The sequence below is a fragment of the Bacillus rugosus genome (assembly GCF_023238245.1).
GTDB lineage: Bacteria > Bacillota > Bacilli > Bacillales > Bacillaceae > Bacillus > Bacillus rugosus.
In genome coordinates this window covers 3,571,543-3,629,213 of the sequence record NZ_CP096590.1, presented here as the reverse complement: position 1 = coordinate 3,629,213, position 57,671 = coordinate 3,571,543, and the positions used below count along the sequence as shown (strand labels likewise).

The window sequence follows — 57,671 nt, the reverse complement described above, 5'->3', positions numbered from 1 at the left end:
ATATTAAAAATGGATATGCAACATAAGAATCCCGCACGCTTTTAGCGGGATTTTTTTAATGCGTGAATACGTGACTGCCTGATTGGGAGAAAAAGAGGCAGCTTTGTCTAGATAGTAAATACAGCGCTTACATAAAGAGCCGCAACATAACGTTTTGTAAAAAAATGTCGAACAATGTCACGTGAAAAGCTGGAGAAATGCGGTTTCTACGTTGTATAATCGTAAATGGAAAAGGATGTTATAAGAGATTTGGAGGTATCATGGGAGAATCTACTAGCTTAAAAGAGATATTATCAACGTTAACAAAACGCATACTTTTGATTATGATTGTAACCGCAGCTGCCACTGCTGCCGGCGGACTCATCAGTTTCTTCGCACTTACACCCATCTATGAAAATTCAACTCAGATTCTGGTCAATCAATCGAAAAACGACCGAAAAGAAGTCCAATTTAACGATGTCCAAACCAATCTTCAGTTAATCAATACGTACAACGTCATCATTAAGAGCCCTGCCATCTTAGACGAAGTCATTAAAGAAATGGGCCTGTCGATGACATCGCAAGAGCTGAATGACAAAATTACCGTATCCAGCGAACAGGACTCCCAAGTGGTCAACATATCAGTCAGGGATGAAAACGCGGAAACAGCGGCTCATATTGCCAATACCATCGCATCTGTCTTTCAAGACAAAATCACATCCATTATGAATGTTGACAACGTCAGCATTCTGTCAAAAGCCGAGGTTTCAGGACATCCGTCACCTGTATCGCCAAAGCCGCTTTTAAACATTGCCATCGCGTTTGCGGCCGGATTGGCGGGAAGCATCGGACTGGCCTTCTTGCTTGAGCATTTGGATAATACGATCAAATCGGAAGAGCAGCTCGAATCCTTGCTGGATATACCGGTTTTAGGGACGGTTTCCACCATTGCGAATGAGCAGAAATCAGCGAAGAGCTTACACGGTATCCAAACTGAAAAAGCGGGGAGTGGACATTTTGGCGCTTAGAAAAAGCAGAGGCTGGATGCGCAGGAATGTCATAGCGATGACAGAGCCGAAATCCTTGAACTCTGAACAATATCGAACGATTCGTACGAATATAGAATTTGCTTCAGTGGACCGCCAAATGAAATCAGTGGTGATCACATCGGCTTGCCCCGGAGAAGGAAAATCAACGACGGCCGCTAACCTGGCTGTCGTATTTGCCCAACAGGGAAAAAAGGTGCTCCTGATTGATGCTGATTTGCGAAAGCCAACAGTACATACGGCCTTTCAACTTGAAAATATGATTGGCTTAACATCTGTTTTATTAAAGAAAAGCTCATTGGAACAGGCTGTACAAGCCTCAAATGAAAAATATCTTAATGTGCTGACGAGCGGCCCGATCCCGCCGAACCCGGCTGAGCTTCTTTCCTCGAAGTGGATGAAGGAGCTTGCAGAAGAAGCATGTGCGGCATATGATATGGTCATTTTTGATACGCCGCCTATTCTTGCCGTAGCGGATGCGCAAATTTTAGGAAACGTAGCAGACGGTTCTGTTCTGGTTATTTCAAGCGGGAAAACAGAAAAGGAACAAGCCGCAAAAGCGAAAGAGGCACTTGAATTGTGCAAAAGCAAGCTCCTCGGGGCGATTATGAACGGCAAAAAGCTTTCGAAGCACTCTGAATACGGATATTACGGAAAAAAGGAAAATTTCATGCAAAATAAATAACGTGCAGCTTGCCCGTTATTTATTTTTGCGAAAAAAGGGGGGCTAAATCATGATAGATATTCACTGTCACATTCTTCCGGCAATGGATGACGGGGCAAGCGATTCAGCCGAGAGTATAGAAATGGCAAGGGCTGCTGTTCATCAGGGAATCCGGACCATCATTGCGACACCGCATCATAAGAATGGTGTGTATGAAAACAATTCAGCCTCAGTCAGAGAAGCGGCAAATCAATTAAACAAACGTTTAATCAAAGAAGACATCCCTTTAACCGTGCTTCCGGGGCAGGAAATCAGAATCTACGGCGATTTGGAACGAGACCTTGCTGAACGGCAGCTGCTTTCGCTTAATGATACAAAATACATCCTGGTTGAGTTTCCGTTTGATCAGGTTCCCCGATATGCGGAACAGCTTTTTTATGATTTGCAGCTGAAAGGATATATTCCGGTTATCGCCCATCCTGAACGCAACAGGGAAATTCGCGAAAACCCGTCCTTGCTGTATCATCTTGTGGAAAAAGGAGCGGCATCTCAAATGACTTCGGGAAGTCTTGCGGGTACTTTCGGAAAACAGATGAAAGCATTTTCTCTCCGGCTGGCTGAAGCCAATTTGATTCATTTCGTAGCCTCAGATGCTCATAATCTGAAAACGAGAGACTTTCGTTGCCAGGAAGCCCTGCATGTTCTGGAGAAAGAATTCGGTCCGGAATTTCCTTATGTGCTGACGGAAAACGCCGAGCTTCTCCTTCAGAATCAGGCGATCTACAGGCAGCCTCCGAAACCGGTCAAAAGAAGAAAACTATTCGGGCTCTTTTAAACAGCCGGTTCTCATTTCACCACTTTCTTTCTGAGAGCGATATAATAGTATATTGTATGATTGAATCACATTTCAGAAATCTGTACAGGCTGTACCCGACAGGCTATGCGGGAGATCATCCGCATTCATGATAGGATGTTCTCATACGATAATATGAAAGCTGCAAAGCAGCAAACTAACTGTTGGAGGGAAACAATGAATATAACAGTCATCGGAACAGGCTATGTCGGTCTTGTGACAGGTGTTTCTCTTTCTGAGATTGGACATCATGTAACCTGCATTGATATTGACGCTCACAAGATTGATGAAATGAGAAAAGGCATTTCCCCCATATTTGAACCGGGTCTTGAAGAGCTGATGAGAAAAAATACAGCTGATGGACGGCTGAACTTTGAAACGAGCTATGAGAACGGCTTGGCACAGGCAGACATTATTTTTATAGCGGTCGGCACACCGCAGAAAAGCGACGGGCACGCGAATCTGGAGCATATTACAGATGCGGCCAAACGCATCGCCAGGCATGTCAAACGGGATACCATCGTGGTAACGAAAAGCACGGTGCCCGTCGGAACAAATGATTTGATTGATGAACTGATCACTGAACATCTTGTGAAGCCTGTCAGCATTTCGGTCGCATCCAATCCGGAATTTTTACGTGAAGGGTCGGCGATCTATGATACGTTTCATGGCGACAGGATCGTGATCGGAACGGCGGATCATAAAACAGCCAAGACGCTTGAGGAGCTTTTCCGTCCGTTTCAAATTCCGATTTATCAAACGGATATCAGAAGCGCTGAGATGATCAAATATGCCTCAAATGCTTTTCTGGCCACTAAGATCAGTTTTATAAATGAAATTTCAAATATATGTGAAAAAGTCGGCGCCGATATTGAAGCAGTCGCGTACGGCATGGGACAGGATAAGCGGATCGGGAGCCAGTTTTTAAAAGCCGGCATAGGCTACGGGGGCTCTTGTTTTCCAAAGGACACAAACGCCCTTGTGCAAATTGCCGGCAATGTCGAGCATGATTTTGAACTGCTGAAATCAGTCATCAAAGTCAATAACAATCAGCAGGCGATGCTGGTTGATAAAGCGCTGAACAGGCTAGGCGGGGTGACGGGAAAAACGATTGCCCTTTTAGGACTGTCATTTAAGCCGAATACGGATGATATGAGGGAAGCGCCATCAATTGTCATTGCAGACCGTCTCGCTGCGCTCGACGCCCATATTACAGCCTACGATCCCATTGCCGCCGGCCATGCGAAGCATGTTCTCCCGCAAGCTGTTGAATATAAAGAGACGATTGAGGAAGCTGTCAAAGGGTCCGATGCCGTCATGATTTTAACCGACTGGGCCGATATTAAACAATTCCCGTTAGCGGCCTATCAGAACTTAATGGAAACGCCGCTCATCTTTGACGGCAGAAACTGCTACACATTGGATGAAGCTGCGGATGCAGGGGTGGAGTATTACTCTGTGGGACGGAAGGCGGTTGTTCCGTCCGGTGCAATTCAATAGTTGGAAAAGAGAAAACTGGCTGAGAGCCAGTTTTTTTCTATTCTACTAAGGTCTAAAGCGAAAAAAACAACAAAAACAGAATGTACTCTTACAACAAGAGACAGATCATCAATATCTGGCTCTTTCAAGTGTCTTTATAACTATGACTTTAGGTATTTCAAAATCATAAAATGCTTTCATAAGCTATATAACGAACAAAAACGAGATTATAGACCTACACATTGAGAGCGTTATACACCTAAATTAAGCCGTTTACCCTATTTAAGCCGCCTTCTGGCTATTTTAAAATATAATATATGGAAATAAAGTATGGAAAAGTCTATCTTCATCAGCCCCTCCATACGACTTTTTGAGTATTAAGAGGTGATTCAGATGGGTTATGAAAGTATGCTAGCGGATATCAAAAGTTCGCTCAATGGAAAAATTTCGGACGTAGAAGACAAGATCGAAAAGCTGAAAAAAGCAAAAAAGGACATAGACACATTGCAAGAAGAGGCAATTACTGAAATCAAAGAAATTGTGAAACCGGAATTGGGCAAGCACTGGACGGGAACAAAAGCGGATGATTTCGACAAGGGCAGAGAGAATGCACAATCGGAAGCATCCAAGATTGTGAATGATAAATATAACGGGTATATGGCTTCTATTAGTGGTGAAATTTTTAATCTAGAATTTAAAAAAGCCGCTTATGCAGGGGAATTGGTCATAGCAAATGGTGCAGCAGATCTCCTTAAAAAGGGAGAAGAGTTCGCGGAAGAAGTCGGAAATACAATTAGTAAACTAAAATGGTGGTGATCTTTTTTTATGTCAGAAATTAAGCTGAAGTACGACACAGTCATCAAAACATTGGATTCTGTCAAAGATGCGCTTGCTGACGTATCTATCGGCGCCGCGGGCTCCAATGGAAAAAATAGACTCGATTATACGAAAAAATATCATGAGCGTGAGGAGAACATCAAAACAATGCTCGGAGACTACAAAAAAGCGGTACAGAAAAATATTGAAGATACAAAGGATAATGTAGATTCACTCAAAGAACAGGACGAGGCGATAGCGGTAAAATAGAACAGAAAGGGCAGTGCGATGAATAAAGTATTTGAATCAAAATCTTTAATTGAAGAAGCGAAGAGCAGAAAAAAGCAATATGAGACGCTTGAAGAGCAGCTGAACACGCTGAAAAAAGCGTTTCAGGAAGTGGCGGATTTAGGCGATAATTTTAAAGGAAAAGGCGCGGACAATATTAAAGCTTTCTTTCAGGGACAGGCGGAAATCGTTGACAGCTGGCTGACGCTTGTCTCTGCTCAAATTGCGTTTTTAAATGGCATTTCAGGAGATATTAAAGATCAAGAACTGAATGATTCATATGTGGAAACTTCTTTTTTGGATCATGAGCTGCCCAATGGAGATTTGAAAGCCTCAGAAATTGTCTCCGCTCATAAAGAAGAAATCGATTCTATTTTGTCAGGCATCAGCGATATTATTAATCTCGACATGTACACACTTGACGACTATGCAGATAAGATGGGCGATGCCCAAAAAATCAGGCGTGATACGATCACAGCAGTCGATAAGCTCGATGAATCCTTGACCACTGAATATCAAAATTTGGAGTCTCTGGACAACGCAGTGCTCAGCAAATATTCTGTTCTCATGCAGGCCACCAGCAACGGAAAAAGCGCATCCCCTATGTACTATGACAAAAAAGCCTTCCACAGCAATGAAGTCTACAAAAGCGTCATTGAAGTAGAAAAACAGGGAACAACATATATCGATGCAAAAGCCCAGCAAGCAGAAGCAAGACGGCTTCAGGAAAAGGCTGAAGAAGAAGCAAATAAACCATGGTACGAGAAAACATGGGATGGAGTTTGCAACTTTACTGGAGAAGTCACTGGCTATTATGATTATAAAAGAGCAACCGAAGGCGTTGATCCGGTTACTGGAGAAAAACTCTCGGCAGCAGAACGTGTAACAGCGGGAGCTATGGCCGCAGCTGGCTTCATACCGGTCGTAGGCTGGGCAGGCCGTGCTTTCAAAGGTGGAAAAGCCATCTACAAAACCGGAAAAGCGGCTATCGCGGCCGAACACGCTTTAGACGCCTACAAAACAGGCAAATCCCTAGACATTCTCAAAATGTCAGAAATGGGCGCATACGGCCTTGTTGCGTCAAACGGATTCTCTGAAGCCGTGACAGGCAGAGATATGTTTGGAAACAAAGTGTCTGAGGAGAAGCGGAAATCGGGCGCGCTGGAAGCGGCATTGAGCTTGGTTGGAGCCGGTGCATTGGCGAAACATATTGATAAAGGCATCCCGCTCGCAACCCATTCAAAAGTCCAAAAAGCTAACAAGACACTAGAAAAAGTAAAACAATTCAAAGTCCCAACAAACGTCCGTGTATACGCAGAACGCCCAGTTACACCGGATGGTTTAACGTTCGGATTCCCAACAGTCCGTGTAGATGTGGAAAAGACGGCTGTTAAGGATCTTGGGATTGTGAAGATGGCGAGTAGTGGTAAAGGTATTAAGGGTACGGGTAAGTCATCTAATAAGAATCCATTACCGTCTTGGCTTAAAGAACGGTGGGAAGCAGGAAATAATTTTAATAAGGAAAATCGCCCTCGTTACCCTTATAATGAAGTAGAGTTAGAAGCAAAAGAAGCGGGTGGCAAAAAGTACGTAGTTGATTCATATTCTCCAAATAAGGAGATAGTTTCCAGGAAATATACTCAACTTAGTGACGTTCAAGAAAAGACAGCACTGAGTTACTTGAACGAGATTACTAAAAAATACTCTTCAGGGTCTAAAATATCAAATGGTCCTTTTAATCCAAAAGCTCTTAAAGGCGGACGACTGAAAGGTGAATTGATATTAGAAGTACCGGTTCAAAATAAAACTATTCCACAAAAAATTCTTGATGAAGCAACAAAAAATAGGATTATTATTAGGGATATAAATGGGAAGGTGTATAATTGACTATGAAAGTTTATTATTGTGATGAATGGTCGGACATCAAAAAACAACCTTGGAATATTCTTGATGATCGTACCGCATACTTGCATCATCAAAAACATGAACCATATACTGCGGTATTAACCGAAGATGAAAAACCTAAATATATTGTAAATGTAACAAATGAATGGGTTTCCGTGGGTTTTTATGATGACCTGGATCGTAAGTATCTGAATTATGATTTTGAAGTTATAAGTGACGGTAAAATTTTCTTAAGAACAGCGATGTATTGGGAATATGATGATACAACTGAGAATGAAGTAAGCAGTTTGATTTTAGGCTTTCGCGAAGATGGTCATATAGCAATGGAGAAGACAGATTTTAAGACCGGTTCAGTCGAAGAGCGTGAAACTAGCGACAGCCTAGAGAGAAATTGGGATATTTTTCCTGAATTTGGCGAATATACTCACTTGTGCAGAGAGGAAAGATAATGTGAGGCTGCTAAGGTTCTCATAGCGTTTTTGTGGAAGAATATCAGTTTTAACCCTCAAACTTAACTTCCCCTCGATTGGCACATGCCTTTCGAGGTTTTTTAAACTTTTAAATTGAAACTATTCTATAAAATAATTGGTATGATAAATATAGATGCAGGAGGCAGCCTTGCAAAAGTGAAGCTCGCACAGCTCCCAGCTCCATAATCTACATTTTTACCTGTCGGGCGTTGCACTCAAATAGTTGGTTGACCAAAGTTATCTAAAAACAGACTTTAAGAATAACTGCACTCTAGAGAGGTTCTCATGGCAAGAAAGCATATTAAATTAGATGTTCCAAAAAGCTAATATACATCCCCTAAGAATAACGCAAGGTTGGAAAGTGAATTATAATCATTTTGTTGAAGTAGATCCAAGAACATTGAGCCGAATGATGATGCTTGGTTTATGTTCACAGATAGTTTGTTGCAGCTTTATCATGAACAATCCTCAATAACGCTTGACTTAGGATGGAATCCTGACATTTCCCCTGAAGGTAACTATCTGGTTTTAATAGTTAAAAATAATGATTGGGAGGAGCCTATTAAAGAATTTTCATCAGACGACTATAAAAAAGTGATTTTATATATTGAATTTCATTTAAATCAAGTAACAACTACTTGGAAGCAGGTTTAATGATTCTTGATAAATGGATGGAATGGTTACTATTTATGGAACAGGGAATCAGATTTATTAATGAATATCCTGAAATCGGTGAACTGCCCCAACGTCTATTTATGAAAAGGGAATTAGACGAAAAGTACAAGAACAAATGCGCAGAGAAAATAAAAGTGCCTAAGAGTTTAATCAAATAAAAGGTTTGAAAAAAATTGAAGTTAGAGATTTAAACAATCCTTCAGGAGAAATTGATATCCATTTGCAAGATCTTTCTGGTGAAGTGGATTTGAGATGTAGCTGAGCAGATAAGTCTTTTTTAAGAAGTAAAGAGAGGATAACTAGTGACATGAAAATACATCAAATTCACGATTTTCATCTAAAAGATGAATCGGATTTTGTTCACACACAACAATCCCTTATACATAAAATCAACCTATCCCCCACCATCCATCCAGGCTCTATCAAAACCTGCGCAGGCGTCGACCTTGCCTATTGGGAGCAGGACGGCGAACCGTACGGGGTGTGCAGTATTATCGTGATTGACGCAGATACAAAAGAAGTTATTGAAAAAGTGCACAGCATGGGGAAAATCAGCGTACCGTATGTGTCTGGTTTCCTTGCGTTTCGCGAGTTGCCGCTGATCATCGAAGCGGCGAAAAAGCTGGAGAGGGAGCCGGATGTCTTCTTGTTTGATGGCAACGGGTATCTGCATTACAACCATATGGGCGTTGCCACTCATGCGGCTTTTTTTCTCGGTAAGCCGACAATTGGAATTGCGAAAACCTATCTCAAAATCAAAGGCTGTGATTTCGTGATGCCTGAAAATGAAGTTGGTGCATATACCGATATTATCATTGACGGCGAGGTATATGGACGTGCATTGCGGACGCGGCGGGACGTGAAGCCTATTTTCTTATCTTGCGGAAATCATATTGATTTAGAAAGCAGCTATCAGATCACGATGAGCCTGATCAATCAAGAAAGCAGGCTGCCGATCCCTGTCCGCTTGGCTGACCTTGATACACATGTTTTGCGAACGTTCTATCAGAAAAATCACGCGTAACACTTGCAGGCCAAGACCTGCAAGTGTTTTTTTATTGATTCCTGTATATTTCGCTTATATATACAGACGGGGACACTCCGGTGACCCGTTTGAACACTCTGCTGAAGTAATAAGGATTAGAAAAGCCTAATGTACTGCTGACTTCGGTTACGTTTAAGTTACTTGTTTTGAATAGATCGATTGCCTGTGCAATCAGCAGTTCATTTTTATAAGCCGTTATGCTTTTCCCTGTTTGCTTTTTGAAAAGGGAGGAAAGGTAGGCGTAATTCATTTCTAACGCGTTTTCTAAATCTCTGCTGACCAGCTTTGCATGCTTGTTGCGGTGCAGAAATTCAATGATTCGGCTGATGATTCTTGAAGAGCGTGTGCCGTCCTGACTGTCTATAGCATTGCTATACAGGTCAATGAAGAATTGGTAGGTGAGAGAACACGCTTGGAGCGCTCTGAAAGCACTTGGTGATTCAAAGGCATGAATAATGCTGCTTAGCTGTTTTTCTGTGTACTCACGATGAGAGACAGAACCGCTTTTCGGAAAGGTTAATTGCGATGAATAGATGCTGTTGAGAAGGATCGGTGAATTGTGAAATGGAGAAAACTCTTCCTCCTGATACAGGGAAGGTTCGGCATAAAAATGAATGTAGTACCATTCGGTGTGGGGTGCATAAAAATCGCCTCCCCAATGCGGTGTATTGTTCTTAAGAAAAAGATATCCCCCCGCCTGAATGCGATACTCGTTTTCGTTCTCAAATACATGGATCGCGCCTTGTTTTACGTAAAAAAATACACTGATTCCATCCATCGTCCTGTCGGGGTGCCGTAAAGTCCCTTCAATGTCCTTCATATGTCCGGCCTCGCGGATTTTAGGCAAATGATTGGCTTGGAGTTTTACTTCATACATGGCTTCACCATCTTTCTCTTGTCTTATCTCCAGTGTAACGGCTCAATCTAAAAAAAGGATATGTTTTTGATAAATATTGAATTCACATCTCTTATGATCATTTGGATAATGAAAGCATCACCATGAATTGATGAAACTTGATAGGGGGAGATCAAGATGGAAAATGTAACATTATTAAAGGGCTTGTTTTATGATTCTCAGATGAAAGGGAAGGAATATTTGCTTTTTTTGGATGTAGACCGTCTTTTGGCGCCTTGTTATGAGGCTGTATCACAGACGCCTAAAAAACCACGCTACGGCGGGTGGGAGGCAAAGGAAATTGCCGGGCATTCGATCGGTCATTGGCTATCTGCCGCATCAGCCATGTACCAGGCTTCCGGAGATGAAGAACTGAAAAGGAAAGCAGAGTACGCAGTGAATGAGCTGAGTCATATCCAGCAATTTGATGAAGAGGGATATGTAAGCGGTTTCTCTAGAGCGTGTTTTGATGAGGTGTTCAGCGGTGATTTTCGAGTAGACCACTTTAGTCTGGGAGGTTCTTGGGTGCCGTGGTACAGCATTCATAAACTGTTTGCGGGTTTAATAGATATGTATCGGCTAACCGGCAATCAGACGGCTTTACGTGTCGTCGTCAAGCTGGCTGATTGGGCAAAAAAGGGATTGGACCGTCTGACGGACGAGCAATTTCAGCGTATGCTGATATGTGAACATGGGGGAATGAATGAAGCGATGGCGGATCTTTATATGCTGACGAAAAACAGAGCATACCTTGAACTTGCAGAACGTTTCTGCCATCGTGCCATTCTTCAGCCTCTGGCAGAGGGGAAGGATGAGCTTGAAGGAAAGCATGCCAATACCCAAATTCCAAAGGTGATCGGGGCAGCCAAGCTGTACGATATTACGGGTAATGAAGCATATAGAAATGCCGCGCTCTTCTTCTGGGAACAGGTTGTATATCAGCGTTCCTACGCAATTGGCGGCAACAGTATCGGAGAGCATTTCGGAGCGGAAGGCAGCGAGGAGTTAGGGGTGACGACCGCAGAAACGTGCAATACGTATAACATGCTGAAATTGACCGGGCATTTGTTCCGGTGGTTTCACGAAGCGAGATTTATGGATTACTATGAGAATGCCCTTTATAATCACATTCTTGCATCCCAAGATCCTGATTCGGGCATGAAAACCTATTTTGTTTCTACACTGCCGGGGCATTTTAAGGTGTATTGTTCACCGGAAGATTCTTTTTGGTGCTGTACAGGCACCGGGATGGAAAACCCCGCGCGCTATACGCAGCATATTTATCATATAGATCGAGGCGATCTGTATGTGAATTTATTTATTCCTTCACAATTAAACGTCCGCGAAAAACAACTGATCATCACACAGGAAACCTCTTTTCCGGCAGCGGAAAAAACCAGGCTGGTTGTCAAAAAAGCTGGCGGTGTGCCTATGACGCTCCATATTCGTATTCCTTATTGGATGAATGGCGGCCTCAAAGCTGTGGTCAATGGGAAACGACTTCATTCGGTTAAGAAAAATGGGTACCTTGCTATTCACAAACATTGGAACACTGGAGATTGCATTGAGATTGATCTTCCGATGAAACTCCACATTTATCAAGCGAAGGACGATCCTAAAAAAAGCGTCCTGATGTATGGGCCGGTCGTATTGGCTGGAGCACTCGGGAGAGAGGACTTCCCTGAAACAGATATACTTGCTGATCATCTCGCCCTTAATAACCATCCGTTAATTGATGTCCCTGTGTTGGTTGCAGATCAGGTTCAGTTGGATCATTGGGTGACGCGGGTAGATGAAACATCACTCGTATTTCAAACGAAACCGATTGGCCAGCCGGGGAATAAAGAAATCATATTAGTGCCGTTCTACAATTTGCATCATCAGCGATACTCCGTGTACTGGTACGTGATGACCGAAAAAGAATATCTTGATTTTACAGATGAAGAAAAAGAAAAGCAGGAAATCATCAGGCGCATAACAGTTGATGCCGTTCAGCCGAATGAACAGCAGCAGGAGATAGAACATCACATGAAAAAAGAAAACTCTTACTCCGGTTACGCGAGTATCGTTCACAGAGGCTGGCGGGACAGCAGAGGAGATGGCTTTTTCAGTTATGAGATGAAAACAGAGCCGAGTCAACCCATGTATTTGCTGGTCACTTATTTTGGTAGTGATGATACCTTTCAATCAGAGGAACAAACATACGAAAGACATTTTGAGATCATGATTGATGATCAACTACTGGCCAGACAGCAGCTAAAAGCTAATCACCCAGGAAGGCTTTTTGATGTATGTTATGACATCCCTGTTGCGTATACGAAAGGAAAAGAGAGGGTGACCGTCACGTTCAAATCCAGCGAGGGAACAGCAGCCGGCGGAGTGTTTGGGGTAAGGATGATAAATGAAAAAATGGTTTTACATTGAATGTATAGCGATATGAATTGCTCGTTCAAAAACTTGCGGCCCATGGGCCGCAAGTTTTTTATTTGAATGTTCTCCTCGTCAAATCAATAAAAGCCTTTAATGGGGCAGACATCCATTTGTCCTTATGCCATGCTAATTGAGTAAAAACGGGGCATTCGTTCTGCCAATTGAGTTCTTTCATCCGTCCTGCTGCAATATCATCTTGTACTGTCATTTCAGGCAAGATTCCAATACCAAGTCCGGCCATCACGCATTGTTTGATGGCTTCTATGCTGACAAATTCTAATTTGTTAGGGTAGACACCGGCGTCATGTAAAGTGTTCTCAAAGAGCGTGCGGTACGAGCAGCCGTCTTCTGTCAGCAGAAGGGTTTCGTTTTGAAGGCCCTTCAATGTTACTGGTAAATCTGCAGGAAAGGGATGGTCGTTAGCAGCCACCATTTTGATCTCATCCTGAATTAAAGATTCCACGTGCAATGCGTCGTCCGGCCGATTTACATCCAAGATGAAGGTGATATCAAGCTGGCCCTGTAAGAGCTGTTCTTTCGCTTGCTCGTTTGAAATATACGGTTTGAATATGAGCTTTACTTGGGGAAAAGCCTGTTTAAATTCTTTTATGATAGGCGGAAGGCGATAGGTGCACTGGCTTTCCGTCGCCCCGATTTTTAAGGTTCCTGTTGTTTCTCTAACTTGATTTGCGGCCATTTTTGCCTCTTCTGTTAAAGTAATAATCTTCTCGGCATAGGATTTGAATGTTTTGCCGGCTTCTGTCAGGATGAGCCGCTTGCCGAGCCGTTCAAATAAAGGAGTCCCGATTTCTTCTTCAAGTGATTTGATCTGGGAGGTAACGCTTGATTGTGCATAATTAAGCATCTTGGCAGTAAGGGTGAAGTTTACATGTTCTGCCGCCGTAATAAAGGTGATCAGCTGCTTCAATTCCACCTGTTCTCTTCCTTTCTAAATCGGTTTTATCGATTGAATTAATCGAAATAATCATCTGTATTGATTGATGAATCCATTATATGATGAAGAAAATCTTTCGTAAACAAAGGAGCAGATGCATGATGAAAATTGTGGTTATTAATGGCGGAACACGGTCTGGCGGAAATACGGATATTCTTGTGGAGAAAACTGTACAAGGATTCGATGCCGAACATATTCATTTGCGGAAATATCAGATCCAGCCAATTGAAGATATGCGTCACGCTCAAGGGGGCTTCAGTCCTGTTCATGATGATTACGATTCTATCATTGAGCGGATATTGCCCTGCGATATTCTCATATTCGCTACTCCAATTTATTGGTTCGGCATGTCAGCGACGTTAAAGCTATTTATTGATCGCTGGTCACAAACGTTGAGAGATCCCCGATTTCCTGATTTTCAACAGCAAATGTCAGCGAAGCAGGCATATGTGACGGCAGTGGGCGGAGACAATCCAAAAATAAAGGGGCTGCCGCTAATTCAGCAATTTGAACATATTTTTGATTTTATGGAGCTGCCCTTTAAAGGCTATGTGCTGGGAGAAGGCAATCGTCCCGGCGATATTCTTCGTGATCATCAGGCGCTCTCCGCTGCGAGCCGCTTACTGAAAAGAAGCGATGCGATATGAAGTTTTTGCTGTCGGTCATTGCTGGCATGCTGGTTCTTGCATTTTTTCTATTTTGGAAGGTGAAGCCTTCTGATTGGATACAGGTTGAAACGAATTCGCCTCAGGTTCAGAAATCTGTGAGAATGGCAGGAACTACGCTGCAAATCAAGCGCATCATCAAGGATGATGAAGGCAAAGAAACAGCCGTTATATCCAACGGCATTTTGGGACCAAAATAAAAAAGCACCTGTTCAGGTGCTTTTTTCTACAAATGAGGAATCACAAGGCCGCCATACAAAAACGCCGCGATAATCAGAAATGCCGGATGCATCTTAAATTTAGTCATGGCAAGGAGAGAAATCCCCGCAATCACTATAGATTGGATCCATCCGATCGCTTTGATGCCGTCTGCGCCGATTTGCCAGGTAAGAATGAGCATCATGACAGCGATGACAGGCTGAACGGACAGCGTCATGCCTTTGATGACGGGTGATTGGCGGAAGCGCTGAATGATGCGCAGCAGGACGATCAATGCAAGCGCCGATGGGATGACAGTTGCGATCAGCGCAATCAGGAAGCCGGGCCACCCGCCTGCGCTGTAGCCGACATACGCGGCGATTTTGGTTGCGATCGGGCCCGGCAATGCGTTCGCAAGTGCGAGCATGTTTGAGAATTGGTCGTTTGAGAGCCAGCTGTATCTATTTACGACTTCTTCAAACATCAGCGGGATAGACGCAGGTCCGCCGCCATATCCGAGTAGGTTTGCGATAAAAAACGCCATAAATAAATAGATCGATATCATGAGGCCGACATTCCTTTATCTTTTGAATGTTTATTTGTGATTTTGTCTTTCAGTTTAAAATGAAACGCGCCGTACGCTAAGAAAATGATAATGACAAGGCCGGGATTGATCTGTAACGTTTGCAGTCCGATAAAAGCGATCATAAAAAACAGGATGCCGGTGACCCAGCCGAAACCTTTAAGCGCCTTTTGGCCAAATTCGTACGCCATAATGCCAAGCATTACCGCAATCACTGGCGTTACGGCACCAATCATGCCGGCAACAATTGCTGAATGGCTTAAGACATTTACAGCCGCAAACAAGCCCACCATAGCAAGACATGTAGGCAGAATATGAGCGAGAGTCGCTACAATTGCGCCTAACGTGCCTTTTAGCTTGAACCCAAGATAAGCAGCCATTTTTGTGGCAATCGGTCCGGGAAGTGCATTAGCGATCGCTAATATCTCTCCGAATTCATCATCATCAATCCATTTATATTTATTGACCGCTTCATGGCGGATCAGCGGAATCACGGAAGGTCCGCCGCCGAATCCTAATATGCCAGTGCGCACCATAGCGGCCGTCATATCCCGATAAGGATGGTTTTTCATTCGTTTCTCTCCTTTACAGCTTCATTCCCATACGGCTTTTGTATCGTTTGATCAGCATCTGGCAATCAACACTGACGACGCCTCGCAGCGGATACAGCCGTTTTGTTAAAAACTCTTCCATTTCTTGATCGTTGGCAAAGATCCCATGCATATGCAGCTTGCTCGGGCCTGTCATGTGATAAAGGCTGGTGACCGCAGGCTCCTCCTCAAGCTTGAGAGCGACCTCCTCTAAAAATTGCGGCTCTACTTCAACATTGAAAAACACGGATACATGGATGCCGATTTTAGCGGGATTGATGACAGCAGTAAACTTTTCGATAACACCTGCTTCAATGAGCTGATTGATCCGTGCCTGGACGGCAACCCGTGATAAATCGACTCTCTTGCCAAGGTCCGTATAAGAAATTCTTCCTTCTTCATGCAAAATGGTGAGAATTTGTTTGTCGATCTCATCAAGTACAAGGTTGGGGATTTGGTATTCATTGCTCATTTGCTCCACCTGCTTTCGTAAGCCTTTTAGATGTTATTTTATCACATAAGTTTCGTTTCGAACGAGAAAATTTTAATTTATTTTCATAATGAATATAAAAATGGTTTTATGTTTACGAAAAGAATAAAGTTCGTCAGCTTTTCTGCCGGATCAGTAGATGTGAAAAATCAGGCTCTCTATACTGAAGAAAATCTCTTTCAAAGGGGACTTGTGATGAACAGATCTATTATCGGTACAAAACAAATGGTCGTCAGTCCGCATTACCTCGCATCTCAAGCCGGAAACCGAATACTGAACAAGGGAGGAAACGCGTTTGACGCAGCCGTGGCTGTTAGTGCTTGTCTGGCAGTTGTGTATCCGCATATGACGGGGCTTGGCGGGGATTCCTTTTGGCTGACCTTTCACCAGGAAAGAAAGGCGGTAAGAGTCTACAATGGCAGCGGCCGTTCAGGACAAAATGTAACGAGAGATGTATATAAGGGAAAAAGCGCGATTCCGCTGCGGGGAATCGACAGTGCCATTACCGTGCCGGGGATGGTTGATAGCTGGGATGCAGTACTGAAGGAGTATGGACGTATGTCTCTTAGGGACGTGTTGGAGCCCGCACGCGACTATGCCCAAAATGGTTTCCCAGTATCGGCTGATCAGTGCCGTCACACAGAAACGAATCTTGAACTGCTGGCCTCCACACCTTACACGGCCGATATCTTCACGAGAGGCGGCAAAGCGCCTGTCCCGGGAGAGCGGTTTGTGCAAAAAGAGCTTGCAGACAGTTTGAACATGATCGCTGAAAAAGGAAGAAGCGTATTCTATGAAGGAGATATCGCTCATCGGATTGTCTCGTATTTACAGCATAATGGCAGCTATATGACACACGATGATTTTAAAGCGCACCGGGGCGAGTGGGCGGAGCCTGTCTCAAGTGATTACCGAGGGTACAGTGTATATCAGGCACCGCCAAATTCTCAGGGATTTACAGGTTTATTAACACTGAATATTCTGGAAAACTATGATTTCACCCAAATCGAACACGGTTCATTTGAGTATTATCATGTGCTTGTGGAGGCGTTGAAAAAGAGTTTCCTAGATCGGAATGCCGTCCTGACTGATCCGGAGTTTGCGGACATCCCGCTTGAAAGGCTTTTAGACAAAAGCTATGCGAAACGATTGGCGGAAGAAATCGGCTATCTGGCAGAACCGGTAGAAAGCAGGCCGGTGGGAAGTGATACGGCATATGCGGCCGTCATCGATGCGGATGGCAACGCAGTATCTTTCATTCAAAGCCTGTACTTTGAATTTGGCTCGGCTGTCACTGCTGGTGATACAGGCATATTACTGCAAAACCGGGGGTCATTTTTCTCATTGGATAAAAATCATGTCAATTCGCTTGAGCCGAGAAAACGCAGCTTTCATACGCTTATGCCAGCTATGGCCTGCAAAGGCGGAAAACCGAAAATCCTGTACGGCACACAAGGCGGCGAAGGCCAGCCTCAGACCCAGACGGCCATCATTACCCGAATGTTGGACTACGGAATGCATCCTCAGCAGGCAATCAGCGAACCGCGCTGGGTGTGGGGAAGGACATGGGGAGAGGAATATGAAGGCCTCAGAGTCGAGGGCAGAATCTCAGAGGAAACAATTGAAAAGCTAAAAGACAGCGGACATCTCGTTGAGGTTGTCGGTGACTATGATCCGCTGATGGGACACGCAGCAGCAATTAAAGTGGATGAGGAAGGCTTTCTTCATGGCGGAGCCGACCCGCGGGGGGATGGGGCGGCTGTTGGAATTTGAGATATTAGAAGAAAATACAAATATAAATAAAAATGACTAGAGAAAGAACAGTGCTAAATAAGTAGTGTACATATTGTTTTTCTTCACGCTCATATTTCCATTCCATAAATGTGCGTAAACCATTCATCAGGTATAGAAAGAAAAAAAGCATAATCTCTGGAGGAAAGCGTAAAACAGAAAAACCTAATAAAATAAGCAAGGCGATTTCCAGCAATCCTTGAGTGCTATTTACAGGTTTATACCACCAAGGCGGTTTAGGGATGCCTAGTTTTTTTCGAGCATAAATATAAAAAGCAGTATTGATAAAAGCTGCGGCCAGTATCACAATCAAAAAATGAGTGCCTGTCAAATAAATCCCTCCTAACCTACTTGTATATACGGCGGAAATAGGGAAAATGTTTCATAAAAAAACACCCGGATTTTTCTCCGGGTGTTTTTTTAACTGTATGTTTCTTCGTGCTTTTTTGTGATTGATTTTAAGTCTTTTCGACTAGTTTCTTCTATTTAAATAGTCCTTCTGTTCAGCTGGGACGAATTAGCGTAAATTCTTCACCGAGTTTCGCGTAGTGGTTTCCCGCCAATCTTGAGGCAGGTTTTAATTCATCTGTTAAAACATACCCTTTTTCTGCATCATACACCTTTTCATCGAGGTGGAAGCAGACAACTCTTCCAATGAGCAGATCTGCTGTTGTGACGCCTTGATCATTGTCGAACGTCATATGCCGCTCTAATGTGCATTCAAAGCGAATGCGGGCTTCCTTAATGCCGGGAACTGAAACAGCTTTGCTTTCGACGGTATGAAGCGAGGTGCATGTGAGCTCGCTTTCGTCCGGCCCTAAGCTTGCCGCCGTTTCATTGATGTCTTCAATGATGGCTTCATCACTGACATGAACGACAAATTCTCCGTTCTCCATTGCGTTTCGGGCTGTATCTTTTTGGCGTCCTCCCGCCCTGTTAACAGAAATACTGAGAAGCGGAGGATCTGAGCTGACAACGTTATAAAAACTGAAAGGCGCGGCATTTACCGCTCCGCTTGAAGAAAGGGTGGTTACAAATGCAATAGGGCGGGGAATGACAGCACCCGACAATAGCTTGTATGTGTCTTTGGCACTAAGCTGATCCGCTTGAAATATGTACATAGCAACAACCGCCTTTTTCGTTAGGATACCTTAATTATAACGAAATGGTTTCAAGGAAACCAAATGATGCGGGTTGCATATGTTATGTCATGACATATAACTAATATAGGGAAATTGAAAAATAGGCTCCGTACGTTTGCCGGCAGCCTATGGATTGATGAAATTTAAGTTTATTTGTATTTCTTTTTGACTACCCAGCAATTGCCGTCTTTCCAGAATTCTTTTTTGCTGTGATAATCATCCTCTTTTTTGTAGTGATGATGGTGATGCGGTTTTTTGTAGTGTTTTTTATGAGACTTTTTCTTATGGGAACAATAAGATTTTTTGTGTGTGCGATATGACTTCTTATAGCTGCGAGATTTTTTCTTGTGAGAACAGTATGATTTTTTGTAGCTGCGAGATTTTTTCTTGTGAGAACAGTAGGACTTTTTGTAGCTGCGAGATTTTTTCTTGTGAGAACAGTAGGACTTTTTGTAGCTGCGAGATTTTTTGTGAGAGCAGTATGATTTTTTGTAGCTGCGAGATTTCTTGTGAGAGCAATATGATTTTTTGTGGCTGCGAGATTTCTTGTGAGAACAGTACGATTTTTTGTGGCTGCGAGATTTTTTGTGAGAGCAGTATGATTTTTTGTAGCTACGAGATTTTTTGTGAGAGCGATGCGATTTTTTATGGCTGCGTTTTTTTCCATGAGGCTCTTGGTATAAATAGTCTTTTAAACCTTCTTTTTTTGCGGATTTCACCGCTTCTTTGATGTCAGAATGGGAATAGTGGCCCAATTCGAAATCCTCCTTTTAAAAATGATTTTAAGGATGAAGATCCTTATTACCCTCATAGTACGCGCGGTTTTAAAAAGTGTATAAGTGTTCCGCTGAGATCTCACAAAAATAAAAGCATAAAATTTGTAAGGGGGATTATGGATGAAGACTCAATCCAATTTGCCGCTTTATCAGCTGTTTGTTCATCCAAAAGATTTGCGTGAATTAAAGAAGGATATATGGGACGATGATCCGGTGCCGGCTGTGATGAAGGTGAATCAAAAAAGGCTGGATATTGATATCGCTTACCGGGGATCACATATTAGAGACTTCAAAAAGAAGTCATACCATATTGCTTTTTATCAGCCGAAAACATTCCGCGGCGCACGAGAGATTCATTTAAATGCGGAGTATAAAGATCCTTCCATGATGAGAAACAAATTGTCGCTGGATTTTTTCTCCGAGCTTGGGACGCTGTCTCCAAAAGCAGAGTTTGTGTTCTTAAAGGTAAATGGGAAGAATGAAGGAGTTTATCTTGAACTTGAATCCGTTGATGAATATTATTTAGCGAAAAGGAAGCTGGCGGACGGGGCGGTTTTTTACGCGGTTGATGATGATGCTAATTTCTCTCTGATGAGCGATTTGGAAAGGGAAACGAAGACATCGCTTGAGCTTGGATATGAAAAGAAGACAGGGACTGAGGAAGACGATTTTTATTTGCAGGATATGATTTTTAAAATTAATACTGTCCCTAAAGCCCAGTTTAAATCAGAAGTGACAAAGCATGTAGATGTCGATAAGTATTTGCGCTGGCTCGCCGGTATTGTATTCACCTCAAACTATGACGGGTTTGTCCACAACTACTCGTTGTACAGAAGCAGTGAAACCGGATTATTTGAGGTGATTCCTTGGGATTATGATGCAACCTGGGGCAGGGATATCCATGGAGAGCGGATGGCTGCCGATTATGTAAGAATTCAAGGATTTAATACACTAACCGCCCGGATTTTGGATGAACCCGATTTCCGCAAGTCCTACAAGCAACTGTTAGAAAAAACGCTCCAAACTCTTTTTACAATAGAATATATGAAACCGAAAATAATGGCGATATATGAACAGATTAGGCCGTTTGTCCTGATGGACCCATATAAAAAGAACGATATTGAGCGTTTTGACCGTGAGCCGGATGTGATTTGCGCGTATATTATAAAAAGAGCTGATTACCTCAAAAGTGAGCTTGATCTTTTATCATGACGATAAACGGGCGGATTCCGGAGAACGGAGCGCCTTTTTTTATTTCCGTTCATTTAATGATTTGGATATCTCCACAAATTGCCTCAGTACGGGGTTTTGGCTGTCTTTTCGATATGCGATGATCCATTCTGCTTTGAGCTGAAAATGATCAACGCTGCGATATGTGACATCAAGGTTAAACAGCCGTCTGGCCGAGGAAGGGACAATTGTAATGCCGATACCCGCTGTCACCAGTCCGATCACCATTTGATATTCTGTCGCTTCTTGAACGATATTCGGCACAAAACCTGAGTCTTCACAGAGCTGTATAAAGTCGGTATATAGCGTAGGCCACGCTTCTTTGGAAAGGGTAATGATCGGTTCGTTTTCCAAATCTGTAATGTCGATTGATTCCTTTAATGCAAGCGGATGCTGCTTCGGCAATGCGAGGATACATGGACTGCTTTGGGTTGTCTCAATTTGCAGCTCCGGATGCTCTAACGGCGGATGGAGAATGCCGATATCGATATTTCCCTTGAGCAATTCTTCCTGCTGTCGGTAAGAAGCGATTTCTTTCAGTTCTATTTTCACAGAGGGGAATTTTTTACGGTATTCCCGGATGATTGGCGGCAGAAATTCATATGTGGCTGATCCGACAAAACCAATAACGAGATGCCCGTGTTCGCCGCGAGCTGTCCGCTGGGCAAGTTCAATTCCTTGACCAATTTGCATCAAAGCTGAGCGGCAGTGATTTAAAAAGATTTCGCCAGCCGCGGTAAGCTCGACAAATCGTTTTGTCCTCTTCAGAAGCGTCACCCCGACTTCTTCTTCCAGCTGTTTGATCTGCTGGCTAAGAGGAGGCTGTGTCATGTTCAGCCGCCGGGCAGCTTTTCCGAAATGAAGCTCTTCGGCTACTGCGATAAAGTATTGAAGATGGCGAAGCTCCATTCAATATGCATTCCTTTCCATAGGTTAATAATTCGTAATACATATTAATCATAAGGCGAATCGATATTGGAGGTCAATTTCCAAAGAGTGTATAGTGAAACGTATCACAAGAAATATTTAAAATTTTATGTTTAAAATGCATAATAAGGAGTGAGGGTGTTGACAAAAGCAACAAAAGAACAAAAATCCCTTGTGAAAAGCAGAGGGGCGGAGCTTGTTGTTGATTGCTTAACGGAGCAAGGTGTCACACATGTATTTGGCATTCCAGGTGCAAAAATTGATGCGGTATTTGACGCTTTACAAGATAAAGGGCCTGAAATTATCGTTGCCCGGCATGAACAAAATGCAGCATTTATGGCGCAAGCAGTCGGCCGTTTAACTGGAAAACCGGGAGTCGTGTTAGTCACATCAGGACCAGGCGCTTCTAACTTGGCAACAGGACTGCTGACAGCAAACACTGAAGGCGACCCTGTCGTTGCGCTAGCTGGGAACGTGATCCGTGCAGATCGTTTAAAACGGACACATCAATCTTTGGATAATGCGGCGCTATTCCAGCCGATTACAAAATACAGTGTAGAAGTTCAAGATGTAAAAAATATACCGGAAGCTGTTACAAATGCGTTTAGGATAGCGTCAGCAGGGCAGGCTGGGGCCGCTTTTGTGAGCTTTCCACAAGATGTTGTGAATGAAGTCACAAACACAAAAAACGTACGTGCTGTCGCAGCGCCAAAACTTGGCCCTGCAGCAGATGACGCAATCAGTGCGGCCATTGCAAAAATCCAAACAGCGAAACTTCCTGTCGTTCTAGTCGGCATGAAGGGCGGAAGACCGGAAGCGATTAAAGCGGTTCGGAAGCTATTGAAAAAGGTTCAGCTTCCATTCGTTGAAACATATCAAGCTGCCGGTACTCTTACGAGAGATTTAGAGGATCAGTATTTTGGCCGGATCGGTTTATTCCGCAACCAGCCTGGCGATCTGCTGCTTGAGCAGGCTGATGTTGTGCTGACAATCGGCTATGACCCAATTGAATATGATCCGAAATTCTGGAATGTCAATGGAGACCGGACGATCATTCATTTAGATGAGATTCTGGCTGACATTGATCATGCTTACCAGCCGGATCTTGAATTGATCGGTGATATTCCATCTACAATCAATCATATCGAACACGATGCGGTGAAAGTAGACTTTGCTGAACGTGAGCAGAAGATCCTTTCTGATTTAAAACAATATATGCATGAGGGTGAGCAGGTGCCTGAAGATTGGAAATCAGACAGAGTACATCCTCTTGAAATTGTAAAAGAATTGCGAAATGCAGTCGATGATCATGTTACAGTGACTTGCGATATCGGTTCACACGCGATTTGGATGTCACGTTATTTCCGCAGCTACGAGCCGTTAACATTAATGATCAGTAATGGTATGCAAACACTCGGCGTTGCGCTTCCTTGGGCAATCGGCGCTTCATTGGTGAAACCGGGAGAAAAAGTGGTATCAGTCTCCGGTGATGGCGGTTTCTTATTCTCAGCAATGGAATTAGAGACAGCAGTTCGCTTAAAAGCACCAATTGTACACATTGTATGGAACGACAGCACATATGACATGGTTGCATTCCAGCAATTGAAAAAATACAATCGGACATCTGCGGTCGATTTCGGAAATATCGATATCGTGAAATATGCGGAAAGCTTCGGAGCAACCGGTTTGCGCGTAGAATCACCAGACCAGCTGGCAGATGTTCTTCGTCAAGGTATGAACGCTGAGGGTCCTGTCATCATTGATGTCCCGGTTGACTACAGTGATAACATTAATTTAGCAAGTGACAAGCTTCCGAAAGAATTCGGGGAACTCATGAAAACGAAAGCTCTCTAGCACTCTGCGCATCACGACACTGTTTGATGAACAGCACTACACAAAAGGAGTGAAGGGAATTATGAAACGCGAAAGCAACATGCAAGTGCTCAGCCGCGGCCAAAAAGATCAGCCTGTGAGCCAGATTTATCAAGTATCAACAATGACTTCTCTTTTGGATGGAGTATATGACGGGGATTTTGAACTGTCAGAGATTCCGAAATACGGAGACTTCGGTATCGGAACCTTTAACAAGCTTGACGGAGAGCTGATTGGGTTTGACGGCGAATTTTACCGTCTCCGTTCAGACGGAACTGCGACACCAGTCCAAAATGGTGACCGTTCTCCGTTCTGTTCATTTACGTTCTTTACACCGGACATGACGCACAAAATTGATGCGAAAATGACACGCGAAGAGTTTGAAAATGAGATCAACAGCATTCTGCCGAGCAAAAACTTATTTTACGCTATCCGCATTGACGGATTGTTTAAAAAAGTGCAGACAAGAACGGTAGAACTGCAAGAAAAGCCTTACGTGCCGATGGTCGAAGCGGTCAAAACGCAGCCGATTTTCAACTTTGACAATGTGAGAGGAACGATCGTAGGTTTCCTGACACCGGCTTATGCAAACGGAATTGCTGTTTCCGGCTATCATCTGCACTTCATTGACGAAGGACGCAATTCAGGCGGACACGTTTTTGACTATGTGCTTGAGGATTGCACGGTTACGATTTCTCAAAAAATGAACATGAATCTCAGACTTCCGAATACAGCGGATTTCTTTAATGCGAATCTGGATAACCCTGATTTTGCCAAAGATATCGAAACAACTGAAGGAAGCCCTGAATAAAGAACAAAAGAAAGCCCTTTTGTGCAGGGCTTTCTTTTTATTTGGCTCTTTTCCTGATTTTAGATAAAATAACGTCAAAAGGGTAAAGGTGTGGTCTGATGAAAATATTGGTTTTGGCAGTTCATCCTCATATGGAAACCTCTGTTGTGAATAAGACATGGACAGAGGAATTGAGTCAACATGACAATATCACAGTACGGGATCTTTATAAGGAATACCCGGATGAAGCGATAGATGTTGCGAAGGAGCAGCAGCTGTGCGAGCAATACGATAGAATTGTCTTCCAATTTCCGTTCTATTGGTACAGCTCTCCGCCGCTCTTAAAAAAATGGCAGGATCTTGTGCTGACTTACGGCTGGGCCTTTGGTTCAAAAGGAAACGCCTTGCATGGCAAGGAGCTGATGCTGGCTGTATCAACAGGGAGTGAAGCGGAAAAATATCAAGCGGGCGGAGCAAATCATTACTCGATCAGTGAGCTTTTGAAACCATTTCAGGCCACGAGTAATCTGATCGGCATGAAATACCTGCCACCATATGTGTTCTATGGCGTGAATTATGCAACAGCAGAGGATATTTCTCTCAGTGCAAAACGGTTAGCCGAATACATCCAGAAGCCTTTCGCTTAAAAGAAAGCCCTGTCCGTCATGCGGCAGGGCTTTTTTATGATTAAAAATCCGGCAGCTCGGACAGGTTGTTTTCCTTTATGCCGTCCGGTTCACTTCGCAAAATGTCACGCCCGTATTTATGGAAGACATCAACATGAGCGAGCTTTCCTGCTTTTGCTTCTGACAGCGCAGTGGGATAGTCGAGCTCTCTTCCTGTGTTCGTTTTCACGGCGATAATATTGTCTTCCTCATTTCTTCTGACTGCAATAATTTCTTCTTTTCCAGATGGAACATCTTCCTGACCGACAGTTGTTTGCCGGGCTTTATACGATTCATATGCTGCTTCGAATTGATCCATATTTACACCTCCATTTTTTAACGTGAGCAAAAATGTCGATGATCATGTATGGTTTCGACACGTCATACGACAATATTTCCTGAGAAATATCTTGGGAATGTGACAAATCAATCCTTGATTTGCGAAGAAAAAAGGGATTCCGCATAAAAAACGGAATCCCTTTCAGTTATTTTGTTGTCATGTGTAAGTCCTTTGTTTTCATATAGCCTGTCGCACCGCCGTAGTCAACGAATACCCAATCAAAATCAAAACCGCCTTTTTTCGTTTTACTCCAGCCTAAAAAAGAAACGCTTGTGTCTGCTGGAAGGGTCTTGATGCTTTTTCCTTCAGCGGATGTATATACTTTCGTTTTTGTTTTGGTTTTTACTGTTGTAGCAGCTTTTACAATGTAATGAGTGGAGACAAAGCCTTTTTTGCCGTTTTTATAATGAACCTTTGCCCAGTCAGCGTTTGCAAAGGAAATCAGCTTTAAGCTGTCGCCCAAGTGCAGCGTATCGGCCTTCTGGCTCGATGCGTTAGCCTTCGTTCTGACATTTAGAGCCTCTGCTGACACCAAATAAGAATCAATCGGATAACTGTATAAATCATCAATGCTTACGGTTGTTTCTGGCTGTTGTGCGTGGATCGTGCTCGCGCCTACTGCAGAAGCCGCAGTCATTCCAGCTGCAAGTGCTAGAGTTGATAATGTTTTTGTTGTTTTGTTCATTTCGTTCCTCTCCTCACGTAAGAGAAATAATTCATTCTATATCCCTATTCACGTTTTCACAGATTCCTAAACATCAAAAAGGATCAGATGAAAATCTGATCCGGGGCAATTACTTTTGTGTTTCTAGTTTTAGAGGTGCAGAAATTGATTTTTTTACTTTTTTTCCGTGCAAAATATCATCTGCTGCTTCTGTAGCCAGTTTACCGATTAATTCAGGCTGCTGAGCGACGGTAGCTGAGAGCTTTCCGTCTTTAATGGAAGCGAGCGCATCTTTATTGCCGTCAAAACCGATCACTAAAATATCTTTTCCCGAGCTGTTAATTGCCTCGAGAGCACCGAGCGCCATTTCATCATTGTGAGCAAAAACTGCTTGGATATCCGGATGTCCCTGCAGCAGGTTTTCCATGACAGTCAGGCCCTTGGTGCGGTCAAAGTCAGCTGATTGTTTTGTGACAACGTCGAGCTTTTGATCAGCAATGTTATGAAATCCTGAGCCGCGTTCCCGTGTGGCAGATGCGCCGGGCACGCCTTCAAGCTCTGCCACCTTTGCACCTTTTCCCAGTTTGTCAGCAATGAATGCTGCGGCCATTTCACCGCCTTTGACATTATCGGAAGCAACGAGGGTTTCAACTTTTCCTTGTTCGGCGGAACGGTCGATTGTTACGACGGGCACACCGACTGCGTTTGCAGATTCTACTGCCGTTGAGATCGCCGAAGAATCAGTCGGGTTGATTAACAATGCATCGACACCCTGCTGAATTAAGTCTTCTACATCACTTGTCTGTTTCGATGAATCATTTTGTGCATCGACAATGATGACTTTCATTCCCCGTTTTTTAGCTTCTTTTTCGATGCCCTTTTTTAATGAGACAAAAAAGGGATTATTAAGCGTTGAGACGGACAAGCCGATGGTGAATTCCTTTTTGTTTCCCGAGTTTGTCGGCTTTGCCCATTGGGGGGGCTCAAGCGAACAGGCAGTTAATAAGAACAATGATAACGTTAAAATGACCGATACAGCCTTTTTCATGTAAAAAAACCTCCTATGCTGACTTCTTGCGGTCTAATAATACCGCAATTAAGATGACAATCCCTTTGACAACCAGCTGATAAAACGATGAGACGCCAAGCAGATTGAGCCCGTTATTAAGTGTGCCGATGATCAGCACCCCGATTAATGTACCGATAATGCGTCCGCGGCCCCCGGAAAGACTTGTTCCGCCTAAGACGACCGCCGCGATAGCATCCAGTTCGTACGATTCTCCGGCAGTCGGCTGTGCTGAATGCAGACGGGAAGTCAATATCGCGCCGGCAAGGGCGGATAAGAGCCCGGCTAAAGAATAAATCATCACTTTCACGCGCGTCACTTTAATGCCTGAAATGAGCGCGGCTTTTTCATTGCCCCCGATTGCGTAAGTTCGGCGGCCGAACGGTGTTTTATGAAGAAGCACCCAAAGGATCACAAAAGCAAGAACCATCGTAATCGCCGGTACAGGAATGCCTAAAAAGTAACCGCGTCCGAACAGCTGAAAAGCGTAGTTTGTGCCAAGTCCGGTAATCGGATTTCCGTCTGTATACACAAGCGTCAGTCCGCGAAATACAGTCATGGTCGCAAGTGTGGCGATAAAGGGCGCCATTTTTCCTTTTGTGATCAATAGTCCGTTGATCATGCCGAGTATAGCACCAATGATACAGCCGAGGATGATCGCGAGAACCGGATCGACACCGGATACAATCATCCCAGCAACTAAAGCGCTGGACAGGGCAAGAATAGCGCCGACAGAAAGATCAATGCCGCCTGTTAAAATCACAAAAGTCATGCCGAACGCGATTAATCCGTTAATGGCGACCTGACGAAGCAGGTTTAAAATATTCAGCGGTTCAAGAAAGCTGGGATTTAAAATAGATACAATGATAACGAGAATAAATAAACCGAGAAACGGGCCGAGTTTTTGCATCACTCCGTCAAAGTGAATCCGTTTTTGTTCTGTTTGCAGTTTTTCCGTTTTCATATTACCGCCCTCCCGTGGCAAGTGTCATAATTCGTTCTTGTGTTGCTTCCTGTGCATGGATTTCTCCGCTGATTCTGCCTTCATGGACAACGATAATACGATCGCTCATCCCGAGAATTTCCGGCAGCTCTGATGACACCATGATGATGGCGACACCGCGCTCAGTCAGCTCATTCATCAGTGAATAAATCTCCCGTTTCGCGCCAACATCCACACCTCTGGTCGGCTCATCCAAGATAAGCACTTTCGGTCCGATCCCGATCCACTTGGCAATCACCACTTTTTGCTGGTTGCCTCCTGATAAATGGCGTGCGTGCGTTTCTGATGATGCCGTCTTGATGGTCAGGCGTTTGATTAAAAGATCGACAAATTCAGCTTCCCGCTTGTGATCAATGAGACCCTTTGGAGAAAAGCTGGACAGATTGGGCAGCGCAATATTCTCACGAATGGAGGTGTCGAGCAGCAGTCCTTCATCTTTGCGGTTCTCTGTGATAAAGCCGAGCCCTTTTTTCACTGCATCCTGCGGGTTCTTAATGGCTGTCTTTTTTCCAGCGATCCATATCTCACCTGAGTCCAGCCTGTCAACGCCGAACAGCGCTCTCATGATTTCTGTCCGGCCGGCTCCCATCAAACCGGAGACACCGACGATTTCACCGGAACGAACGTAAAAGCTGACATCCTCAAAACTTCCTTTAACGGAGGCGTTTTTCACCTCGAATATTTTGTCGCCGAGAGAAGGAATGCGTTTCGGATATCGTTCAGTCAGCTCGCGTCCGACCATTTTTTTGACGACTTCATCAAAATCGGTTTCTGAGATGCTGGTTGTATCTACCGTTTTTCCGTCCCGCATGATGGTGATTCTGTCGCAAATCGCAAAAATTTCTTCCATACGATGTGAAATGTATACAATGGATACGCCATTCTTTTTTAACGCTGTAATGACCTCAAAAAGTTTGCTGATTTCTCGTTCCGTCAAAGCAGCGGTAGGCTCATCCATAATGATCACCTCGGCATTTGTCATGAGCGCTTTTGCAATTTCAATCATTTGCTGCTGTCCCACGGAACACTCGCCGGCTTCTTGATCAAGAGAAAGGGAGACAGAAAGTTTGTCAAATTGCTCTTTTGCTAGCGCTTTCATTTTTCTTGTTTGTAAAACGCCCAGCTTGGAGGATATTTCTTTCCCGATAAATAGATTCTCAAGAACGGTCATTTCCGGCCAGATATTTAATTCCTGATGGATAAAGGCTATTCCATGCTGTTCTGCTTCTTTCGGATTTGAAAAATATGTTTCGTTTCCATTTATGCTGATTTGCCCTTTATCCGATTTATGCAGGCCTGTCAGAATGTTCATAAGCGTTGACTTGCCGGCGCCGTTTTCTCCCATTAATGCGTGAACCTCGCCAGGCACGAGCTGAAAAGAAACGCCTGACAGCACCTGGTTTTTTCCGAATGCTTTATGAATGTCTTTCATTTCAATCTGCATGTTCCATCCTCCTTTCTAGAAAAGCACACCCGCCTGCAGGATGCAGTTGGCATATGGTGTGAATTCACCCGTTCTAATGATAGCTTTTGCTTCTTTTGTCAGCAGCTTAAACTCCTCGTGAGAAAGGTATTCAATCTTTTGTTTAGAGAAAAGATTTTCTAGAAATCTCGCATTCTCCTGATTAGATGCCTTTATTTCCGCTGCAGCAATGACTTTTTCGATTGCCATCTCGTCTGCAAGAACTGCTACTGTATCTTGGAAAGCCGGAAGACCCGGCTTCAGTGAAAGATCAATTTTCAAAACGCCGTCAGGAACGGGCAGCCCGGCATCCGCGATGACAATTTTATCAGTGTGGCCAAGGTCGGCTAAAAGCTTGGCAAGATGGCTGTTCAGTATACCGTGTTTTTTCATGACAGCAGCTCCTCTACTTCTTTTCTTGTCGGCATTCCGCCTTGGGCGCCGAAGGAACAGACGGAAAGGGAAGCTGCACGATTGGCAAACCGCAATGCGGCTTCAATGTCTTTTCCCTCAGCCAGAGCCACGGCAAAGGCTGCGTTAAACGTATCACCGGCTCCGGTTGTATCAACCGGCTCTACGGGGAAGGACGGGATAAGCAGCTCTTTGCTTCCGGCTGAATAGCGGACGCCTTGCTTTCCTTCCGTAATAAAGAGCTTCGCTGGATAAAGCGCCAAGGCTTCAGAAACGGTAAGACCAGGGAATAAGATCGACGCCTCGTGTTCATTCGGCGTGAGATAGGTGGCGTGATCAATTGTTTCTTGTTTCAGCGGGCGGGCCGGTGCCGGGTTGAGCATGATCGGGATGTCATGAGAATGACAGTATTTGCACACCTCATCAACCGTTTCTTCTGGGATTTCCTGCTGAATCAGGACCATATCGATCTTTTCAATCTGTACAAGCGCGTCTATCGCATATGATGGAGTGATATCATCGTTCGCACCTTTGACAACGACAATACTGTTATCATCTTCGGCAAGCACAATATGGGCGGTTCCGCTTTCCTTATGTGTAACCGGTTCCATATAATCGGTGCGAACGCCGTTAGCTTTTAAATTATCCAAAATGGCTGTTCCATAATGATCGTCTCCAATCTTGCCGACCATAAACACGTGGGCGCCAAGTCTGGCAGCAGCAACGGCCTGATTTGCTCCTTTACCGCCCGGCACAGTCTGAAACGACGTGCCAAGTACCGTTTCGCCGGCTTTTGGGCGTTTGTCCGAGATGACCACTAAATCCATCGAACAGCTTCCAATCACACAAATATTACACATCATGATCTTCCTTTCTTGTCGTCTTTCTTCTTATATAGGTGACAGGCATTTGAATCGCCGTTTCTGTCAGCTGCTGTTTTTTGATGATACGCAAAAGCAGTTTGGCCGCTTCTTTGCCCATATCATAGGCGGGCTGTTTAATTGTAGACAGGGGAGGGAACAGCAGCTCGCTTTGCGGAATGTCATCATAGCCGATAATTTGAATATCCTCCGGCACGCTTTTTCCGTGCCGCAATGCTTCATGTAAAACCGCAGCGGCTTGAATATCATTACTCGCAATCACACCGTCTGTCTCAGGATAAGCGGCAAACAGCTCCTTCGCCATCGATTGCGCATCCTTGAAAGAAAATGAAGCCGTCTCGATGACCTGAAAATCAACTTCAGCCTGCTGTAAGAACTCCAAAGCGCCGTGAAAGCGGTCTTGGGCGGTCGGCAGGTGAGCGGGGCCTCTCAAGAGGGTAATGTGCCGGCTTTTTCCGTGAATGATGGCCTCGGCGGCTAATTTTCCTCCTGTATAGCCGTCACTGGATACAGAAGGAGCGCCTTCAAGTGTTCTGTCCAGAAAAACGACTGGGTGATGCATGCCGCTGTATTCCTCAAGATCCGGGTAATTCGTTGCGGCAATAATGCCTGCAACATGGTTTTGCTTAAAGGTTTGAAGGTACTCAAGTTCTTTTTTTAATTCCTCGTCACTGTTGCCAAAAATAAGGCGATAGCCTTCCCGGTTCAATTCATCCTCTGCACCGCGGGCAAGCTGGGGGAAGAAAGGGTTTGTGATATCCGGGAGCAAAAGCCCGATCAGCCGGGATTCTCTCTTATAAAGAGATCTGGCGACTTCATTCGGATAATAGTTGAGCTTCTCCATCGCCGCTATGACACGCGTTCGCGTTTCTTCATGTACATAGCCGTTGTCATTCAGGACGCGGGAAACCGTCGCAACTGAAACGCCCGCCGCTCCGGCGACATCTTTAATTGTAGCCAAAACAGCTCCTCCTTGTTTATGTAACCGTTTACATAGATAGATTATCATGAGTAATCCGAAGTTGGCAATAAAAATATCGAAAGAAATCTATTGTGAATTGTATATATAATTGAAAAATTTAAGGTTTTCACTCTTTTTTTGACAAAGTCTTCACATTTCTGGATGAAGATTTCATGAACAAATATTAAGTTTTATTAAAATTGTTTCAAAGTCATGCGTTTAGACCTGTAAATGAGGAGAAACAGAAAAGACTATCCGCCCAGAAAATGTTTAATTATGTTAGAGAATTCGGACCTGTATGTTTATCGTTTTCATAGATCGCCCCATTAGTCTTTTTGGAATAGGCCTAATATTGCCTCTTCCATGCAGAAAGGATGACATTATGACCTTGTCCTTAAGAAACAGGAAAAACATATTTTGTGTTCATAAGAACCGGAAACACGCATGGTAGCAGGAAAAGCTTGATATCACGGGCTGAAAAAAAGATTGATTTGAAATACATATTAAATGCAAACACCAGGGCGTGACTATACGTCCAGAAGGATATCAGGAGAAAAATGAAAGCGCATTCCTTTTTCTTTTTTTGAAAATAGGTAAGGTGTAAGTCCTGCCATTTTCCAAAATTAGAAAACAGTTTGTAGGTACAAAATCTCTTTCAAAAGAGAAGTTTGGCTTAGTGGATTAGGGAAGATTATGTTACATAATGCCGATTGAGAATTCATAGTGATTCTATATACTGATGAATGAATTTACAACAATATAGAAGGAGATGTCGAAAAGCAATGTGGTTACTCATTATAGCCTGTGCTGTCATACTGGTCATCGGAATATTAGAAAAACGACGACATCAGAAAAACATTGATGCCCTCCCTGTGCGGGTGAATATTAACGGCATCCGAGGAAAATCGACTGTGACAAGGCTGACAACCGGAATATTAATAGAAGCCGGTTACAAAACTGTTGGAAAAACAACAGGGACAGATGCAAGAATGATCTACTGGGACACACCGGAGGAAAAGCCGATTAAACGGAAACCTCAAGGGCCGAATATCGGAGAGCAAAAAGAAGTTATGAAAGAAACAGTAGAAAGAGGGGCTAACGCTATCGTCAGTGAATGTATGGCTGTTAACCCGGATTATCAGATCATCTTTCAGGACGAACTTCTGCAAGCCAATATCGGCGTTATTGTGAATGTGTTAGAAGACCATATGGATGTCATGGGGCCGACGCTCGATGAAATTGCAGAAGCGTTTACCGCTACTATTCCTTATAATGGCCATCTTGTCATTACAGATAGTGAATATACCGAGTTCTTTAAACAAAAAGCAAAAGAACGAAACACAAAAGTCATCATTGCTGATAACTCAAAAATTACAGATGAATATTTGCGTAAATTTGAATACATGGTATTCCCTGATAACGCTTCTCTGGCACTGGGTGTGGCTCAAGCACTCGGCATTGACGAAGAAACAGCGTTTAAAGGAATGCTGAATGCGCCGCCAGATCCGGGAGCAATGAGAATTCTTCCGCTGATCAGTCCGAGCGAGCCTGGGCACTTTGTTAATGGGTTTGCCGCAAACGACGCTTCTTCTACTTTGAATATATGGAAACGTGTAAAAGAAATCGGTTATCCGACCGATGATCCAATCATCATCATGAACTGCCGCGCAGACCGTGTGGATCGGACACAGCAATTCGCAAATGACGTATTGCCTTATATTGAAGCAAGTGAACTGATCTTAATCGGTGAAACAACAGAACCGATCGTAAAAGCCTATGAAGAAGGCAAAATTCCTGCAGATAAACTGCATGATCTAGAGTACAAGTCAACAGAAGAAATTATGGAATTGTTAAAGAAAAGAATGCACAACCGTGTCATATATGGCGTCGGCAATATTCATGGTGCCGCAGAGCCTTTAATTGAAAAAATCCACGAATACAAGGTTAAGCAGCTCGTAAGCTAGGAGGAAATGCAGACATGTTCGGATCAGATTTATACATCGCACTCATTTTAGGTGTACTACTCAGTTTGATTTTTGCAGAAAAAACAGGAATCGTGCCGGCTGGACTGGTTGTACCGGGATATTTAGGACTTGTGTTTAATCAGCCGGTCTTTATTTTACTCGTATTGTTAGTAAGCTTGCTCACTTATGTCATAGTGAAATACGGTTTATCCAAATTTATGATTTTGTACGGACGCAGAAAATTCGCTGCCATGCTGATAACAGGGATTGTCCTGAAAATTGCGTTTGATTTTCTATACCCGATTGTACCATTTGAAATCGCAGAATTTCGAGGAATCGGCATCATCGTGCCAGGTTTAATTGCCAATACCATTCAGAAACAAGGTTTAACCATTACGTTCGGAAGCACGCTTCTATTGAGCGGAGCGACCTTTGCTATCATGTTTGTTTACTACTTAATTTAATGTAAGGTGTGTCAAACGATGAAAAAAGAACTGAGCTTTCATGAAAAGCTGCTGAAGCTGACAAAACAGCAAAAAAAGAAAACCAATAAGCACGTATTTATTGCCATTCCGATCGTTTTTGTCCTCATGTTCGCTTTTATGTGGGCGGGAAAAGCAGAAACGCCGAAGGTCAAAACGTATTCTGACGACGTTCTATCAGCCTCATTTGTCGGAGATATTATGATGGGGCGCTATGTTGAAAAAGTAACGGAGCAAAAAGGGGCAGACAGCATTTTTCAGTATGTTGAACCGATCTTTAAAGCCTCTGATTATGTAGCAGGAAACTTTGAAAACCCTGTAACCTATCAAAAGAATTATAAACAAGCAGATAAAGAGATTCATCTGCAGACGAATAAGGAATCAGTGAAAGTCTTGAAGGATATGAACTTCACGGTTCTCAACAGCGCAAACAACCACGCAATGGATTACGGCGTTCAAGGCATGAAAGATACTCTTGGAGAATTTGCGAAGCAAAACCTTGATATCGTTGGAGCAGGATACAGCCTAAGTGATGCGAAAAAGAATATTTCGTACCAGGAAGTCAATGGGGTAACCATCGCGACGCTCGGCTTTACCGATGTGTCTGGAAAAGGTTTCGCGGCTAAAAAGAATACGCCTGGCGTGCTGCCCGCAGATCCTGAAATCTTCATTCCAATGATTTCAGAAGCGAAAAAACATGCGGACATCGTCGTTGTGCAGTCACACTGGGGACAAGAATATGACAATGATCCAAACGACCGCCAGCGCCAGCTTGCAAGAGCCATGTCTGATGCGGGAGCTGATATCATTGTCGGCCATCACCCGCACGTCTTAGAACCGATTGAAGTATATAACGGAACCGTCATTTTCTACAGCCTCGGCAACTTTGTCTTTGATCAAGGCTGGACAAGAACGAGGGACAGTGCACTGGTTCAGTATCACTTGAAGAAAAACGGAATAGGCCGCTTTGAAGTGACGCCGATTGACATCCATGAAGCGACGCCTGCACCGGTGAAAAAAGACAGCCTCAAACAGAAAACGATTATTCGCGAACTGACGAAAGACTCTAATTTTGCATGGAAAGTAGAAGACGGAAAACTGACGTTTGATGTTGATCATAGCGACAAACTAAAATCTAAATAAACGGAGTGATAAGGATGAAATTTGTCAAAGCCATCTGGCCTTTTGTTGCCGTAGCTATCGTATTCATGTTTATGTCAGCTTTTAAATTCAATGAGCAGCTGACAGATCAGGAAAAGCAGAAGATTGATACGGAAATGCATAAAATCCAACAGCAGGAAGAACCGGCAAACACCAATAAATAATTCAAAAAGAGAGTGTCTGATGAGGCATTCTCTTTTTATTTGCCCAGCATATTCATTCTGTAAAAATATCAAAACGTCTCTTAACATATTCAAAAAAATACCGATGTTAAAACTGCATAAAGAGGAGGAGATAATAAAAGTGAAGACACTGGCAAACTGGAAGAAGTTTTTGCTTGTGGCGGTTATCATTAGTTTTTTGGGTTCAACTATCACAAAAGCGGAGATTGCGGAGGCTGATATGTCATCTGAACTGGTGATCAGCGAAGCAAAAAAACTGCTTGGGTATCAGTATAAATACGGCGGTGAAACGCCGAAAGAGGGATTCGATCCTTCGGGATTGATTCAATATGTTTTCAGTAAGGCTGATATTCATATGCCGAGATCTGTGAACGACCAGTATAAAGTCGGAACGGCCATAAAGCCGGAAGACCTGAAGCCGGGCGATATTTTGTTTTTCAGGAAAGAGGGAAGCGGCGAGACAACTCCGACACATGACGCTCTTTACATCGGAGACGGCCAAATGATTCATAGTACGCAAACAAAAGGGGTTATCATCACTAATTACACAAAAAGCAGCTATTGGAGCGGCTCTTATATCGGGGCGAGACGAATCGCAGCCGATCCGGCAACAGCTGATGTTCCTGTCGTTCAGGAGGCCGAAAAATATATCGGCATTCCATATGTGTTTGGCGGAAGCACACCGTCAGAGGGCTTTGATTGCTCCGGGCTCGTGCAATATGTGTTTCAACAGGCACTCGGCATTTATCTGCCGCGATCAGCCGAACAGCAGTGGGCAGTAGGTGAGAAGGTTGCGCCTCAAAACATAAAGCCTGGTGATGTCGTTTATTTTAGCAATACGTATAAATCGGGAATTTCACATGCAGGGATTTATGCAGGCGGAGGAAGGTTTATTCAGGCAAGCCGGTCAGAAAAAGTAACCATTTCCTACTTGTCAGAGGATTACTGGAAATCGAAGATGACAGGCATTCGCCGATTTGACAACCTGACAATCCCGAAAGAAAACCCGATTGTGTCTGAGGCAACACTTTATGTTGGCGAAGTTCCTTACAAACAAGGCGGAGTGTCTCCGGAGACAGGATTTGATACAGCTGGATTTGTCCAGTATGTATACAAGAAAGCAGCCGGTATTTCCCTGCCTCGATACGCAACAAGCCAATACAAAGCCGGAACTAAGGTTGAGAAGGCGGACCTGAAACCGGGAGACATTGTGTTCTTCCAATCAACAAGCCTAAATCCGGCCATCTATATCGGAAACGGACAAGTTGTTCATGTCACATTGTCAAACGGCGTGACCATCACCAATATGAACACAAGCACGTATTGGAAAGATAAATATGCGGGAAGTATACGGGTTCAATAATAGACAAAGACTCCAGAATCTCTGGAGTCTTTTCTTTATGCATATTGGCCGGAAAGAAGCTGATCAATAAAGTAAGCCACGCCATTTTCGTCATTGCTTTTTGTGACGAAGGTGCTTTTTTCTTTTAATTCATCAATCGCATTTTCCATGGCGATGCGGTGTCCGGCGACTTCAAACATGGATAAATCGTTCGGACTGTCGCCGATTGCATAGATATCCTGTGTTTCAATTCCGTATATGTCAGCCAGCTCTGTCAGGGCGCGTCCTTTTCCTGAAGAGGCCGGCAGGATTTCGATAATATGTTTTCCGGAAGAGGTTTGCGCCAGTTTTTTATGATGCTTCAGCTCTTCCTTCGCTTGTTTCAGCTTGTCCATATCAAAGGAGAAGCAAAGAAGTTTATAAATGTTTTCGCTGCCGTCAAAAACAGATTCGATATGAGGGATCGGCTTAATGCCAAACTGCTTGAACTGAGTCATGGCTCCTTGCCACAATTCATCCGTCTTCTCGTTTGGATTTGCGCTCTTTAGAATATCAAGCTCCGCATGCAGCTTATCTTCGCCGTCAAAAGGAGAAAGCAGATGGTCATCTGTATATACCTCAAAGTAAATGTTTTTTGACAGCAAGTAATCAGCGATCGCTTTACCAGCTTCCTGGTCCATTAATGTCCGGCTGATCAAACGGTAACCCGTATCATGGATCGTTCCGCCATTAGCTGCAATGATAGGGATGTCCAAGTCTTCCAGCAGTGCTTTTACGTCAAATGTTGCCCTTCCCGTGCAAATGGTGACGAGGATGCCAGCATCAACGGCCCGCTTGATCGCTGCTCTGTTTTCCGCAGTAATGACGCTCTCTTTATTCAGTAATGTACCGTCTAAATCAATCGCAATTAATTTCATATGTAGGGGGAACCTCCTTAAAAATGAAGCTGCTTCGTGTAGTATGTTCAGCTTTCCTGCGAAACATAATCCATGTAAATCAAGGCTAAACGTTACGTTGATCATTTTCAACAAGAAATATGCAAAAGGGATGGCGTAATCGCCATCCCTTTTATTATACACCTAAATCGTTTTGGAGCTCTTCTTTAACTTCCTGCAGTTTTTGCTGATTCAATTTTAAATAATAAACGCCGGCAGGTTCATAATCATAACCCGTCAGCTGAATAGACTCAACTGATTTCAATGATGTGAGGAACGGGAACAGGCCAATGGCATCTTTAAGAGATAAGTTCATTTTCAGATTTTTTCCCATCGTGTCCACAATATCATCATAAGCCGGGATTGAGCTCAGTGATTTTGATTTCTCTAAAATGGCGCTCAGCACTTCCATTTGTCTTTGTCCCCGCAATAGGTCACTGTCCGCTTTGCGTGTTCTTACGTAAGCTAGTGCTTCTTCTCCATCAAGCGTATGTGTTCCCTTTTGAAGAACCACTTTTCCTTTTGTATCTTTTTTGATTTGCTGAATGACTTTATCACTTTTTACCGTTACTTTGACGCCATTCAGCTGGTTGACGACGTCTTCAAAAGCTGTGAAATTACTTTCGACGACATAATCAACGGGAATATCCAGCATCTCCTCAACTGTTTTCACAGTGAGGTCAACGCCGCCGTAAGCATGAGCATGTGTAAACTTATCATAGCCGTGGCCTGGGATGTTTACATATGCGTCACGCGGAATGCTTAGCATTTTAGCTGTTTTTTCTTTCCGGTTAAATGTAACCAGCACATTCGCGTCACTTCTTGCCTGATCGACAGTCTCGCCGCTTTCCTCTCTGGCATCAATTCCTAAGAGCAATACAGAGAAAGAATCTTTTCCAGGATCAAATTCTTTAATCCGTTTTACTGATTGTTCTCCGCGTGCTAGGCTAACGTGAGCTTCTTTAGAAGCATTGTTGAGCTTTACATAAGCATAGGTGCCGACAGATCCTGCCGCAATGACCAGAAAAGCCATCAAACCGGCAACGATTTTCACCCATTTTCTAAGTCTTCTCTTTTTCTTTCTGCGGTGTGTTCGTTCTTCCATATCAATACCTCTCGTTTCTTTAATATTTGAAGAGTACCATTTATTTTGCCAAGGGGCAACTCATCAAAAGACATTTTTCGATAAATATTCCTATATTTATAAGTTCCTGTTCTTGAAAATAGTTATTTTTAATGTGCTGAATCACCTTATATTGGACGCCGCAGCAGATAAAATGTTTCGGTTACGTTGAAAAAATTGCAAGTAAATGATTGGGAATTTAGTGATCTGCAAGAATGAAAAGGTTTAATAGCCAGAAAAAGAGGCTAATAGATTTCTAAAAAAACTCCACAGACAATATCATTGCAGTTTATAGAGAAGGGGAGTCATTTTTATGAAAAAGCAGTCAAATATATGGCTTTATTTTTTCGGCGCTCTTGGAGGCGCGTTATATGGCTATGATACCGGAGTGATTTCCGGTGCTATTTTATTTATGAAAAAGGACTTAGGTTTAAATGCCTTTACGGAAGGACTTGTTGTCAGCTCTTTATTGGTTGGGGCGATATTAGGTTCAGGAGCGGCTGGCAAGCTGACTGACCGTTTCGGAAGAAAAAAAGCGATTATGGCGGCCGCGCTGCTGTTTTGTATAGGAGGCCTGGGTGTGGCGCTCGCCCCGAATACGGGAGTCATGGTTCTGTTTCGCATCATTTTGGGACTTGCAGTCGGAACATCGACAACGATCGTGCCGCTCTATTTGTCTGAACTGGCGCCAAAACAAAAACGCGGGGCGCTGTCATCTCTGAATCAGCTGATGATCACGGTCGGCATCCTTCTTTCTTACATTGTCAATTACATATTTGCCGATGCCGAAGCGTGGCGCTGGATGCTTGGATTGGCTGCTGTGCCGTCGCTGCTCTTGCTCATTGGCATTTTGTTCATGCCGGAAAGCCCGCGCTGGCTGTTTACGAATGGCGAAGAGAAAAAAGCGAAAAAGGTTCTCGAAAAATTGCGTGGCACAAAAGATATTGATCAGGAAATACATGATATTCAAGAAGCGGAAAAGCAGGATGAAGGCGGCCTGAAGGAGCTGTTCGATCCTTGGGTGCGCCCCGCGCTGATTGCCGGCTTGGGACTGGCGTTTCTGCAGCAATTTATCGGAACGAATACGATCATCTATTATGCGCCAAAGACCTTTACAAACGTAGGATTTGGAAACTCCGCATCGATTTTAGGAACGGTCGGAATCGGCACAGTTAATGTTCTCATGACGTTAGTAGCGATTAAAATCATCGACAAGATCGGAAGAAAGCCGCTATTGTTATTCGGGAATGCCGGGATGGTGATCAGCTTAATCGTTCTCGCGCTGGTGAATCTCTTTTTCGGTAACACGCCGGCTGCCTCTTGGACGACAGTCATTTGCTTAGGCGTGTTTATCGTTGTCTTTGCGGTCAGCTGGGGCCCGGTTGTCTGGGTGATGCTTCCTGAATTGTTCCCGCTTCATGTCAGAGGAATCGGTACTGGGGTATCTACTTTGATGCTGCACGTTGGGACACTGATTGTTTCACTCACCTATCCAATATTAATGGAAGCGATCGGCATCAGTTATTTATTCCTGATTTATGCCGCGATCGGTATCATGGCGTTCTTATTTGTCCGGTTTAAAGTGACAGAGACGAAGGGAAAAAGCCTTGAAGAAATTGAGCAGGATTTACGAGACAAAAACGGGCAAGGAGGATCAGCCGGAAAACAGCAGACTGTCGGAACATAAAAAAAGGGTGCGCGATCATGCGCACCCTTTTGATTGCTCACTTTCCTACTGTGCCGAAGTTAATGATTTTGAAAGAAATATCGTATTTAAAATCAGCATCAGAAAATATTTCATCCCAATGTCCTTTTACTTTATTCCAGTATTCTGGGTATCGAATCCGGATATAGTCGGAAAAAAAGACCGGATCTGTTTTATACTCATGCTGCAGTTTATCCATAACCTGCTTTACATCGTGTTCAAGCTTTTTCTCAAATATGTTCTCAAGCCTGTTCAAATAGCCTTTACTAAAGGAATTTTCATTCGGATTTTGGTCTTCTGTCAAGATACCCTTTGTTTTGACAGAAATCTGAAAGACAGGCTTTCCATTTTCAATCGCCGGCTTAATTTTCGTTTTCGACTTTTTAATCTCAAATGTAATCGGATGTCCTTTATCTGTCGTCGGCATGACGCCGCCTTGGATCGTTCCCATGACCCATGTCAGTGTCTGGGTTTCACCAGCTGAAAGAAATCCGACGAGATTATTGCTGCCGCTTTTGATTATGCCTGCTCCGTCATACTTTGCTTTTCCCTTTTGGTTTTTCACGGCTTGAATGAGAAAACTGTAGCCATTTTGGCAATAGATAGAAGCCCTGCCGATGCGAAGCGGCAACATAATTTTCCCGTTATACCCGCTGTTATTGGTTAGATCAATCAGCTTTTCAGAAGGCATCGGCAGCTGCTGTTTAGGACTTCCTTTTGTAAAAACCACTTCGGCTTGTCCTCTGGCTGCCATCAAATAGCTGCTGCGCCGCAGCTCATCATCCCGGATAAAATGGTTGAAGACCTGATCTATGTTTTGATTCCTCATCAGCTTTTCTCCCAAAAGAATCACTTTTAAATGATCGCTATAGATAGGGGGGTCTTTAATGGATACATCACTGACTGCTTCTAGAATGGTTTTCCCATGGGATGTCACATTGACAAATTCGGGTTTTCCGGATGCTTGGCTGTCTTCACTTTGGGGAAGAAGGTTTTGATACGTTAATTTATACTGATGGTCATCAGTTTCATCGATAGCAAGTCCTCTGGCGAAAGACAGTTTTTCAATATTTTTGACATCCCAGCATCCGCATAGCGTCTGCAGCATCAGAACCATTGCTGCAAGCTTCATCATTGTCTTCATTGCAGCTGATCCCTCCCCAGTTTTTTCTGTACCCAGCTTAAAAACCAGATAAGAAATGGTATTGCAATGACACCGAGAAATACATATCCGAGAAGTGTTCCGTAGTAAAACACGGCATTAAGATCTTCAGGAAACATTGACAGGAAAAATGTAACGGCCAGCAATGCAGCAAGCAGCCACGGATTGTTTTTATTTTTCAGGTGAAAGATATCTGTTAATCCAATATGCGCCCCTTTAAAGGAGCCGAGCATACATGCAAATTGCTGGGCTGTCCAAGTTAACTGTAAAAACAGGTCAAATCGTTCAATGAAAATCCCTGGGATTTCTAATGCATGAATGAGTGAAATGGTTGGCCATGTCACTGTTTTTGCCTCAGCTACACTCATACAGCCAATGACCATAAACAAAGTAATACTATAGAAAACAGTCGAGGTTGCAATACCTAAAGCGACAGCTTTTTTTACCTGCTTTGGATCTTTCATAAAGGGAACGAGATAAAAAATAATTTCAAATCCTGAAAAATATAAAAGGGTTTTAGGAAATAAAGAGAAAAAACTTTGATAACCGCCTTCAAATACAGGCCGGATAAAATCTAATTGAAATAAACGAAAGCTGAACATCAGAAGCATAAGGAAAATAATAATTGTGATAGGAAAGATATACGCATATACCTTCGCAATGGGGTAAACGCCCCCGGCCACATGATAGAGGGCAACTGCCAGAAAAATAATCACGACAACCGCCATCGGTGTGTTTTTTAAAAGAAAGAATCCGACAACCTCACCCAAAACCCGCGCTTGAAAACATACGATACCGATAAAATAAAGGGATATAAATAAATTCAAAAAGAAACCGATCAATTTTCCCGCTGCAATACTGTTGAGCTCAAAAATCGTTTTCTCCCTGTTTCGTTGAAGAAAAGGCAAAAAAAGCAGCGCGAAAATAATAAAAATAACGCCCTGCAGCAGGATCATGATCCATCCGCTCGGACTGTCGGTTTCAGCGGCTGAGCGGGGAAGGGTTAAGACACCGGCACCGATCATTGTACTGCTTACCATAATAAGCGTCTGCATAAATGTAAGCTTGTCCTCTGATTGCATCATAGCTATCACCTTTGTCTGATTTTATCTTTTGTGTCTTTACGGGTCGGCCTTCTTTTTAAAAATAGGGTAGGGATGCGAATCACAGTGTCTTTTAAATCCTGTCCGGGCTGTGCCATTATGGGAATAATGTAATCCTGGCCAAAGCTTTTCAGTCGCATTAAGTGGCCGATCACAAACAGAAAGACCATGATGACGCCATACATGCCAAGCGTTGCAGCACTTATCATTCCCGCAATGCGAATAATCCTCAGCGGAAAGTTATAGGCGTATGAAGGAACGGTAAAGGATGCCAATGCAGTAACAGATACCACAATGACCATCAGTGCGCTGACGATTTGCGCCTGTACGGCAGCCTGTCCAATGACAACGCCGCCAATAAGTCCAATCGTCTGTCCGATCGGCTTTGGCAGCCGTAAACCAGCTTCCCTGATGAGTTCTATCGTAAATATCATAATAAAGGCCTCGACAAAAGGCGGAAAGGGAACATTCAGCCTGCTGCCTGCAATTGAAATGGCCATTCTCGTTGGCAAAAGCCCCGTATGAAAGGAAACGAGAGAAATATATAAGCCGGGCAAATAAATGGTAATCAGGATGCTTGAATAACGAAGCAAACGAATAAGTGACATTGTAATCCAGCGCTGGCTGTAATCATCCGGTGAATGAATAAATTCATCAACCGTTGCCGGCACAACGAGTGCAAACGGGGTGCCGTCCACCAAAATAGAAACCCGACCTTCTAACAAAGAGCTTTCTACACGATCCGGACGTTCTGTGCTTAAGATCGTCGGAAAGATTGAAAAAGGTTCATCCTCAATGAGCTGCTCAAGTGTGCCTGATTCCGGCAAATCATCTGTCGTGATGGATTTCAGCCGTTTAAACACTTCTTTTACAACATGATCAGGGGCAATATCCTGAATATATGCGACAGCTATCTTTTTTTTTGTCCTCTTGCCTATCGTCATCTCTTTTATGACGAGATTAGGGTCACTTGACCGCTCTCGTAATAGCGCCGTGTTTGTCCGCAGTTTTTCAATAAAGCCAATCTTCGGACCGCGTTCCACGACTTCAGAGGAAGGTTCTTCAAGGCTGCGCGTCATTAATGTTTTCGTATCAAATGCAAGTCCCGCGCTGTAACCATCGGCAAGCAAGATGGTATGTCCGGAAAAAATAAGCTGCTGTATTTCTTTTATTGTAGAAACCACACTGTGATGATAGCCGAAAAAGAAAGCTGATAAATCCTCAATCATGCCTTCTTTTTGGGCTAACGATTCCTTCTGTAATGGAGAAATGACGTATTGCGCCAGAAGTTTATTTTCTGTCAAACCGTCAATATATAGTAGGCACGCCTTCTTTCTGCTGTCTCCGAAAGAAAACGTATAAAACATGATATCGTCGTTTTGCCCCATTTTTTTTTTCAATATTTCTACATTGTGCTGGAGATCAGAGTCGATTTGCAAAGTTTCTCTCCCCTTTATAAAACAGATTGACGGTTTTTCTTAATTTGTATCAATAAAGGAGAATTATTCTTCATAAGGAAAAGGTTGAAACAAACCATCTTTTGAAAGTGATATAATAAAAAGGAAGCGTTTTCTCAAAAGGGGTCATTGATACATAATGCTTTGTACATATGTTGTCATAGGAAAAAGACGGCTTATACGGCGTTTGTAAGGGGAGCGCACCGGGAAAATAATGATCAGCTATTTACAGGGGAGGGGTACAGATCATGACGCAATCACCAATTTTTCTAACGCCTGTGTGTAAAGAAAAAATCTGGGGCGGCACCGCTTTACGAGATATATTTGGATACGGTATTCCTTCAGAAACAACGGGGGAATGCTGGGCCATTTCCGCTCATCCAAAAGGACCGAGCACAGTTGCGAATGGCCCGTATAAAGGAAAGACATTGATCGAGCTTTGGGAAGAGCATCGTGAAGTATTCGGCGGCGTAGAGGGGGACCTATTTCCGCTTCTGACAAAGCTGTTGGACGTGAAGGAAGATATGTCAATTAAGGTTCACCCTGATGATTACTATGCCGGAGAAAACGAAGAGGGAGAACTCGGCAAGACGGAATGCTGGTACATTATCGACTGTAAAGAAAACGCGGAGATTATATACGGGCATACGGCCCGCTCAAAAACCGAACTTGTCACAATGATCAACAGCGGTGACTGGGAAGGCCTGCTGCGAAGAATCAAAATTAAACCGGGTGATTTCTATTATGTGCCGAGCGGAACGCTCCACGCCCTGTGCAAGGGGGCACTTGTTTTAGAGACCCAGCAAAATTCAGATGCCACATACCGGGTGTACGACTATGACCGGCTTGATAACAACGGGAGTCCGAGAGAGCTTCATTTTGCCAAAGCGGTCAATGCAGCCACGGTTCCCCATGTGGACGGGTATATTGATGAATCGACTGAATCAAGAAAAGGAATAACCATTAAAACGTTTGTCCAAGGGGAATATTTTTCGGTATATAAATGGGACATAAATGACGAGGCTGAGCTTTCTCAGGATGAATCCTTCCTGCTTTGCAGCGTAATAGAAGGAAGCGGTTTGCTGATGTATGAAGACGAAACATGTCCGCTCAAAAAAGGCAATCACTTTATTTTGCCGGCTCAAATGCCCGATTTTACGATTAAAGGAACTTGTACACTTATCGTGTCTCATATTTAAACTTAATCTCACTTCGAGATTAAGTTTTTTTTATTAAAAAATGGAAGTGATTCACCTATAAATGAAGCATACGCGTGCCGATAAATAAACTAGTTTTATATACTCATTGAATAAGAAAGAGGAGAAGGAATGAAAAAGAGATTAATCGCACCTATGCTTCTGTCCGCCGCGTCCCTTGCCTTTTTTGCCATATCCGGTTCTGCCCAGGCTGCAGCGTATACGGACTACTCGATATATGAGGTAGAGCCGTCAAAAACGTTCAGTACAGAAAGCCAAGCCTCGCAGGCTGTCGCCAAACTGGAAAAGGACACTGGCTGGGATGCTTCCTATCAGGCTTCAGGCACAACAACGACCTACCAAATTTCCGCTGAAGGCATACATAGTGAAGCAGAAGCGAAAGCAATATTGAGCGGACTCACCAAACAGACAGCGATCACAGGCACGACAAGCCCTGTCGGAAGCAAACAGCCGTTTGTCACCATCACCTCAGGGGCTATTTCCGGGGAAAAACAGGCAAATACAATCCTTGCCAAGCTTAAACAGGAGACGGGAGTGGCTGGCGCTGTAAAAGCTTCCGGAGCAGCTCAGTCCTATGTGAACGTCTCGACATCAGAAATCGCTGATGAGACAAAAGTCAAGGCGCTTATTCAGAGCCTGGCTAAGCAAACGGGGATTAAAAGCTCGTATCAGCCCATCACTCACACGGTGTCTGTCACAACTATTCAGTCAGGCACAATCGTGGGAAACAGCAAAGCTGAGCAGATCAAAAGCGCATTCCAAAAGGAATCGGGGCTGCAGGCATCATTAAAAGAAACGGTGAAAGGACAAGCCTTTTATACGTTCACTACAGCCGCCATTTCAGGTGAAGCGAATGCCAAAAACCTATTAAATCAGCTGAAACAGAGCACCGGTATTACAGGAAGCTACAAGTCAATCAATCAAAAAACAACTGCTGAGTCATACAATGTCCAATCAGCCTATTTCAAAGGGCTGAATACAGTGAAGGACGCCATCAGCCAAATCAAGAAAAACACCGGCGTATCAGGCAGTTATCAACAGGTTGGCAAAAGTACATCATATACCGTGAATATGAAGGGGTTAACGAAACAGCAACTGCAAAAAGTGGACACTTTCTTTAAAAAGAAAAAATGGCATTACACGTCATCTAGCATCAAAAAAACGACAACGTCTACAGCCTATCAAATAACGACGGCACAGATTTTAGGCGAGCAGCAAGCAAACAAAGCCGCAGCCTTCTTTTCTCAGAAGAAAGTAAAGGCAACGAAAAAAGCAACTGGAACAACTGCAGAAAACCAATATCAGCTCATTTCAGAAGAAACATCAGATCAAGCAAAAGTTACAAAGGGCTTGAACGTATTAAAGAAAAATCAGCTGAGTGCATCTGTGAAATCAGTAAATAAACAAATAGCCAACACGTTTAAAATAACTACTGAATCTCTGCTTGATTCAGCGAAAGTCAATCAGGCACTCACATTCTTTCAATCGAATCACATATCAGCAGCAAGCCAGAAAACCGGTCAGGCCGCAGCAAGCAGCTATCAAATTATAACTGAAGCCATCATCAGCCAAGATGATATTGACCGCGTGTTAGCGTTTTTCAAACAAAACAATGCCGCCGGCACAACAGCAAAAACAGGCGAGACGGCATATACACAATACAAAATTGTAACAGCCCAGCTGAGCAGCAAAACAGCATTGAACAATGGGTTAACCTATCTTAAAGCGCAAAGTTTAAGCCCAAGTTACACAACGAAAAGCAATACGCTTTATAAAATCAGCTTAAACGAACAGTTCACAGGCAATGATGCAGCTGCTGCGGCATCAGCAAAGCTAAAACAATTATACGGATGGACATCATCTTTCGTGAAAATTAAAAACGGCCCGCAAATCATGAAAACAAATTACAATCTCTCGCTTCGTGATATGGTCCAAAAACAAATGACAGTAAGCCCGCAAACAGACGGGGCAGCTTACGTATCGCTTACTTATATTAATACAGCAACATCAACCGTTACGGCTGATGTACTAAATATCCGGTCAACACCGGCAGTCAGCCCGACGAACGTAATCGGCCAATTAAAAAAAGGCGATAAGGTGAAAATCATCGGCCAGACAAACGGCTGGGCCAAAATCAATTTAGGTTGGCGAAACGCAAGCAGTGATGAAGTGGTTCAATACGTGGATCCGAATAACTTTTCCAGAGACAGCAAATACTACTTCCAATTTCTGAAGCTGTCACAGACAGCCGGACTCAGCGTTACTGAAGTCAATCAGAAGGTGCTGGCAGGCAAAGGCATCCTGACAGGAAAAGGAAAGGCATTTATCGATGCCGCCAATCAATACAACATCAACGAGCTGTATTTAATCTCACACGCTCTCCTTGAAACAGGAAACGGAACATCCGATTTAGCCAATGGCTTAACCTATAACGGAAAAACCGTATATAACATGTACGGAATTGGCGCCTACGACAGCAACCCGAATTACTACGGCGCTAAATATGCATATGAGCAAGGCTGGTTCACACCAGAAGCGGCCATTATCGGCGGAGCCAAATTCATAGGCTCTTCTTATATTCACAACACAGCTTACAATCAGGATACACTATACAAAATGAGATGGTCAGCCACAGCGACACACCAATATGCAACAGACATCGGCTGGGCGTACAAACAAGTAAACCGCATGTACAGCCTGTATTCATTGCTGGACGGTTATACACTTTACTTTGATGTTCCGGAATATCAATAAAAAAAACACCTTTTGCAGCTGCAAAAGGTGTTTTTTATTTATCTTTTAAGGACTTTATCGTCTAACGGCTCCTCTTCCTGAGGGAAGACAATCTGATCGACTACACGTTCACTTGCTTTTCCGTCAAGATCATCGAAGAAATAATGAACAAATGAATCAATTTGCTCAAAGTTGTACTTCTCTTCTTTAATGATCGAAATCATTTGATCAGACGTTTTCGCAAGCGGACCAGGAATAAAGTCAAAGTAATCATAATAGAAATCACGTTTGCGAATATAATCATCTACATCATAGCTGAAGAAGATCATCGGTTTATTTAATAAAGCATACTCAAAGCAAACAGAAGAATAATCTGTAATCAGAACATCTGTTACTAGCAATAGCTCGTTAATTTCCCTGAACGAAGAGAAATCATAAAAGAAATCGCTGTACTGGTAAGGAATATTGGCATCGTTACGTACGAATGGATGAATTTTAAATAAGAAGATATATTCATCCTTTAACTCATGATACAGACGGTCAAAATCAAGCACTTCGAAAGGATAATGAGCTGATTGCTGACCGTTTCCGCGGAAGGTTGGCGCAAAAAGAATGACCTTTTTGTCCTTCAGAAACGGATATTCTGTATATAGACGTTCTTTTACAAATGCCTTCTTCGCTTCATCAAAGAAAAAGTCAGTCCGCGGTACGCCAGTGGCGATGACGTTCTCTATATCTACCCCAAAGCCCTCTGCATAGTGTTTCCGTATATTTTCAGAGCTGACAATAACCTTCGTGTAGTTTCTATGGTTTTTCGAATGCGGCGACGGTCCTCCCGGCAGCCCAATTCGGCTGTAGCCAAATGTCTTAAAGGCGCCGACAGCATGCCATAGCTGGACAAGGTCAGCATTTTTACGGATTTTTAACGGATAAATGATCGGATAAAAATCATCAATAAAAATGATTTTGCTTGTCGCAAAATGATAAGCCATAGACATCAGTTCAGACAGGCTTTTTCTATCTCGAATGCTGCTCTTTAAGAAAAATTTGAAATCAAAGTTTTCTTCGCGCTTCAGCAGTTCTTCATAAACAAATTCGAAGTTTCCTGTCACATCAAGCCGGCTGTCAGAAGCAAAGACGATCTTATTGGACTTAATCGGCAGCAGGCGGAATACATCATAAGCAAAATGGAATAAGCTCGTATTCAGTTTGCGCAAAAAGCGGTTTGCTTCTTTTCCAGTATCCAGCTCCAAAAGGCTCGGGTCAATTTCCTGCAGTTTGTTGCAAGACAAGTTAATGGTCTTTTCGCCCTCATCATAATTAACAATCAAATTGAACTTCATCAGCTTTTTAGCAGAATGAAATTCCATCTTTGTGGCATACACATCATTAGAGAGGAAATTGCTGACGTTTCCAACCGTATGCACTTCCTGATGTTTTACATTTTGGTCATCTACAGCTTCAATTTCGAGAAACAGCTTATACTCGCCCTGCGGAAGAGGCTTGTCATTCATCAGCTTAGAGAAGTTAATTTGCTGTGAAAATCCTGCCCACTTATAGGCCCCAGGCACATTTGAAGTATCAATAGACAGCTGATCTACCGGAATATCCCGCAGAGAAACAGCTGTGAATAAAACACCGTTGTTCACCAATAATAAACGTTTTCGAACCTGATCCTCTTTTTGAAGCGGCAGGCCCTTGATATACATATAACCCGCAACTTTAAGAATTGAACCATTCCAAGAAAACTCAGAAATTTTTCTGACAGGGACTTGCTGGTTTTCTTCAATTCGCTTCGTTTTATCAAAAAGAGAAAAAACCCTGTTATCTGCCGGATGGACAATGACAGCCGTATTTTCTTTTTGTGTTTTCTTTTTTGATCTGAAAAGTCTGTTCTTAATCTTTCTGGCCAGCTTCACTTTGTACCTCACTTTCTCCTAATCGGCACCAGATGTTAAAAATGATGAAATAAAATCGGCTACCCGCTCTGAAGATTTGCCGTCTTGATGGGTAATAAACGTCTGTGAAAAAGCTTCAATCCGCTTCGTATCAGCCTCGTGATCACTCTCGATATCGTGTGCAAGCGATGGAACGTCTTTCGAAATCGGCCCGGGCACAAACGATTCAAACGGATAGTAGAAATCACGTTCTTTCAAGTAGTCTTCTAAATCCGGACAGTAAAAATACATTGGACGTTTCAGCAGGCTGTATTCGAAAATGACTGAAGAATAATCGGTTATCAGCCCATCGGAGATTGCCATCAAATCGTACAAAGAGTACGAATCGGTTAAATCCAGCACAAAATCATCCTCTTCCGTGTGCGCATGCTTGCGCATATACGGATGAAGATGGAGCATCACGACATAATCTTTATGGTTTAGCGCCGATTTTAATTGTAGCAGATCAAGCGGGGTAGCGTCACCCTCTTGATGATGTCCGCTGCCTCGAAAAGTAGGAGCATACAAAAGCTTTTTCTTATGCTTAAGTTCAGGATAAGCCCGATGGAACTCATCCAGTACAGTGCGAATATGTTCCTTATGATAAAAATAATCCGTCCTTGGAATGCCGAGCGGCAAAATCTGCTTTTGCTCCATTTGAAAAGCTTCGGCAAAATGCGGCACGGCAGCGGGTGCACTGACGATGGCATAATCATAGTTAGAATGTACAGGAACAATCTTCAGATAATCAGAAGAAGGGCCGAACGGCTTGTTCACAATGCTGTAGCCGAATTTTTTAAACGCGCCGCAAGCATGCCAAAGCTGGATGGCGACAGTTTCCTTTCGTTTTGGCACAACATACAAAGGAAAATAATAATCATCCAACAAAAGCACACGGCATGTGGCAAGGTGATATAGCGAGCTGAAAAGATGAAGCAAATATGCAGCTCGTCCGATCAGCCCCTTATCCATCTTGCGGAAAAGCAGGGTGATGCGAAGAGACGGATCTTGCTTCAGCTTTTCATAGACACCTTTAAAATTATCACTTAATTGATCCTCACGATAGGAAGCTATGACAACTTTGTTGTGCTGTACTGGTAATAAAGCGCTCAATAGTTTATAAGCAGTGCCGAATACTCCTTTTACGATTCGTGTAAGGAATGTTTTCACTGTTTAAATTTCCCATTCGATAACAGTTTTTCCCCAAGATGAAGTCAAATCTGCTTCAAACGCGTTTGTAATTTCCTCAATACTGCGCACCGGAAAGCGTCCGCCTACTAATGTTTCTAAATAATCAACGACTTCAGGGTATTGGGCTAAAAAGTCCACAGTACGGGCAAAATCCTCGCGTCCGCTGCGGCTGCTACCGATCAGCGTAATTCCTTTTTCAAGCACCATTCTCGTTTCAATTTCAACAGGGTATTCAGATACGCCTAAGAGCGCTACACATGCTTCAGGATGAACATGGGCAATGATCTGCTCAATTGCGCTTTCACTGCCGCGTCCGCCTACACATTCAAAGGCATGATCGAGTCTGACATCCTCAGGAATGTCGTTAATTTGATAAGCTGCATCAACAAAAGAAAAATGATCAAGCTTGTAAGGTGTTTTTCCGAAGATAAACACTTTGCTGTCCGGATATTTCTTCTTCAGGAGAAGCGTCATGATAAATCCGAGATTTCCGTCTCCCCAGACACCGAATGTGTCGCGCTTCTTGTGTGCCATGCGCTCAAATCGGGAAAGCGCGTGAACGGCAATCGTAATAAGCTCAGTAAAGGCTGCGACATGCGGATTAATGCTGTCCGGAAGTTCAACGAGCCGATCCGGTGCCATGAACATGTAATCCTGCATAAATCCATCATAGCCGCTTGAACGGAACCTACTGGAACGCAGGTAATTCTCCGCAATGACTTCATGCTCTTCAACCGGTGTATTTGGTACCATAACAACCTGGGTTCCAACTTTAAATGTGCCTGTCGGATCAAACATGACTTTCCCGATTCCTTCATGGATCAGAGCCATCGGCAGTTTTTTATCCATCGCTTCTTTGCCGCGTGAGCCAGTATAATAACGCTGGTCGGCAGCACAGATGGATAAATGGGTAGGCCGGACGACGACCTTATCTGAATGGACAACTTTATCTTTATACGTCACTTCAAATTGTCGGGCAGAAACTAAACGATACGTTTGATTAATCATTGTGAAATTCGCTCCTGTAAAATGGCATTAGCCACTTTTAAGTCATATGGTGTCGTTACTTTAATATTAAAGACTTCACCGCGGACCAGCTTCACTTTTTCACCTGCTAACGAACAGATCTTGCAAGCGTCAGTCAGGACAGCTTTTTGTTCATCGGACAGTTTATTATAAAGCTCGACCAATTTGCTGATCCGGAAGCTTTGCGGTGTTTGCCCCTGATACATGTGATCGCGGACAGGGATATCAGAAATAAATTCCTGATCTTCTGAAGCGATAATTGTATCAATGGCTGAGATAACGGTATCGACCGCACCGTATTGAAGCACCGCATCAATGTTTTCGTCGATAATACGATGAGTCAGAAATGGACGTACAGAATCATGAGTGATGATCACGTCATCATCCTGAATGCCGAATTCTTTTTCAATATAGCGGATGCCGCTCATAATAGACTCATTACGGTCACTGCCGCCTTCAACAACAACCAGGCGATCATCCTGCCCGATGAATTTCTTTAAGATGTCTTTTGTATGGTTAATCCACTCTTTAGGTGAAACGATTAAAATCTTATCGAAACGGTCATTTAATAAAAACTTTTCAACCGTATGAATGATAATGGGGCGTTTATTTAACGGCAAAAACTGTTTTGGCATATTGACGTTCCCCATGCGGGAACCTTTTCCACCGGCTAGAATCTCAGCATAAATCATAAAATGACTCCTTCCTTACTACAACTCATAATGTTTTATAAAAGGTTTTCATATTATTTGCAATACCGACCTCTATTATATATAAAGATCAGTTTGATTTCTCATTTACATAGCTTAAAAGCTGCTTACTGGCATTTCCTCTAGAGTACTGATTCCACTCACGAGAAAAGCGCTCCACTTCAGATTGGAGTTTGTCCATATCTTTCAGCTGGTCCAAGAGCATTCCTGAATCACAGCAAGGCATCCCTGGAATCACCTCTGTATAATGTCGAATTAAACCCCGGGTTCTGTTGTAAGCCTCCATATCATACGTATAAAACAAAATGGGTTTGTCCAGCAACGCAAATTCAAATGGGACAGAAGAATAGTCTGATATTAACAGATCGCTCAATTTTAAAAGGTCTGCAAGAGGGAGATCTGATACATCTTTTATCCACGCACTATCCTCAGGTAGTTCAGCAGATTGCTTCATAACAGGATGCAGTTTTACTGCGAGTAAATATTCACCTTTTAAATCATGCTGCAAGTGTTTTTCTGAAAACGGCAGCGAAAAGCTTTCGAACTGGTAATCCCTAAAGGTTGGCGCATACAAAATAATTTTTTTCTCTGCCGGCAGATGATATTTGCTTTTAAGGTCATTGCTGTTTTCCCGCGCTTCGTAGTAAGCATCGGTTAAAGGTACACCGAAGCGAAGAAATTTATCACCTTTTATGTCGAAAAATTCCTTGAATATGTCAGCCATATGTTCAGAACCGACGACAATCCGGTCAAATGAAGCATACACTTTGCGAAAGCGTCTTACGTCAGACCGCGAACGATTCTGTGTGTTGATATCTCTCAACCCAAATCGCTTAAACGCTCCGTTTGCATGCCAAACTTGGATACACTCGATATCAGGCCTGCTGGTCAGAACGGTTGTCAAAACAAAATAGTTATCAATAATCACAGTCTTGCTTCTCAGCATAGAAAAGGCCGCTTTACAGATATGAAGCGGGTGTTTTTCGTTAATAACTGAAACAGCAAGCTCAGGAAATTCTTTTTCCAGCGACTTGGCATGCTGGGTAAGCAGCACATGAATGGGAAATGAAAATTGTCCTTTCTGGTATTCCTTTAATATTGCACGGGCATTATCAGGAAAGGAAACCAAAAGTGTTACTTGATTGCCCGGCTTGATCCAAAACAGCAATGCGCCAATAATTTTGATGAACAAATAATAAAAAAACGCAAACCAGGATTTCACTCAGTCATCAGCTCAAAACGGATGTCACAGACTGTCCGCAGGCGCAGCGAAAGATTCTTACATTTCATTACATACCATAGCTCCTTTAAGACCGATTACAGATGGCGTGATTGATCTTTGACCTGTCCTGTATATTGCGGCTTTGCTGAAGCTCGTTCATGTTTCAGCACGGCTGTAACATACTTAGGAATGCTCAGCATTCTTCTCCAGCGTGCAGGGTTGGTGATCAGCCTGTACATCCACTCAAGGTGAAAACGGATAAAAAATGAGGGCGCTCTTTTGACATTGCCGCTGAACACATCAAAACTTCCGCCTAGCCCTACAGCAACAGCCTGAGGGAATAGATGTCGGTATTTATGGATAAAGAACTCCTGATTAGGATAACCTAAAGCGACAAATACCATGTCAGGATTTGAGGCCGCAATCTTGTCCGCCACCTCACGTTGATCTTTCACATAACCGTCAGAGTAACCGGCAATTTCAATACCTGGATAATCACGTTCGATTCGCTCAATTGTTTGCGCAATCACATGCTGAGCTGCACCGTAAAAGAAAACCCGTTTTTTCTTTTGTCCAGCCATATCCAGCAGGGACGTAAACAAATCATAACCAGCAATTCTGGATTGAAGCGGCTTTCCAATTAATTTGGAAACCATCACAACACCAATGCCGTCTGGCAAAATAAAATCAGCAGACGAAAGAACCGCTTCATAACGCGGATTTTGCATCGCTTCAAATCCGATTTCAGGATTCGCTGTTACGATGAACGCACCTTTATTCTGATCCAAATATGACGTTTCTAAATGTGATACAAATGAAGTCAGTTCACTGTCTACAAAATCTAATTGATTAATGGGTTTCGTTTGCATCGTATCACCCCTCCTTTTCACCTATATGTCTATAAAAAACACGTGTCATTCGTATAGTTTGAGTAAAGCCTCTTTGCCTGAAAACATCTTACTCTATTTTACCACAAAAATCTTTAGGAACTTTTAACATTCACATTACAATTCCTTCACGTTTTGACGATGAATTAATATGAGGAGGGCGTACAGAATAAATGACGCAGCAGAAAGAAAATCGTTTCACTTAAAAACGCGACAAAAGAATCGATTTTTCCGAAAAAGAAAACTTGTTATAATGGGTATGGATGAGACATTAGGCCTGCAAAATTTATACATCAATACAACGTAGATACCAAAAAATGCTGATGATTTACATTTTTAAAGAGCCTTAACTTTTATAGGAACTTATGCTATTATTGTTCATTATTAATGGTACGTAAAAAATATGTCGAAATTATAAACAATCTGTTAAGGTTTTTGGTTTTTATCTGGTACTCTCAGTTGAAAACGGTTGGAAGGTGATGTTATCTAATGAAGAAAGTGATAACGTACGGAACATTTGATTTATTTCACTACGGACATATGAAGCTGCTGGAAAGAGCAAAAAATCTGGGTGATTACTTAATCGTAGGATTGTCTACAGATGAATTTAATCTTCAAAAACAAAAAAAATCGCATCATTCTTATGAACATCGAAAATTCATTTTAGAAACAATCGATTTTGTTAATGAAGTCATTCCCGAAAAAAATTGGGAACAAAAAATCTCAGATATTAAAAAGTACAATATAGATACATTCGTCATCGGCGATGACTGGAAAGGGAAATTTGATTTCTTAAAGGAATATTGTGAGGTCATTTACCTTCCAAGAACAGAAGGCATTTCAACTACCCAAATCAAAAAAGACATGGCTAGTTTATAGAAGTACTAACTAAAAGAGGCTTGAAGTAAATTCAGTTGCTTCTTTTTTTCTTGTTTGCTGAGAGAAGAGAAGTATTTAATTGTTTGATATTTAAGGAGTCTAAAATGAAATCAAAGATTTTAATAAGATATAGAAGCCTATTGATCAGAATATATTCAATTGTTTTTAGAATAATTGGGCTCTTGCCCAGAAACGAAAAATTAATCATCTTCGAAAGCTACTCAGGTAAACAATTTAGCTGCAACCCACGAGCGATTTTCGAGTATCTTGAGGAAAATAAAGATAAATATGACTATCAATTAATCTGGAGTATCGACAAAAGAAACAAAGATTTATTTGATAATTTAGATGTGAATTATCTAAGAAGATTCTCTCTCAAATGGTTATGGTATATGGCTACAGCTAAATACTGGGTAACAAACAGCCGCTTGCCTTTATGGATCCCAAAACCGAGAAACACCACATATGTGCAGACTTGGCACGGAACTCCCCTAAAAAAACTTGCTAATGACATGGATGAAGTACATATGCCAGGTACGACGACTGAGCAATATAAAAGAAACTTCCTGAAAGAAGCTAGTAAATGGGATTTCTTAATTTCCCCAAATGCTTACTCTACAGAGATTTTTAGAAGTGCGTTTCAGTTTAAAAAAACGTTTATTGAATGTGGCTATCCGAGAAACGATTTTTTACATAAAGAAAATAGAAAAGAAGAAATGCTAAGAATAAAAGAAAGATTAGGTATTAATAAAGAAAAGAAAATTATCTTGTATGCCCCCACTTGGAGAGATAACTCATTTTATGCTAAAGGTAAATATAAATTTAATATGGTTTTAGATTTAGAAAGTCTAAAAAATCAATTAAGTAATGAATATATTCTTATTTTAAGGATGCACTATCTTGTATCTGAGAATATTAACTTAACTAAATACAAGGAGTTTGCTTACGATTTTTCAGATCATAATGATATTAGAGAATTATATTTAATATCAGATATTTTAATAACAGACTATTCTTCAGTGTTTTTTGATTTTGCTGGTTTAAAGAGGCCGATCCTTTTTTATGTTCCCGATATTGAATTTTATAGAGATAAACTAAGAGGTTTTTATTATGATTTTGAAAAATGTGCTCCAGGACCTCTTCTTAAAACAACAGAAAAAGTAATTGAAGCCATACACAAAACAAAGAACTATAAACAGGATGAAACCATTACTTCGTTTTACGACCAATTTTGTTACTTGGAAAA

At 42.9% G+C, this 57,671-nt stretch carries 57 protein-coding genes and 1 pseudogene (2 of these 58 only partly in view); 30 read left to right on the top strand and 28 right to left on the bottom strand.

Translation table 11 applies throughout. The features are described 5' to 3' along the window. The 12 genes and pseudogenes from M0696_RS18395 to M0696_RS18340 all read left to right on the top strand — a co-directional run. Window positions 1-26, top strand: partial view of a YwzD family small protein gene (locus M0696_RS18395; RefSeq protein WP_003221769.1) — the 3' end only. The gene continues 118 nt to the left of window position 1, outside the view; 26 of the gene's 144 nt are visible here — the last part of the coding sequence; its start codon lies off the left edge, out of view; the stop codon is at window positions 24-26. A gap of 234 nt (window positions 27-260) precedes the next feature. Further along, complete coding sequence (gene tkmA / locus M0696_RS18390) at window positions 261-1,007, top strand: protein-tyrosine kinase activator TkmA (RefSeq protein WP_222142178.1); 747 nt, start codon at window positions 261-263, stop codon at window positions 1,005-1,007. Beyond that, the gene (locus tag M0696_RS18385) at window positions 997-1,710 is read left to right on the top strand and encodes a CpsD/CapB family tyrosine-protein kinase (protein ID WP_222142177.1); all 714 of its coding nucleotides are present in this window, start codon (window positions 997-999) and stop codon (window positions 1,708-1,710) included. The genes tkmA and M0696_RS18385 overlap by 11 nt, the downstream gene beginning before the upstream one ends. A gap of 49 nt (window positions 1,711-1,759) precedes the next feature. After that, the gene (locus M0696_RS18380; RefSeq protein WP_222142176.1) at window positions 1,760-2,524 is read left to right on the top strand and encodes a tyrosine-protein phosphatase; all 765 of its coding nucleotides are present in this window, start codon (window positions 1,760-1,762) and stop codon (window positions 2,522-2,524) included. A gap of 195 nt (window positions 2,525-2,719) precedes the next feature. Further along, window positions 2,720-4,042, top strand: coding sequence for a UDP-glucose 6-dehydrogenase UglF (gene uglF / locus M0696_RS18375; RefSeq protein WP_222142175.1), 1,323 nt, complete (start codon window positions 2,720-2,722; stop codon window positions 4,040-4,042). A gap of 372 nt (window positions 4,043-4,414) precedes the next feature. After that, entirely contained in the window at window positions 4,415-4,837 is a 423-nt protein-coding gene (locus tag M0696_RS18370) for a YwqH-like family protein (RefSeq protein ID WP_166847464.1), read from the top strand. A 9-nt stretch (window positions 4,838-4,846) separates the two neighbouring features. Then, window positions 4,847-5,107: a YwqI/YxiC family protein gene (locus M0696_RS18365; protein WP_166847467.1), complete on the top strand. Its 261-nt coding sequence runs from the start codon at window positions 4,847-4,849 to the stop codon at window positions 5,105-5,107. 18 nt (window positions 5,108-5,125) lie between these two features. Further along, a complete protein-coding gene (locus M0696_RS18360) occupies window positions 5,126-7,012 on the top strand; it encodes a ribonuclease YeeF family protein (RefSeq protein WP_248602252.1) in 1,887 nt (628 codons plus the stop codon). A gap of 2 nt (window positions 7,013-7,014) precedes the next feature. Beyond that, complete coding sequence (locus tag M0696_RS18355) at window positions 7,015-7,479, top strand: hypothetical protein (RefSeq protein ID WP_248602786.1); 465 nt, start codon at window positions 7,015-7,017, stop codon at window positions 7,477-7,479. A gap of 447 nt (window positions 7,480-7,926) precedes the next feature. Continuing rightward, window positions 7,927-8,154 (top strand): hypothetical protein, encoded by a 228-nt coding sequence (locus M0696_RS18350; RefSeq protein WP_166847475.1) that lies wholly within the window; start codon window positions 7,927-7,929, stop codon window positions 8,152-8,154. A gap of 35 nt (window positions 8,155-8,189) precedes the next feature. Further along, window positions 8,190-8,416: pseudogene (locus M0696_RS18345) on the top strand (hypothetical protein); the annotation flags it as partial. Between the two features lie 66 nt (window positions 8,417-8,482). Further along, window positions 8,483-9,199 (top strand): endonuclease V, encoded by a 717-nt coding sequence (locus M0696_RS18340; protein ID WP_222142174.1) that lies wholly within the window; start codon window positions 8,483-8,485, stop codon window positions 9,197-9,199. A gap of 31 nt (window positions 9,200-9,230) precedes the next feature. Here M0696_RS18340 and M0696_RS18335 read toward each other — a convergent pair whose 3' ends face one another. After that, complete coding sequence (locus M0696_RS18335; protein WP_222142173.1) at window positions 9,231-10,097, bottom strand: helix-turn-helix domain-containing protein; 867 nt, start codon at window positions 10,095-10,097, stop codon at window positions 9,231-9,233. 156 nt (window positions 10,098-10,253) lie between these two features. On the opposite strand from M0696_RS18335, the gene M0696_RS18330 reads away from it, so the two are divergent. Beyond that, a complete protein-coding gene (locus M0696_RS18330) occupies window positions 10,254-12,539 on the top strand; it encodes a glycoside hydrolase family 127 protein (protein ID WP_222142172.1) in 2,286 nt (761 codons plus the stop codon). Window positions 12,540-12,597: 58 nt separating this feature from the next. On the opposite strand, the gene M0696_RS18325 is transcribed toward M0696_RS18330, so the two are convergent. Further along, window positions 12,598-13,479 carry a LysR family transcriptional regulator gene (locus tag M0696_RS18325; protein WP_222142171.1) on the bottom strand — a complete coding sequence of 294 codons (882 nt, stop codon included), beginning with the start codon at window positions 13,477-13,479 and terminating at the stop codon, window positions 12,598-12,600. Window positions 13,480-13,601: 122 nt separating this feature from the next. Between M0696_RS18325 and M0696_RS18320 the strand changes: the two genes are divergently transcribed. Together M0696_RS18320 and M0696_RS18315 are read left to right on the top strand one after the other, a co-directional pair. Further along, window positions 13,602-14,147: a flavodoxin family protein gene (locus M0696_RS18320; RefSeq protein ID WP_166854578.1), complete on the top strand. Its 546-nt coding sequence runs from the start codon at window positions 13,602-13,604 to the stop codon at window positions 14,145-14,147. Further along, a complete protein-coding gene (locus tag M0696_RS18315) occupies window positions 14,144-14,365 on the top strand; it encodes a hypothetical protein (protein ID WP_166847490.1) in 222 nt (73 codons plus the stop codon). The genes M0696_RS18320 and M0696_RS18315 overlap by 4 nt, the downstream gene beginning before the upstream one ends. 26 nt (window positions 14,366-14,391) lie before the next feature. Here M0696_RS18315 and chrA read toward each other — a convergent pair whose 3' ends face one another. From chrA to chrS, 3 genes are read right to left on the bottom strand one after another with little or no spacing between them, the layout of a single operon-like run. Further along, entirely contained in the window at window positions 14,392-14,928 is a 537-nt protein-coding gene (gene chrA, locus M0696_RS18310; protein ID WP_166847513.1) for a chromate resistance efflux protein ChrA, read from the bottom strand. Then, entirely contained in the window at window positions 14,925-15,518 is a 594-nt protein-coding gene (gene chrB, locus M0696_RS18305) for a chromate efflux transporter subunit ChrB (RefSeq protein ID WP_222142170.1), read from the bottom strand. The genes chrA and chrB overlap by 4 nt, the downstream gene beginning before the upstream one ends. Window positions 15,519-15,531: 13 nt before the next feature. After that, window positions 15,532-16,008: a chromate efflux transcriptional regulator ChrS gene (gene chrS, locus M0696_RS18300; RefSeq protein ID WP_014115423.1), complete on the bottom strand. Its 477-nt coding sequence runs from the start codon at window positions 16,006-16,008 to the stop codon at window positions 15,532-15,534. 213 nt (window positions 16,009-16,221) lie between these two features. Here chrS and ggt point away from each other — a divergent pair, with 213 nt between their 5' ends. Then, on the top strand, window positions 16,222-17,799 hold the full coding sequence (ggt, locus tag M0696_RS18295) for a gamma-glutamyltransferase (RefSeq protein ID WP_222142169.1): 1,578 nt from the start codon (window positions 16,222-16,224) through the stop codon (window positions 17,797-17,799). Window positions 17,800-17,803: 4 nt separating this feature from the next. Here the strand turns inward: ggt and M0696_RS18290 are convergent, their stop codons facing one another. The 3 genes from M0696_RS18290 to M0696_RS18280 form a co-directional block, all read right to left on the bottom strand. Further along, window positions 17,804-18,148: a DUF4181 domain-containing protein gene (locus M0696_RS18290; protein ID WP_166847523.1), complete on the bottom strand. Its 345-nt coding sequence runs from the start codon at window positions 18,146-18,148 to the stop codon at window positions 17,804-17,806. Window positions 18,149-18,320: 172 nt separating this feature from the next. After that, entirely contained in the window at window positions 18,321-18,938 is a 618-nt protein-coding gene (locus M0696_RS18285; protein WP_166847526.1) for a flavin reductase family protein, read from the bottom strand. A 170-nt stretch (window positions 18,939-19,108) separates the two neighbouring features. Further along, window positions 19,109-19,714 carry a CotG/ExsB N-terminal domain-containing protein gene (locus tag M0696_RS18280; RefSeq protein WP_248602251.1) on the bottom strand — a complete coding sequence of 202 codons (606 nt, stop codon included), beginning with the start codon at window positions 19,712-19,714 and terminating at the stop codon, window positions 19,109-19,111. Window positions 19,715-19,855: 141 nt separating this feature from the next. On the opposite strand from M0696_RS18280, the gene cotH reads away from it, so the two are divergent. Further along, the gene (gene cotH / locus M0696_RS18275; RefSeq protein ID WP_222142166.1) at window positions 19,856-20,947 is read left to right on the top strand and encodes a spore coat protein CotH; all 1,092 of its coding nucleotides are present in this window, start codon (window positions 19,856-19,858) and stop codon (window positions 20,945-20,947) included. Window positions 20,948-20,986: 39 nt separating this feature from the next. On the opposite strand, the gene alsR is transcribed toward cotH, so the two are convergent. Continuing rightward, window positions 20,987-21,874 (bottom strand): acetoin biosynthesis transcriptional regulator AlsR, encoded by an 888-nt coding sequence (gene alsR, locus M0696_RS18270; RefSeq protein WP_166847534.1) that lies wholly within the window; start codon window positions 21,872-21,874, stop codon window positions 20,987-20,989. Between the two features lie 159 nt (window positions 21,875-22,033). Between alsR and alsS the strand changes: the two genes are divergently transcribed. From alsS to M0696_RS18255, 3 genes are all read left to right on the top strand, one after another. Further along, complete coding sequence (gene alsS, locus M0696_RS18265; RefSeq protein ID WP_248602250.1) at window positions 22,034-23,746, top strand: acetolactate synthase AlsS; 1,713 nt, start codon at window positions 22,034-22,036, stop codon at window positions 23,744-23,746. 61 nt (window positions 23,747-23,807) lie between these two features. Beyond that, window positions 23,808-24,575: an acetolactate decarboxylase gene (budA, locus tag M0696_RS18260; RefSeq protein ID WP_222142164.1), complete on the top strand. Its 768-nt coding sequence runs from the start codon at window positions 23,808-23,810 to the stop codon at window positions 24,573-24,575. A gap of 98 nt (window positions 24,576-24,673) precedes the next feature. Then, complete coding sequence (locus tag M0696_RS18255; protein WP_166847542.1) at window positions 24,674-25,201, top strand: NAD(P)H-dependent oxidoreductase; 528 nt, start codon at window positions 24,674-24,676, stop codon at window positions 25,199-25,201. A gap of 40 nt (window positions 25,202-25,241) precedes the next feature. On the opposite strand, the gene M0696_RS18250 is transcribed toward M0696_RS18255, so the two are convergent. The 8 genes from M0696_RS18250 to M0696_RS18215 form a co-directional block, all read right to left on the bottom strand. Then, on the bottom strand, window positions 25,242-25,538 hold the full coding sequence (locus M0696_RS18250; protein ID WP_166847545.1) for a DUF3892 domain-containing protein: 297 nt from the start codon (window positions 25,536-25,538) through the stop codon (window positions 25,242-25,244). A 166-nt stretch (window positions 25,539-25,704) separates the two neighbouring features. Further along, window positions 25,705-26,244: an SH3 domain-containing protein gene (locus M0696_RS18245; protein ID WP_222142163.1), complete on the bottom strand. Its 540-nt coding sequence runs from the start codon at window positions 26,242-26,244 to the stop codon at window positions 25,705-25,707. A gap of 109 nt (window positions 26,245-26,353) precedes the next feature. Further along, window positions 26,354-27,271, bottom strand: coding sequence for a ribose ABC transporter substrate-binding protein RbsB (gene rbsB, locus M0696_RS18240; RefSeq protein WP_166847551.1), 918 nt, complete (start codon window positions 27,269-27,271; stop codon window positions 26,354-26,356). Between the two features lie 13 nt (window positions 27,272-27,284). Then, window positions 27,285-28,253, bottom strand: coding sequence for an ABC transporter permease (gene rbsC / locus M0696_RS18235; protein WP_222142162.1), 969 nt, complete (start codon window positions 28,251-28,253; stop codon window positions 27,285-27,287). A 1-nt stretch (window position 28,254) separates the two neighbouring features. Next, window positions 28,255-29,736 (bottom strand): ribose ABC transporter ATP-binding protein RbsA, encoded by a 1,482-nt coding sequence (rbsA, locus tag M0696_RS18230; protein WP_166847554.1) that lies wholly within the window; start codon window positions 29,734-29,736, stop codon window positions 28,255-28,257. A gap of 15 nt (window positions 29,737-29,751) precedes the next feature. Further along, window positions 29,752-30,147, bottom strand: a complete 396-nt coding sequence (gene rbsD, locus M0696_RS18225; RefSeq protein WP_166847557.1) for a D-ribose pyranase — start codon at window positions 30,145-30,147, stop codon at window positions 29,752-29,754. Further along, window positions 30,144-31,025: a ribokinase gene (gene rbsK, locus M0696_RS18220; protein ID WP_222142459.1), complete on the bottom strand. Its 882-nt coding sequence runs from the start codon at window positions 31,023-31,025 to the stop codon at window positions 30,144-30,146. The genes rbsD and rbsK overlap by 4 nt, the downstream gene beginning before the upstream one ends. Next, entirely contained in the window at window positions 31,018-32,007 is a 990-nt protein-coding gene (locus tag M0696_RS18215) for a LacI family DNA-binding transcriptional regulator (RefSeq protein ID WP_222142161.1), read from the bottom strand. The genes rbsK and M0696_RS18215 overlap by 8 nt, the downstream gene beginning before the upstream one ends. 782 nt (window positions 32,008-32,789) lie before the next feature. Between M0696_RS18215 and pgsB the strand changes: the two genes are divergently transcribed. The 5 genes from pgsB (at window position 32,790) to M0696_RS18190 (ending at window position 37,159) form a co-directional block, all read left to right on the top strand. Then, the gene (gene pgsB / locus M0696_RS18210) at window positions 32,790-33,971 is read left to right on the top strand and encodes a poly-gamma-glutamate synthase PgsB (RefSeq protein WP_010328825.1); all 1,182 of its coding nucleotides are present in this window, start codon (window positions 32,790-32,792) and stop codon (window positions 33,969-33,971) included. 14 nt (window positions 33,972-33,985) lie between these two features. Beyond that, window positions 33,986-34,435, top strand: coding sequence for a poly-gamma-glutamate biosynthesis protein PgsC (gene pgsC, locus M0696_RS18205; RefSeq protein WP_003227889.1), 450 nt, complete (start codon window positions 33,986-33,988; stop codon window positions 34,433-34,435). A gap of 18 nt (window positions 34,436-34,453) precedes the next feature. Continuing rightward, window positions 34,454-35,596, top strand: a complete 1,143-nt coding sequence (gene pgsA, locus M0696_RS18200) for a capsular polyglutamate synthetase PgsA (protein WP_222142160.1) — start codon at window positions 34,454-34,456, stop codon at window positions 35,594-35,596. 14 nt (window positions 35,597-35,610) lie between these two features. Further along, on the top strand, window positions 35,611-35,778 hold the full coding sequence (gene edmS, locus M0696_RS18195; protein ID WP_166847563.1) for an extrachromosomal elements maintenance protein EdmS: 168 nt from the start codon (window positions 35,611-35,613) through the stop codon (window positions 35,776-35,778). Between the two features lie 139 nt (window positions 35,779-35,917). Continuing rightward, window positions 35,918-37,159: a C40 family peptidase gene (locus M0696_RS18190; protein WP_222142159.1), complete on the top strand. Its 1,242-nt coding sequence runs from the start codon at window positions 35,918-35,920 to the stop codon at window positions 37,157-37,159. A 35-nt stretch (window positions 37,160-37,194) separates the two neighbouring features. On the opposite strand, the gene ywtE is transcribed toward M0696_RS18190, so the two are convergent. Together ywtE and tagT are read right to left on the bottom strand one after the other, a co-directional pair. Then, a complete protein-coding gene (gene ywtE, locus M0696_RS18185; RefSeq protein ID WP_166847569.1) occupies window positions 37,195-38,055 on the bottom strand; it encodes a 5-amino-6-(5-phospho-D-ribitylamino)uracil phosphatase YwtE in 861 nt (286 codons plus the stop codon). A gap of 154 nt (window positions 38,056-38,209) precedes the next feature. Continuing rightward, complete coding sequence (gene tagT / locus M0696_RS18180) at window positions 38,210-39,178, bottom strand: polyisoprenyl-teichoic acid--peptidoglycan teichoic acid transferase TagT (protein WP_166847572.1); 969 nt, start codon at window positions 39,176-39,178, stop codon at window positions 38,210-38,212. A 331-nt stretch (window positions 39,179-39,509) separates the two neighbouring features. On the opposite strand from tagT, the gene M0696_RS18175 reads away from it, so the two are divergent. After that, on the top strand, window positions 39,510-40,883 hold the full coding sequence (locus M0696_RS18175) for a sugar porter family MFS transporter (RefSeq protein WP_166847575.1): 1,374 nt from the start codon (window positions 39,510-39,512) through the stop codon (window positions 40,881-40,883). A gap of 37 nt (window positions 40,884-40,920) precedes the next feature. Here M0696_RS18175 and gerBC read toward each other — a convergent pair whose 3' ends face one another. From gerBC to gerBA, 3 genes are read right to left on the bottom strand one after another with little or no spacing between them, the layout of a single operon-like run. Then, complete coding sequence (gerBC, locus tag M0696_RS18170) at window positions 40,921-42,045, bottom strand: spore germination protein GerBC (protein ID WP_166847578.1); 1,125 nt, start codon at window positions 42,043-42,045, stop codon at window positions 40,921-40,923. Continuing rightward, entirely contained in the window at window positions 42,042-43,148 is a 1,107-nt protein-coding gene (gene gerBB / locus M0696_RS18165) for a spore germination protein GerBB (RefSeq protein WP_248602249.1), read from the bottom strand. Before gerBB ends, gerBC begins: the two co-directional genes overlap by 4 nt. Before the next feature lie 5 nt (window positions 43,149-43,153). Continuing rightward, window positions 43,154-44,605 (bottom strand): spore germination protein GerBA, encoded by a 1,452-nt coding sequence (gene gerBA / locus M0696_RS18160; RefSeq protein ID WP_248602248.1) that lies wholly within the window; start codon window positions 44,603-44,605, stop codon window positions 43,154-43,156. 266 nt (window positions 44,606-44,871) lie between these two features. Between gerBA and manA the strand changes: the two genes are divergently transcribed. Both manA and M0696_RS18150 read left to right on the top strand, forming a co-directional pair. Continuing rightward, entirely contained in the window at window positions 44,872-45,822 is a 951-nt protein-coding gene (manA, locus tag M0696_RS18155) for a mannose-6-phosphate isomerase, class I (RefSeq protein ID WP_222142154.1), read from the top strand. Between the two features lie 129 nt (window positions 45,823-45,951). Next, window positions 45,952-48,594 carry a glucosaminidase domain-containing protein gene (locus tag M0696_RS18150; protein ID WP_248602247.1) on the top strand — a complete coding sequence of 881 codons (2,643 nt, stop codon included), beginning with the start codon at window positions 45,952-45,954 and terminating at the stop codon, window positions 48,592-48,594. A gap of 38 nt (window positions 48,595-48,632) precedes the next feature. Here M0696_RS18150 and M0696_RS18145 read toward each other — a convergent pair whose 3' ends face one another. The 6 genes from M0696_RS18145 to M0696_RS18120 form a co-directional block, all read right to left on the bottom strand. Next, window positions 48,633-50,492 (bottom strand): CDP-glycerol glycerophosphotransferase family protein, encoded by a 1,860-nt coding sequence (locus tag M0696_RS18145; protein ID WP_345945976.1) that lies wholly within the window; start codon window positions 50,490-50,492, stop codon window positions 48,633-48,635. Between the two features lie 18 nt (window positions 50,493-50,510). After that, complete coding sequence (locus M0696_RS18140) at window positions 50,511-51,680, bottom strand: CDP-glycerol glycerophosphotransferase family protein (protein ID WP_166847593.1); 1,170 nt, start codon at window positions 51,678-51,680, stop codon at window positions 50,511-50,513. 3 nt (window positions 51,681-51,683) lie between these two features. After that, window positions 51,684-52,709 carry a ribitol-5-phosphate dehydrogenase gene (locus tag M0696_RS18135; RefSeq protein WP_166847597.1) on the bottom strand — a complete coding sequence of 342 codons (1,026 nt, stop codon included), beginning with the start codon at window positions 52,707-52,709 and terminating at the stop codon, window positions 51,684-51,686. Further along, window positions 52,706-53,419 carry an IspD/TarI family cytidylyltransferase gene (locus tag M0696_RS18130; protein WP_072181820.1) on the bottom strand — a complete coding sequence of 238 codons (714 nt, stop codon included), beginning with the start codon at window positions 53,417-53,419 and terminating at the stop codon, window positions 52,706-52,708. The genes M0696_RS18135 and M0696_RS18130 overlap by 4 nt, the downstream gene beginning before the upstream one ends. 88 nt (window positions 53,420-53,507) lie before the next feature. After that, window positions 53,508-54,659, bottom strand: coding sequence for a CDP-glycerol glycerophosphotransferase family protein (locus M0696_RS18125; RefSeq protein WP_222142146.1), 1,152 nt, complete (start codon window positions 54,657-54,659; stop codon window positions 53,508-53,510). 95 nt (window positions 54,660-54,754) lie between these two features. Further along, on the bottom strand, window positions 54,755-55,528 hold the full coding sequence (locus M0696_RS18120) for a WecB/TagA/CpsF family glycosyltransferase (protein WP_222142145.1): 774 nt from the start codon (window positions 55,526-55,528) through the stop codon (window positions 54,755-54,757). A gap of 507 nt (window positions 55,529-56,035) precedes the next feature. Between M0696_RS18120 and tagD the strand changes: the two genes are divergently transcribed. Next, a complete protein-coding gene (tagD, locus tag M0696_RS18115; RefSeq protein WP_166847609.1) occupies window positions 56,036-56,425 on the top strand; it encodes a glycerol-3-phosphate cytidylyltransferase in 390 nt (129 codons plus the stop codon). Window positions 56,426-56,529: 104 nt separating this feature from the next. Continuing rightward, window positions 56,530-57,671 carry the 5' portion of a CDP-glycerol glycerophosphotransferase family protein gene (locus M0696_RS18110; RefSeq protein WP_282707818.1) on the top strand. It continues 43 nt past the right edge of the window, so only the first 1,142 of its 1,185 coding nucleotides appear in the window; it begins with the start codon at window positions 56,530-56,532; its stop codon lies beyond the right edge, outside the window.

Excerpts from the sequence above, each read along its gene's own strand:
- M0696_RS18285 (WP_166847526.1), bottom strand. The coding sequence starts at position 18,938 with ATGTACATATTTCAAGCGGATCAGCTTAGTGCCAAAGACACATACAAG.
- rbsK (WP_222142459.1), bottom strand. The coding sequence starts at position 31,025 with ATGTGTAATATTTGTGTGATTGGAAGCTGTTCGATGGATTTAGTGGTC.
- tkmA (WP_222142178.1), top strand. The coding sequence starts at position 261 with ATGGGAGAATCTACTAGCTTAAAAGAGATATTATCAACGTTAACAAAA.
- M0696_RS18255 (WP_166847542.1), top strand. The coding sequence starts at position 24,674 with ATGAAAATATTGGTTTTGGCAGTTCATCCTCATATGGAAACCTCTGTT.
- ywtE (WP_166847569.1), bottom strand. The coding sequence starts at position 38,055 with ATGAAATTAATTGCGATTGATTTAGACGGTACATTACTGAATAAAGAG.
- pgsA (WP_222142160.1), top strand. The coding sequence starts at position 34,454 with ATGAAAAAAGAACTGAGCTTTCATGAAAAGCTGCTGAAGCTGACAAAA.
- M0696_RS18340 (WP_222142174.1), top strand. The coding sequence starts at position 8,483 with ATGAAAATACATCAAATTCACGATTTTCATCTAAAAGATGAATCGGAT.
- budA (WP_222142164.1), top strand. The coding sequence starts at position 23,808 with ATGAAACGCGAAAGCAACATGCAAGTGCTCAGCCGCGGCCAAAAAGAT.
- rbsB (WP_166847551.1), bottom strand. The coding sequence starts at position 27,271 with ATGAAAAAGGCTGTATCGGTCATTTTAACGTTATCATTGTTCTTATTA.
- chrS (WP_014115423.1), bottom strand. The coding sequence starts at position 16,008 with ATGAGCAATGAATACCAAATCCCCAACCTTGTACTTGATGAGATCGAC.
- M0696_RS18380 (WP_222142176.1), top strand. The coding sequence starts at position 1,760 with ATGATAGATATTCACTGTCACATTCTTCCGGCAATGGATGACGGGGCA.
- edmS (WP_166847563.1), top strand. The coding sequence starts at position 35,611 with ATGAAATTTGTCAAAGCCATCTGGCCTTTTGTTGCCGTAGCTATCGTA.
- M0696_RS18245 (WP_222142163.1), bottom strand. The coding sequence starts at position 26,244 with ATGAACAAAACAACAAAAACATTATCAACTCTAGCACTTGCAGCTGGA.
- uglF (WP_222142175.1), top strand. The coding sequence starts at position 2,720 with ATGAATATAACAGTCATCGGAACAGGCTATGTCGGTCTTGTGACAGGT.
- gerBB (WP_248602249.1), bottom strand. The coding sequence starts at position 43,148 with ATGATGCAATCAGAGGACAAGCTTACATTTATGCAGACGCTTATTATG.
- pgsB (WP_010328825.1), top strand. The coding sequence starts at position 32,790 with ATGTGGTTACTCATTATAGCCTGTGCTGTCATACTGGTCATCGGAATA.
- alsR (WP_166847534.1), bottom strand. The coding sequence starts at position 21,874 with ATGGAGCTTCGCCATCTTCAATACTTTATCGCAGTAGCCGAAGAGCTT.
- cotH (WP_222142166.1), top strand. The coding sequence starts at position 19,856 with ATGAAGACTCAATCCAATTTGCCGCTTTATCAGCTGTTTGTTCATCCA.
- M0696_RS18150 (WP_248602247.1), top strand. The coding sequence starts at position 45,952 with ATGAAAAAGAGATTAATCGCACCTATGCTTCTGTCCGCCGCGTCCCTT.
- rbsC (WP_222142162.1), bottom strand. The coding sequence starts at position 28,253 with ATGAAAACGGAAAAACTGCAAACAGAACAAAAACGGATTCACTTTGAC.
- M0696_RS18250 (WP_166847545.1), bottom strand. The coding sequence starts at position 25,538 with ATGGATCAATTCGAAGCAGCATATGAATCGTATAAAGCCCGGCAAACA.
- M0696_RS18120 (WP_222142145.1), bottom strand. The coding sequence starts at position 55,528 with ATGCAAACGAAACCCATTAATCAATTAGATTTTGTAGACAGTGAACTG.
- M0696_RS18335 (WP_222142173.1), bottom strand. The coding sequence starts at position 10,097 with ATGTATGAAGTAAAACTCCAAGCCAATCATTTGCCTAAAATCCGCGAG.
- ggt (WP_222142169.1), top strand. The coding sequence starts at position 16,222 with ATGAACAGATCTATTATCGGTACAAAACAAATGGTCGTCAGTCCGCAT.
- rbsA (WP_166847554.1), bottom strand. The coding sequence starts at position 29,736 with ATGCAGATTGAAATGAAAGACATTCATAAAGCATTCGGAAAAAACCAG.
- M0696_RS18350 (WP_166847475.1), top strand. The coding sequence starts at position 7,927 with ATGTTCACAGATAGTTTGTTGCAGCTTTATCATGAACAATCCTCAATA.
- M0696_RS18320 (WP_166854578.1), top strand. The coding sequence starts at position 13,602 with ATGAAAATTGTGGTTATTAATGGCGGAACACGGTCTGGCGGAAATACG.
- M0696_RS18370 (WP_166847464.1), top strand. The coding sequence starts at position 4,415 with ATGGGTTATGAAAGTATGCTAGCGGATATCAAAAGTTCGCTCAATGGA.
- tagD (WP_166847609.1), top strand. The coding sequence starts at position 56,036 with ATGAAGAAAGTGATAACGTACGGAACATTTGATTTATTTCACTACGGA.
- chrB (WP_222142170.1), bottom strand. The coding sequence starts at position 15,518 with ATGAAAAACCATCCTTATCGGGATATGACGGCCGCTATGGTGCGCACT.
- gerBC (WP_166847578.1), bottom strand. The coding sequence starts at position 42,045 with ATGAAGACAATGATGAAGCTTGCAGCAATGGTTCTGATGCTGCAGACG.
- M0696_RS18130 (WP_072181820.1), bottom strand. The coding sequence starts at position 53,419 with ATGATTTATGCTGAGATTCTAGCCGGTGGAAAAGGTTCCCGCATGGGG.
- M0696_RS18365 (WP_166847467.1), top strand. The coding sequence starts at position 4,847 with ATGTCAGAAATTAAGCTGAAGTACGACACAGTCATCAAAACATTGGAT.
- manA (WP_222142154.1), top strand. The coding sequence starts at position 44,872 with ATGACGCAATCACCAATTTTTCTAACGCCTGTGTGTAAAGAAAAAATC.
- M0696_RS18330 (WP_222142172.1), top strand. The coding sequence starts at position 10,254 with ATGGAAAATGTAACATTATTAAAGGGCTTGTTTTATGATTCTCAGATG.
- tagT (WP_166847572.1), bottom strand. The coding sequence starts at position 39,178 with ATGGAAGAACGAACACACCGCAGAAAGAAAAAGAGAAGACTTAGAAAA.
- chrA (WP_166847513.1), bottom strand. The coding sequence starts at position 14,928 with ATGATATCGATCTATTTATTTATGGCGTTTTTTATCGCAAACCTACTC.
- M0696_RS18315 (WP_166847490.1), top strand. The coding sequence starts at position 14,144 with ATGAAGTTTTTGCTGTCGGTCATTGCTGGCATGCTGGTTCTTGCATTT.
- M0696_RS18175 (WP_166847575.1), top strand. The coding sequence starts at position 39,510 with ATGAAAAAGCAGTCAAATATATGGCTTTATTTTTTCGGCGCTCTTGGA.
- M0696_RS18355 (WP_248602786.1), top strand. The coding sequence starts at position 7,015 with ATGAAAGTTTATTATTGTGATGAATGGTCGGACATCAAAAAACAACCT.
- M0696_RS18360 (WP_248602252.1), top strand. The coding sequence starts at position 5,126 with ATGAATAAAGTATTTGAATCAAAATCTTTAATTGAAGAAGCGAAGAGC.
- pgsC (WP_003227889.1), top strand. The coding sequence starts at position 33,986 with ATGTTCGGATCAGATTTATACATCGCACTCATTTTAGGTGTACTACTC.
- rbsD (WP_166847557.1), bottom strand. The coding sequence starts at position 30,147 with ATGAAAAAACACGGTATACTGAACAGCCATCTTGCCAAGCTTTTAGCC.
- M0696_RS18135 (WP_166847597.1), bottom strand. The coding sequence starts at position 52,709 with ATGATTAATCAAACGTATCGTTTAGTTTCTGCCCGACAATTTGAAGTG.